General features: G+C 60.0%; 59 protein-coding genes (1 of these 59 cut by a window edge). 37 read left to right on the forward strand and 22 right to left on the reverse strand.

Annotated features, from left to right (window positions below):
• The 5 genes from J2046_RS22455 to J2046_RS22475 all read right to left on the reverse strand — a co-directional run.
• Positions 1–616: the 5' portion of a class I SAM-dependent methyltransferase gene (locus J2046_RS22455; protein WP_210055731.1), read on the reverse strand. The gene continues 170 nt to the left of window position 1, outside the view; the window shows 616 of its 786 coding nt (coding positions 1–616); its start codon is at positions 614–616; the stop codon falls past the left edge of the window.
• 230 nt (positions 617–846) lie between these two features.
• A complete protein-coding gene (locus J2046_RS22460; RefSeq protein WP_411828540.1) occupies positions 847–1,167 on the reverse strand; it encodes a DUF1127 domain-containing protein in 321 nt (106 codons plus the stop codon).
• Between the two features lie 78 nt (positions 1,168–1,245).
• Positions 1,246–1,407 (reverse strand): hypothetical protein, encoded by a 162-nt coding sequence (locus J2046_RS22465; protein WP_200883934.1) that lies wholly within the window; start codon positions 1,405–1,407, stop codon positions 1,246–1,248.
• A gap of 146 nt (positions 1,408–1,553) precedes the next feature.
• A complete protein-coding gene (locus J2046_RS22470) occupies positions 1,554–2,387 on the reverse strand; it encodes a helix-turn-helix domain-containing protein (protein ID WP_210055733.1) in 834 nt (277 codons plus the stop codon).
• 95 nt (positions 2,388–2,482) lie between these two features.
• Positions 2,483–3,190, reverse strand: coding sequence for a helix-turn-helix transcriptional regulator (locus J2046_RS22475; RefSeq protein WP_210055735.1), 708 nt, complete (start codon positions 3,188–3,190; stop codon positions 2,483–2,485).
• Between the two features lie 104 nt (positions 3,191–3,294).
• On the opposite strand from J2046_RS22475, the gene J2046_RS22480 reads away from it, so the two are divergent.
• Positions 3,295–4,170: a DMT family transporter gene (locus J2046_RS22480; protein WP_210055737.1), complete on the forward strand. Its 876-nt coding sequence runs from the start codon at positions 3,295–3,297 to the stop codon at positions 4,168–4,170.
• Here J2046_RS22480 and J2046_RS22485 read toward each other — a convergent pair.
• On the reverse strand, positions 4,167–5,189 hold the full coding sequence (locus tag J2046_RS22485; RefSeq protein WP_210055739.1) for an RluA family pseudouridine synthase: 1,023 nt from the start codon (positions 5,187–5,189) through the stop codon (positions 4,167–4,169). The genes J2046_RS22480 and J2046_RS22485 overlap by 4 nt on opposite strands.
• Before the next feature lie 38 nt (positions 5,190–5,227).
• Between J2046_RS22485 and J2046_RS22490 the strand changes: the two genes are divergently transcribed.
• Together J2046_RS22490 and J2046_RS22495 are read left to right on the forward strand one after the other, a co-directional pair.
• Complete coding sequence (locus tag J2046_RS22490; protein ID WP_210055740.1) at positions 5,228–5,614, forward strand: hypothetical protein; 387 nt, start codon at positions 5,228–5,230, stop codon at positions 5,612–5,614.
• A complete protein-coding gene (locus J2046_RS22495) occupies positions 5,614–6,435 on the forward strand; it encodes a TrmH family RNA methyltransferase (RefSeq protein ID WP_210055742.1) in 822 nt (273 codons plus the stop codon). Before J2046_RS22490 ends, J2046_RS22495 begins: the two co-directional genes overlap by 1 nt.
• Positions 6,436–6,476: 41 nt before the next feature.
• Here J2046_RS22495 and J2046_RS22500 read toward each other — a convergent pair whose 3' ends face one another.
• Positions 6,477–7,688: a coiled-coil domain-containing protein gene (locus J2046_RS22500; protein WP_210055744.1), complete on the reverse strand. Its 1,212-nt coding sequence runs from the start codon at positions 7,686–7,688 to the stop codon at positions 6,477–6,479.
• Between the two features lie 155 nt (positions 7,689–7,843).
• On the reverse strand, positions 7,844–8,392 hold the full coding sequence (locus J2046_RS22505) for a DUF1134 domain-containing protein (RefSeq protein ID WP_411828543.1): 549 nt from the start codon (positions 8,390–8,392) through the stop codon (positions 7,844–7,846).
• Between the two features lie 236 nt (positions 8,393–8,628).
• Here J2046_RS22505 and chpT point away from each other — a divergent pair, with 236 nt between their 5' ends.
• Positions 8,629–9,276 (forward strand): histidine phosphotransferase ChpT, encoded by a 648-nt coding sequence (gene chpT, locus J2046_RS22510; RefSeq protein WP_210055746.1) that lies wholly within the window; start codon positions 8,629–8,631, stop codon positions 9,274–9,276.
• 106 nt (positions 9,277–9,382) lie between these two features.
• The gene (locus tag J2046_RS22515; protein WP_037149191.1) at positions 9,383–9,745 is read left to right on the forward strand and encodes a response regulator; all 363 of its coding nucleotides are present in this window, start codon (positions 9,383–9,385) and stop codon (positions 9,743–9,745) included.
• 133 nt (positions 9,746–9,878) lie between these two features.
• Here J2046_RS22515 and ctrA read toward each other — a convergent pair whose 3' ends face one another.
• Entirely contained in the window at positions 9,879–10,580 is a 702-nt protein-coding gene (ctrA, locus tag J2046_RS22520; protein ID WP_037149192.1) for a response regulator transcription factor CtrA, read from the reverse strand.
• A 424-nt stretch (positions 10,581–11,004) separates the two neighbouring features.
• Between ctrA and J2046_RS22525 the strand changes: the two genes are divergently transcribed.
• Positions 11,005–11,355: a flagellar export protein FliJ gene (locus tag J2046_RS22525; protein WP_210055748.1), complete on the forward strand. Its 351-nt coding sequence runs from the start codon at positions 11,005–11,007 to the stop codon at positions 11,353–11,355.
• Positions 11,356–11,468: 113 nt separating this feature from the next.
• On the opposite strand, the gene J2046_RS22530 is transcribed toward J2046_RS22525, so the two are convergent.
• Entirely contained in the window at positions 11,469–11,747 is a 279-nt protein-coding gene (locus tag J2046_RS22530; protein ID WP_210055749.1) for a GNAT family N-acetyltransferase, read from the reverse strand.
• A gap of 112 nt (positions 11,748–11,859) precedes the next feature.
• Here J2046_RS22530 and J2046_RS22535 point away from each other — a divergent pair, with 112 nt between their 5' ends.
• Positions 11,860–12,324 carry a paraquat-inducible protein A gene (locus J2046_RS22535; RefSeq protein WP_210055751.1) on the forward strand — a complete coding sequence of 155 codons (465 nt, stop codon included), beginning with the start codon at positions 11,860–11,862 and terminating at the stop codon, positions 12,322–12,324.
• A gap of 120 nt (positions 12,325–12,444) precedes the next feature.
• Here J2046_RS22535 and sciP read toward each other — a convergent pair whose 3' ends face one another.
• The 3 genes from sciP to J2046_RS22550 all read right to left on the reverse strand — a co-directional run bounded on the left by sciP (position 12,445) and on the right by J2046_RS22550 (position 14,731).
• Positions 12,445–12,720 carry a CtrA inhibitor SciP gene (gene sciP / locus J2046_RS22540; protein ID WP_018327815.1) on the reverse strand — a complete coding sequence of 92 codons (276 nt, stop codon included), beginning with the start codon at positions 12,718–12,720 and terminating at the stop codon, positions 12,445–12,447.
• Positions 12,721–12,925: 205 nt separating this feature from the next.
• Positions 12,926–13,582 (reverse strand): sugar transferase, encoded by a 657-nt coding sequence (locus J2046_RS22545; protein ID WP_411828544.1) that lies wholly within the window; start codon positions 13,580–13,582, stop codon positions 12,926–12,928.
• Positions 13,583–13,738: 156 nt separating this feature from the next.
• A complete protein-coding gene (locus J2046_RS22550; RefSeq protein ID WP_210055753.1) occupies positions 13,739–14,731 on the reverse strand; it encodes a DUF2793 domain-containing protein in 993 nt (330 codons plus the stop codon).
• Between the two features lie 337 nt (positions 14,732–15,068).
• Here J2046_RS22550 and J2046_RS22555 point away from each other — a divergent pair, with 337 nt between their 5' ends.
• The 12 genes from J2046_RS22555 (at position 15,069) to J2046_RS22610 (ending at position 29,099) form a co-directional block, all read left to right on the forward strand.
• Positions 15,069–16,319 carry a sarcosine oxidase subunit beta family protein gene (locus tag J2046_RS22555; protein WP_210055755.1) on the forward strand — a complete coding sequence of 417 codons (1,251 nt, stop codon included), beginning with the start codon at positions 15,069–15,071 and terminating at the stop codon, positions 16,317–16,319.
• Between the two features lie 23 nt (positions 16,320–16,342).
• Positions 16,343–16,624 (forward strand): sarcosine oxidase subunit delta, encoded by a 282-nt coding sequence (locus tag J2046_RS22560; RefSeq protein ID WP_210055756.1) that lies wholly within the window; start codon positions 16,343–16,345, stop codon positions 16,622–16,624.
• Positions 16,621–19,578 carry a sarcosine oxidase subunit alpha family protein gene (locus J2046_RS22565; protein WP_210055757.1) on the forward strand — a complete coding sequence of 986 codons (2,958 nt, stop codon included), beginning with the start codon at positions 16,621–16,623 and terminating at the stop codon, positions 19,576–19,578. Before J2046_RS22560 ends, J2046_RS22565 begins: the two co-directional genes overlap by 4 nt.
• Before the next feature lie 9 nt (positions 19,579–19,587).
• Positions 19,588–20,136: a sarcosine oxidase subunit gamma gene (locus J2046_RS22570; RefSeq protein ID WP_210055758.1), complete on the forward strand. Its 549-nt coding sequence runs from the start codon at positions 19,588–19,590 to the stop codon at positions 20,134–20,136.
• Positions 20,137–20,263: 127 nt separating this feature from the next.
• The gene (locus J2046_RS22575; protein ID WP_210055759.1) at positions 20,264–22,690 is read left to right on the forward strand and encodes a GcvT family protein; all 2,427 of its coding nucleotides are present in this window, start codon (positions 20,264–20,266) and stop codon (positions 22,688–22,690) included.
• 280 nt (positions 22,691–22,970) lie between these two features.
• A complete protein-coding gene (locus J2046_RS22580) occupies positions 22,971–23,873 on the forward strand; it encodes a branched-chain amino acid ABC transporter permease (protein WP_037149214.1) in 903 nt (300 codons plus the stop codon).
• Position 23,874: 1 nt separating this feature from the next.
• Entirely contained in the window at positions 23,875–25,263 is a 1,389-nt protein-coding gene (gene livM / locus J2046_RS22585; RefSeq protein ID WP_210055760.1) for a high-affinity branched-chain amino acid ABC transporter permease LivM, read from the forward strand.
• Entirely contained in the window at positions 25,263–26,141 is an 879-nt protein-coding gene (locus J2046_RS22590) for an ABC transporter ATP-binding protein (RefSeq protein ID WP_210055761.1), read from the forward strand. Before livM ends, J2046_RS22590 begins: the two co-directional genes overlap by 1 nt.
• Positions 26,141–26,869, forward strand: coding sequence for an ABC transporter ATP-binding protein (locus J2046_RS22595; RefSeq protein WP_037149222.1), 729 nt, complete (start codon positions 26,141–26,143; stop codon positions 26,867–26,869). The genes J2046_RS22590 and J2046_RS22595 overlap by 1 nt, the downstream gene beginning before the upstream one ends.
• Before the next feature lie 24 nt (positions 26,870–26,893).
• Positions 26,894–27,247 carry a DUF6867 family protein gene (locus tag J2046_RS22600; RefSeq protein ID WP_037149225.1) on the forward strand — a complete coding sequence of 118 codons (354 nt, stop codon included), beginning with the start codon at positions 26,894–26,896 and terminating at the stop codon, positions 27,245–27,247.
• Positions 27,248–27,389: 142 nt separating this feature from the next.
• On the forward strand, positions 27,390–28,505 hold the full coding sequence (locus J2046_RS22605; protein ID WP_037149228.1) for a branched-chain amino acid ABC transporter substrate-binding protein: 1,116 nt from the start codon (positions 27,390–27,392) through the stop codon (positions 28,503–28,505).
• Between the two features lie 300 nt (positions 28,506–28,805).
• Entirely contained in the window at positions 28,806–29,099 is a 294-nt protein-coding gene (locus J2046_RS22610; RefSeq protein WP_210055762.1) for a hypothetical protein, read from the forward strand.
• 203 nt (positions 29,100–29,302) lie between these two features.
• Here J2046_RS22610 and J2046_RS22615 read toward each other — a convergent pair whose 3' ends face one another.
• On the reverse strand, positions 29,303–30,238 hold the full coding sequence (locus J2046_RS22615) for a response regulator transcription factor (protein ID WP_210055763.1): 936 nt from the start codon (positions 30,236–30,238) through the stop codon (positions 29,303–29,305).
• On the reverse strand, positions 30,231–33,617 hold the full coding sequence (locus J2046_RS22620; RefSeq protein ID WP_210055765.1) for a hybrid sensor histidine kinase/response regulator: 3,387 nt from the start codon (positions 33,615–33,617) through the stop codon (positions 30,231–30,233). Before J2046_RS22620 ends, J2046_RS22615 begins: the two co-directional genes overlap by 8 nt.
• 346 nt (positions 33,618–33,963) lie before the next feature.
• Between J2046_RS22620 and olsC the strand changes: the two genes are divergently transcribed.
• Complete coding sequence (olsC, locus tag J2046_RS22625) at positions 33,964–34,791, forward strand: ornithine lipid ester-linked acyl 2-hydroxylase OlsC (RefSeq protein WP_459213537.1); 828 nt, start codon at positions 33,964–33,966, stop codon at positions 34,789–34,791.
• 90 nt (positions 34,792–34,881) lie between these two features.
• Here olsC and J2046_RS22630 read toward each other — a convergent pair whose 3' ends face one another.
• Both J2046_RS22630 and J2046_RS22635 read right to left on the reverse strand, forming a co-directional pair.
• Positions 34,882–35,478: a LysE family translocator gene (locus tag J2046_RS22630; protein ID WP_210055769.1), complete on the reverse strand. Its 597-nt coding sequence runs from the start codon at positions 35,476–35,478 to the stop codon at positions 34,882–34,884.
• A gap of 75 nt (positions 35,479–35,553) precedes the next feature.
• Positions 35,554–35,997, reverse strand: coding sequence for a DUF488 domain-containing protein (locus tag J2046_RS22635; protein WP_440408619.1), 444 nt, complete (start codon positions 35,995–35,997; stop codon positions 35,554–35,556).
• An 89-nt stretch (positions 35,998–36,086) separates the two neighbouring features.
• On the opposite strand from J2046_RS22635, the gene J2046_RS22640 reads away from it, so the two are divergent.
• A complete protein-coding gene (locus J2046_RS22640; RefSeq protein WP_210055771.1) occupies positions 36,087–37,046 on the forward strand; it encodes a GlxA family transcriptional regulator in 960 nt (319 codons plus the stop codon).
• 50 nt (positions 37,047–37,096) lie between these two features.
• Here the strand turns inward: J2046_RS22640 and J2046_RS22645 are convergent, their stop codons facing one another.
• Together J2046_RS22645 and J2046_RS22650 are read right to left on the reverse strand one after the other, a co-directional pair.
• A complete protein-coding gene (locus J2046_RS22645; protein ID WP_210055773.1) occupies positions 37,097–37,753 on the reverse strand; it encodes a phytochelatin synthase family protein in 657 nt (218 codons plus the stop codon).
• A gap of 99 nt (positions 37,754–37,852) precedes the next feature.
• Positions 37,853–38,161: a putative quinol monooxygenase gene (locus J2046_RS22650; RefSeq protein ID WP_210055775.1), complete on the reverse strand. Its 309-nt coding sequence runs from the start codon at positions 38,159–38,161 to the stop codon at positions 37,853–37,855.
• A 254-nt stretch (positions 38,162–38,415) separates the two neighbouring features.
• Between J2046_RS22650 and urtA the strand changes: the two genes are divergently transcribed.
• The 16 genes from urtA to J2046_RS22730 all read left to right on the forward strand — a co-directional run bounded on the left by urtA (position 38,416) and on the right by J2046_RS22730 (position 54,226).
• Entirely contained in the window at positions 38,416–39,705 is a 1,290-nt protein-coding gene (gene urtA, locus J2046_RS22655) for an urea ABC transporter substrate-binding protein (RefSeq protein ID WP_210055776.1), read from the forward strand.
• Between the two features lie 205 nt (positions 39,706–39,910).
• The gene (gene urtB, locus J2046_RS22660) at positions 39,911–41,515 is read left to right on the forward strand and encodes an urea ABC transporter permease subunit UrtB (protein ID WP_210055777.1); all 1,605 of its coding nucleotides are present in this window, start codon (positions 39,911–39,913) and stop codon (positions 41,513–41,515) included.
• Complete coding sequence (urtC, locus tag J2046_RS22665; protein WP_210055778.1) at positions 41,512–42,684, forward strand: urea ABC transporter permease subunit UrtC; 1,173 nt, start codon at positions 41,512–41,514, stop codon at positions 42,682–42,684. The genes urtB and urtC overlap by 4 nt, the downstream gene beginning before the upstream one ends.
• A gap of 19 nt (positions 42,685–42,703) precedes the next feature.
• Positions 42,704–43,465: an urea ABC transporter ATP-binding protein UrtD gene (gene urtD, locus J2046_RS22670; protein ID WP_210055779.1), complete on the forward strand. Its 762-nt coding sequence runs from the start codon at positions 42,704–42,706 to the stop codon at positions 43,463–43,465.
• A 2-nt stretch (positions 43,466–43,467) separates the two neighbouring features.
• On the forward strand, positions 43,468–44,163 hold the full coding sequence (gene urtE, locus J2046_RS22675) for an urea ABC transporter ATP-binding subunit UrtE (protein WP_210055780.1): 696 nt from the start codon (positions 43,468–43,470) through the stop codon (positions 44,161–44,163).
• A 221-nt stretch (positions 44,164–44,384) separates the two neighbouring features.
• Positions 44,385–45,515, forward strand: a complete 1,131-nt coding sequence (locus J2046_RS22680; protein ID WP_411828541.1) for a CE1 family esterase — start codon at positions 44,385–44,387, stop codon at positions 45,513–45,515.
• Positions 45,452–46,297 (forward strand): urease accessory protein UreD, encoded by an 846-nt coding sequence (locus J2046_RS22685; protein ID WP_210055782.1) that lies wholly within the window; start codon positions 45,452–45,454, stop codon positions 46,295–46,297. Before J2046_RS22680 ends, J2046_RS22685 begins: the two co-directional genes overlap by 64 nt.
• 18 nt (positions 46,298–46,315) lie before the next feature.
• The gene (locus J2046_RS22690) at positions 46,316–46,618 is read left to right on the forward strand and encodes an urease subunit gamma (RefSeq protein WP_210055783.1); all 303 of its coding nucleotides are present in this window, start codon (positions 46,316–46,318) and stop codon (positions 46,616–46,618) included.
• A 19-nt stretch (positions 46,619–46,637) separates the two neighbouring features.
• Complete coding sequence (locus tag J2046_RS22695) at positions 46,638–46,943, forward strand: urease subunit beta (protein ID WP_210055784.1); 306 nt, start codon at positions 46,638–46,640, stop codon at positions 46,941–46,943.
• Positions 46,944–46,951: 8 nt separating this feature from the next.
• Positions 46,952–47,347: a lysozyme inhibitor LprI family protein gene (locus J2046_RS22700; protein WP_411828545.1), complete on the forward strand. Its 396-nt coding sequence runs from the start codon at positions 46,952–46,954 to the stop codon at positions 47,345–47,347.
• A 56-nt stretch (positions 47,348–47,403) separates the two neighbouring features.
• Positions 47,404–49,113 (forward strand): urease subunit alpha, encoded by a 1,710-nt coding sequence (gene ureC, locus J2046_RS22705; RefSeq protein WP_210055786.1) that lies wholly within the window; start codon positions 47,404–47,406, stop codon positions 49,111–49,113.
• Between the two features lie 200 nt (positions 49,114–49,313).
• Entirely contained in the window at positions 49,314–49,856 is a 543-nt protein-coding gene (locus tag J2046_RS22710) for a peroxiredoxin (RefSeq protein ID WP_210055787.1), read from the forward strand.
• A 123-nt stretch (positions 49,857–49,979) separates the two neighbouring features.
• Positions 49,980–50,441, forward strand: coding sequence for an urease accessory protein UreE (ureE, locus tag J2046_RS22715; RefSeq protein WP_210055788.1), 462 nt, complete (start codon positions 49,980–49,982; stop codon positions 50,439–50,441).
• A 6-nt stretch (positions 50,442–50,447) separates the two neighbouring features.
• Complete coding sequence (locus tag J2046_RS22720; RefSeq protein ID WP_210055789.1) at positions 50,448–51,119, forward strand: urease accessory protein UreF; 672 nt, start codon at positions 50,448–50,450, stop codon at positions 51,117–51,119.
• Between the two features lie 42 nt (positions 51,120–51,161).
• The gene (gene ureG / locus J2046_RS22725; protein ID WP_210055790.1) at positions 51,162–51,773 is read left to right on the forward strand and encodes an urease accessory protein UreG; all 612 of its coding nucleotides are present in this window, start codon (positions 51,162–51,164) and stop codon (positions 51,771–51,773) included.
• Between the two features lie 230 nt (positions 51,774–52,003).
• On the forward strand, positions 52,004–54,226 hold the full coding sequence (locus J2046_RS22730) for an adenylate/guanylate cyclase domain-containing protein (protein ID WP_210055791.1): 2,223 nt from the start codon (positions 52,004–52,006) through the stop codon (positions 54,224–54,226).
• A 12-nt stretch (positions 54,227–54,238) separates the two neighbouring features.
• Here J2046_RS22730 and J2046_RS22735 read toward each other — a convergent pair whose 3' ends face one another.
• The 3 genes from J2046_RS22735 to J2046_RS22745 form a co-directional block, all read right to left on the reverse strand.
• On the reverse strand, positions 54,239–54,763 hold the full coding sequence (locus J2046_RS22735) for a YHS domain-containing (seleno)protein (protein ID WP_233470213.1): 525 nt from the start codon (positions 54,761–54,763) through the stop codon (positions 54,239–54,241).
• 37 nt (positions 54,764–54,800) lie between these two features.
• Entirely contained in the window at positions 54,801–55,391 is a 591-nt protein-coding gene (locus J2046_RS22740; RefSeq protein WP_210055792.1) for an ankyrin repeat domain-containing protein, read from the reverse strand.
• Between the two features lie 238 nt (positions 55,392–55,629).
• Positions 55,630–56,073 (reverse strand): cyclic nucleotide-binding domain-containing protein, encoded by a 444-nt coding sequence (locus J2046_RS22745; RefSeq protein WP_210055793.1) that lies wholly within the window; start codon positions 56,071–56,073, stop codon positions 55,630–55,632.
• Between the last annotated feature and the right edge of the window lie 20 nt (positions 56,074–56,093).

Consider the following 56,093-nt stretch of genomic DNA (forward strand, 5'->3'; position numbering starts at 1 on the left):
AGAACTCATAAAACTGGCTGCGACAGACATAGGTTCTGTACTTCGTCATGCAGAAGGCCGAAAATGTACCCTCCCGTTGCCGCAGGAAATCCGCCAGCCCCACTGTCACCTCCGGCCAGGCCGGATTGAACGTGTCATCGAAGGCGATAATCCCATGGTCGGCGAGACTGTCGGCTGCAAGTCTGCTGTCGGCGGTGACATGATGGAGCATGTGGCCGCCATCGATGCTGAAGAAACGAGCGTACCCGATCTTCCCGACAATCTCGTCCGCCTGAACTCGCGCGCTGTCCCTCCGGATGACCAGGTCTTCATCGATGGGCAGGCCGAGACGCCGGCCATTGTCGATGAAGCGGCTGTATTGCGTCTCCGCTCCGCCCGGCGCCTGCTCGATGTCGAAGAGATCGATCGCCAGTATCCTGCCTCTCTTCCCGCTTATCTTCCTGAAGAGAAAGTAGGTGCGTCCGTAATAGACGCCGATTTCCGCAATGCCTCCGTTCAGCCCTCTTTCCGTCTGCGCCTTCAAAAGGGACAGAAAGACCAGCGCGTCGGGAGGATCGATATATCCCTCGACCGTCTGCAGATCGCGAAAGATGAACTTTCGGATGGTCGAATTCATCCCTTTGGCGCCTTCTCCTCCCAATATCCGCCGTTCGGTGGAAACTAAAACGCTCTATGTTGAAGTTTATTCCGAAGTTTTCGCTTTGATTGGTTTTTGTCACAAATAACATGATAGCAATATCAAATATAAAGTGAAAGTGTGTCTGTTTTTCATCTGGATAGACGAAGTCGATCCCGGCAAAGACGCGCTGGTAGCCAACTCCCTTTTCTTCTCCATTTTGCCCCAGCTCAACGGCAATTCCGTTCCAGCGCATGGGAGGCGCTGCGACGGTAACGACTGTATTCGCCGCTATGGGCCTGGCTGCGTGAGAGGCCGACATCCTTCAATTGGTCGTCGCTTAGTTCCAGCAACGCCAGGCGGTTGCGGCGCTGGCGCAGTTTCCTGCCGATCAGGTCGATCAGCCGTCCGACCATCGATCGCCTGGCTGTCGGTTCCACCGTAGCCGCCTCGTCTGCCGGGAAGGGGGCATCGACGAGGGGCGGCAGTTTTATGGCAAAGTCGCATTGTTCCGAAGCGCGGTCGAAGACCGCCCGGTTCTCATTCCTCATTGTTCGTCTCCTGAAAGGACGCTGGCTGATTGCAGCCGCGATCGGGAGGCGGGCGGTTGGTGCGCCCGCCTCCTTGCGTTATTTATCGGCGGTCTGAACGGCCCGGGTCGCAGCTTCCGCTTCCCGGAGCGCCACCGCGCATTCCTCGCAGCAGACCTCGACCGTCCTGCCGCCGATTTTCACCGCGATCCGCGTCGCATCGAGCTCGCAGTCGCAGGCCGCACAGGTATTCTCTTTCATGGCGTTATCTCCCGGTATTGAGTTTACGGGATAAGAAAAACACCTCGCGGGATTTCCCGCTGTCAGAATCTTTAGCGATTTTCTAAGGCTCCTTGTTCTTGCGTAATTCCGGACGGAAAACCGCGGCACACTTTCCCGGAATTGCTTTACCTGAGGCCGGCGAAGCGCTGGAATTCCGCCGGTGTACGGCCATAGGCCTGCCGGAAGGCGGAAGAGAAATGGCTATGGCTCGAAAAGCCGAGTTCGAGACCAAGCTGGGTCAGATCGTCGTAGCTGCCAAGCAGGTCGAGCGCACGGGCAAGCCTGAGGCGCAACTGGTAGCGGTAGAGCGGCGTGCCTTCCACCTGCTGGAAGACCTGGGTGAGGTAGACGGGCGAAACACCTGCCTCCCGGGCGATGTCGGCAAGTGTCCAGCGGCGTGCGAGATCGGAGGAGAGTGCAAGCTTTGCCCGGTCTACCAGCTTCTGGCGTCCGGCGCTGGCAGTTGCCGCGCGCGCCGTGCGTTCGCCGACAGCCCTGCGCACCAGCGTCATGGCGAGCGTCTCTCCCTCCAGCGTTTCGGCCGTGCCGCGCATCAGGCTATGGCGCAGCAGGGCAACGAGCGCCTGTGCACGGGCATCGATCCGAAGCCGCTGTTTGTTGAAGACGAAGCGCGAACCCCTGGAGTTGCGATGCGCTTTCGGCACCAGTTCCTCCAGCATTGGTTCGGGCACGTCCATGCTGAGGCAGGAATCGCCGCCTTCGACCGGATGGCTGATCTGATAGGCCTGATCGCAGTTGAAGAAGAGCACCTGATTGGCTTCCGCCACTGTATCATCGCGGCCGACATGGCGCATGAACACGCCGCGATAGGGAAAGACGAGGCTGGTCGCATGCGAGCATTCCTCGCCGCTCCGGTGACGGCAGTCGCCGTTGCACACGACATCGCGGACTTTGATCAAGTCCGTATCAAGAAGTCTCGTGACCGCAAACTGGCTCATCGGTGCCTCTGACTATCGCCGGCCAATATAGACTTTGCCGGGCGTTGCAACCACCCGATTCATGCGCTTCGGCTCATTGCAGGCGACTTGATGCATCACGGCGAATTTTCTTCTGTCTCATAATAGAAAAGGTCATGTGAATCCCGCCACATCTTGCGCAGGGCGGCGCTTTGCCCATTGAACCGTAGGTCGAGCGGTTCACATTCCTCGATACGGTCATGGCGGAAGTGGCGAAAATCCTGGCGCAGTTCGCAGAACCCGGCCAGCAGGATGCCGTCGATATAATAGATGATGGCGAGGGGGCAGACGATGCGTTGCGTCAAGTTGCCGACACCGTCGCGATAACGGAGCTCAAGCTTGCGTTCCTCTCGGATGGCTCGGCGCAGCAGCCGCAAGTCGAATGCCGGATCCGGGATAGCATGCCACGAAGAAACGAAGAGATGCGTCTGAGTGGTTGACGGCTCGGAGGACGGCAGGACTTCGCCGATCTTCGCCATTGCGGTTGCGCCCGCTTCCTCAAGGCTATGGTCCCCGGTCCGGGCAATCAGCGACAGGCCGACGGTGATCGCCTCCATCTCCTCTGGTGTGAACATCAGGGGAGGGAGGTCGAAACCGCGCCGCATCACATAGCCGATGCCCGCCGCGCCTTCGATCGGCACGCGCGTCGCCTGCAAGGCGGCGATGTCCCGGTAGACCGTGCGTTTCGTCACCTCCAGCCGCGCGGCTATCGCCTCTGCCGTCAGCGGCGAGCTGGACGTGCGCAGCATCTGGATGATCTCGAACATGCGGCCCGATCGCGCCATTGCGGCACTCCCTCGAAATTCCGGCCAATTGAACATTGCTGACAGACAGTTGTCAGCACCGATCTGATAGTTCTCGCCCCGATTTAGCAGCTTCAGGCAGACCCATGAAATTTTCGCCATATATAACCGGTCTGATCGTCGTTCTCTTTTCCTCCGTCGTCCTCAGCACGGCGGGTCTGATGACGCGGCTGGTCGCGCTCGACAGCGCGACGATCCTCGTTTGGCGCGGCATCGCCGGCGGTACAGCACTGTTCTTCTTCCTTTTGATCATCGCGCCGCGGCGTGGCTTTCATGCGCTCCCTCGTCCGGGCCGACCCGGGCTGGCGATTTGCATCGCCTCTGGCGTCGGCATGGTGCTGTTCATCACAGCGCTGCAGGAGACAAGTGTCGCGCATGTCTCGATCATTTTCGCGACATGTCCCTTCGTATCCGCGGGCCTTGGCTTTGCCTTGCTGGGCGAGCGGCCGGGGCGGAGTGCGCTGGTGGCGAGCCTTGCCGCGATGGCCGGGGTGATCGTCATGGTCGGGACGGGGGAGGCCGGCGGCCTCCTCGGCGATCTTCTGGCCTTCGGAATGACGGTTTGCGTGGCGCTGATGACGGTGCTGATGCGGCGCTACCCGGATCAGCCGGTTCTTATCACGGCGGGGCTTGCCGCTCTCCTCAGCGCCGTTCTCTCCCTGCCGTTTGCCGCGCCCCTTGCCGCCTCGCTGCAGGATATCGCGATCATCTCGCTTTTCGGTATTCTTGGTTTTGCGCTCGGCATCGGTCTTCTCCTATACGGCGCCCGGCTGCTGCCGCCGGTCGAGACGGCATTGATCGGGTCGCTCGATGCGCCGCTCGCGCCCTTCTGGGTCTGGCTCTTCCTCGGAGAGAGGCTGGACGAGGCGACGCTGCTTGGCGGAAGCGTGGTGATGGCAGCGGTTCTTCTCCACGTGCTTTTTGACCTGCGGCGGCGGGAGGCGATGACCGGGGCGGCCTAGCGGAGGGCGCCGATCAGCTCTTGCATATCTTCCGGCATGGGGGCTTCGAATTCCATCACCTCGCCCGTGCGTGGGTGTTCGAAAACCAGCAGATAGGCATGCAGCGCCTGGCGCGGAAAGCGGTTGACGATGCTCTTCGCCGGTTCTGGCAGAAGGTTGGCTTTCGTCCTGAAGCCCGCCGAATAATCCGGATCGCCGATCAAAGGATTGCCGATATGGGCCATGTGGACGCGAATCTGGTGCGTGCGACCGGTTTCCAGCCGACATTCGATCAGCGAGGCAAGCGCGGTGGCATCCGGCTTCTCGTGGAAGCGCTCGATCACTTCGTAATGAGTGACGGCTTCGCGCGCATCCTCACTGTCCTCGCGCTTCACGGCACGCTTGGTGCGGTCGGCGCCGGAGCGGCCGAGCGGTGCGTCGATCGTACCCCGGAGCTGTTTGGGCCGACCCCAGACGACTGCTTGGTAGGCGCGCTCCAGCGGCCCCGACCGGCCATGGTCGGCGAACTGCTCGGCAAGATGTCGGTGAGCGATGTCGTTCTTGGCGACGATCATGACACCGCTCGTATCCTTGTCGAGGCGGTGGACGATGCCGGGGCGCCTGACGCCACCGATGCCGGAAAGGCTCCTTCCGCAATGGTGGATCAGCGCGTTGACCAGCGTACCGGTCCAGTTGCCGGCGCCGGGGTGGACGACGAGGCCGGCGGGTTTGGCAATGACGATCAGGTCGTCGTCCTCGTAGAGCACGTCGAGCGGGATGTTCTCGCCCTTGGGTTCCGGATCTTCCGGTTCTGGAAGTTCGATTTCCACCTTGTCGCCGACTGCGATCTTCTTTTTCGGCTCGGTGACCGGCTTGCCGTTCAGGAGGACCGCGCCCTGCTCGATCAGGCTCTTGATGCGGCTCCGCGAAAATTCGCCCTCCAGCGCGGACGTCAGCCAGGCATCCAGCCGCCCTTCGGCCTCTTCTCCGGCGGTGAGGACTTTCCTCTGGCGCTCTATCTCGTTAAAGGGATCGTTCATTCAATCATTCCGATAGCAATCCAGACAAGGACGCCCCCATGCCCCAACCCGATGTCGAGGAACAGGAAGAGCCGCTTGATCCGGCAATGGAGAGAATCCGCCGGAAGATGGTGCTCCTGCAGCTCGTTTCGGGCGGGATATTGTTCGTCTGCTTTATGGCTGTCCTCGCGGCGGTTGTCTACAAGGTCTCGCAGCGACCCGATGCGCCGGTGCAGTCCGCCTCGACGGGCAGCTTCTCAGTGCCGGCCGGACAACCGCTTGCTGCAACCGCCGAGCTGCCAGCCGGCTTTTCGGTCCAGTCGGTATCCCTCTCCGGCAGCCAGATTCTGTTCTACGGTCTGCTTGACGGCGACCGGAAGGCCTTCGTCTTTGATCTTGCCGCTGGCCGCATCGTCGCCGACGTGACGGTGGCGATCCCGCAATAATGGAACCGATCCGCATCCATGATGCAGATGACCCGCGGATCACCGAATTCCGGTCCATCCGCGAGCGTGACCTGACAGGGCGGGAAGGGCGGTTCATCGCCGAGGGCACGGTGGTGCTGAGAATGCTCGCCGCTGCGCACCGGGCGGGCGGGGATTTTTGCGCGGAGAAAATCCTGCTGCTTGAAAACCGTGTGACCGGGCTTACCGATATCCTTGCCGATTTTCCGGAGGATATGCCGGTTTATGTCGCCACCGGTGCCGTGCTCGATCGGATCGCGGGTTTCCACCTCCATCGGGGCGTGCTGGCGCTCGGACGGCGCAAACCGGAGAGAGCCATCACCGAACTGATTGCCGATCTGCCGAAAAAGGCGCTGGTGGTTGCTGCCTTCGGCATTTCCAACCACGACAATATCGGCTCGATCTTCCGCAATGCCGCCGCTTTCGGCGCGGATGCCGTGTTGCTCGATCAGGGTTGTTGCGACCCGCTTTACCGTAAGGCGCTGCGAGTCTCGGTGGGCGCGGTGCTGTCGGTGCCCTATGCGAGAAGCGGAACGGCATCCGACATTCTTACGGTGCTGACGGAGAAAGACTTTGCCATATGGGGGCTTTCGCCGAGAGGCGGCGTGGAAATCTGTAACGTCCCGGCCTCTGATCGCATGGCGCTGATCACCGGTACGGAGGGCGAGGGGCTGTCGCAGGACGTCCTGTCGCGCATCCAGACGGCGCGGATCGCCCAGGCGCCCGGCCTTGACAGCCTGAACGCGGCGACCGCGACCGGAATTGCGCTTTACGAAATCGCCATGGCACAGGGCCGGCTTTAGGTGTCAGTAAAGATGGGATGACTATCCTCGAAGGAGGCGTGTCAGGTCGTGCCTTCCTGGATGGCAGCGAGCGCGCGCTTGGATTTGGCGGCCAGGCTCTCCCGGTTGCCACTTCCCGACTTTCCGGACAGGATCTTATGAATCGGGGAAGAGGGACCTTCAACGGCGGCCGTCAGCGCAACCATATTCGCGGCGATCGAGGCGAGTTCCTGGCGGATCGCTTCCTCGTTGCCGCCGGCGTCATTGTGCAGGCGTTCCGATAGCGCGGTGGCGCGATTGCGCGTTTCCTCTGCTATTTCCGCGATCTGCGTATCGTCACCGGCTTCTTCGGAAATCCGGGCTTGCCTAGGCGTTGACGTATGGGGCAGGTTGCGCACGGTGACGTCCTCTGGGGCTATCTTCTTTCTCGGCACCGCCGCCTTCATGCCCGGTTGTACGGTTGTCGAATCGCGAAGGGCGCGGCTTGCCTCCCGAGCCTCGGCGTTGGCCGCCTTGAGCTTTTCCCTGAGCCGGCCGATCTCGGCCAAGCGGCGCTCCAGCGCATGTTCCTTATCAGCACGGTCGGCGATTTCTCGTGCCAGCTTGTCTTCGAGCCTCTGGACCCGGTGTTCCTCCTGGGCCAGTCGGGTTTCGGCGTCCTTGGCACGGGCGGTCTGCAGCCGCAAGTCGTTGCGCAGCGTGTCGCGTTCATCACGGAGCGCCGTGACGCGGAACTTCAGGTTCTCCACCTCTGTATCGCGGGTGGAAAGGTCGATGCGGAAATTATCGGCTTCGGTCATCAGCCGGAATTGGCGTTGCTGCAGGTTCTCGATTTCCCGATCCTTGGCAGCGGCGGCTTCCTCTGCAGCTTCAACCGCGGCCTTCAACTGCCGGATATGGCTATCTTCCTGACGCAGTCGCGAGCGCGCCTCGGCCGCCTCGACATCCATGTTCTCGACCTGCGAACGCAGATCGGCAGCCTCGCTCTGCAGGCGCTTGGCTTCTTCGATGAGGGTATCGTTCCTGAGCTGCAGCCCTAAGGCCTTCTCCCGCTCCTGCACCAGCTCCTGCCTGGTACGGGCATTCTCGGCCGCATAGGCGGCGCGCGCCATATCGCGCTGGGCGCGCACTTCCTGTGGACTGATCGGCAGCGTCGCCCTGATGCGGTTTTCCGTATAACGCACGATACGCCCGTGGATTGCCGGCGCGACCAACATGGCGATAAGGGCGGCGCTCAGGAACCCCAAGCCGAACAGAAGAACAAATTCGATCACGACAATGCCGTTTCGCGAGCTGGATGGTACTGCGCGCTTTGTTTAAGCACGAGCGCATGCGGCCGGCAAGCGCCGATAAAGGGGGCCGGCCAGCTGATTGCCTTGATGACGTTCATGGAAAATCCCTCCGGGGTCCGGAGGGACAATGCTCACTCTCAGAACGGGTTCCAGGTCGGCGCGCGGGTGAGCTTCAGATATCCGACATTGATGCCGAGGCGGGCGCCGATGCCGGTGCGGATCGGCACCAGGATCACGTTGTTGTTCCGCAGCACGGTCATGCCGACACCGGCGACCACGAAAGCCGAGCCGGAAACTCCGCCGAAGCGCGCATAAAGAGCGTCAACGGAAGGAAGGTCATAGACTAGCATCATGGCGCGCGTGCCTTGTCCGCCGTAATCGATGCCGAGCGACGGCCCCTGCCAGAAGACCGGATGTTGACCGGCATTCTTGGTGTAGAGTTCGCCTTCGCCGTAGGTGAGGCCGGCGATGAAGGCACCCGAACCCTCTTGCCCAAGAATGTATCCGTTCGGCAGGCCGTATTTCTGGAAGGCATTCTCAACGACCTTCGCCAGCCCGCCGCTGGCGGAGCCGAAGAAACTGTGACCGGCGTCGACGATCTCCTGAGCCGAATACTGATTGGAGCCCTGCTGGGCAAAGACGGGGCCGGCGTAGAATAGCGCGGCTGCAATCACGGCAAACACCATCGAGGCGAACCGGGCGAGGGCTGTAGATGTGCGGATGCGCATTGTCAGATCCATTATTGTATCGTCCAGAGCCTGCCTCATGCATCATGCTTAAGGCTTGGCTATTTTGCGGCGATGGTCTTAACAATCGGTTTACCAAATATGGTGTCATTATGGCCTAAGAATATTGCACCATCTCTGCGCAATCTTGATGTGACAGAAGGAGATCGGGCAATTCGCACAAGCAGGAGACCTACATGCCGAAGAATCCGAATCTCACCCTTAGCGGGCCAGATCTTGCGGCACTTCTGTGTAGCCGCGTGTGCCATGATGTGATTTCTCCGGTTGGCGCGATCAACAACGGTCTCGAACTGCTTGACGAGGGTGCGGCCGACGCCGACGCGCTCGATCTTATCCGCACATCGGCTCTCAACGCTTCGGTGCGTCTCAGATTCGCACGTCTCGCCTTCGGGGCTTCCGGCTCCGTCGGTGCTTCGATCGATACGGGCGAGGCCGAAAAGGCCGCAAAGGATTATGCCGTCGCCGAAAAGAAGACCGAGGTTACCTGGAGCGGTCCGCGGGCGATTATCGCGAAGAACCGCGTCAAGCTGCTTCTCAACCTCTTCCTGGTCGCTTATGCGGGTATTCCGCGCGGCGGTTCGGTCGAAGTCACGCTGGAGAATCCGGAATACGACGCGAGGTTCACCATTACGGTGAAGGGCCGGATGATGCGCGTGCCGGCGAAATTTGTCGAGATCGCCACAGGCACGCTGGAAGAGCCGATCGATGCTCATTCGATCCAGCCCTATTACACGGTGCTGCTTGCGGAAGAATGCGGCATGGATCTGAAATATGTGGTCTCGGAAGACAAGATCGTCTTCATCGCCGAAGCTGTGGCTGCCTGAGACGATTCGGCACGGGTTGCGCCTTTAGGTAACCATTCATTAGTGTCGTACCCCTAATGATAGATATCTGGCCCTGAACGGGCGGATTAGCATCAAGGGGAGCAAGATGCAGCGTTTGATGATTGCCGATGAGTCGGACATCGTCCGCAAGGTCGGCAAACGCATTCTTTCCGAATTGGGCTTTCTCGTAGCCGAGGCCGGCAGCATGCGCGAAGCCATCACGGGTTGCCATGCGGAACTCCCCAACTTCCTGATCGTCGATGCAGCGCTCGAAGGCGCGCTCGACCTCATTGCCGCCGTTCGCGCCATGCCGAACGGTAAGAGCGTGCGCATCTTCTACTGCGTCATCGAGGCGGATCTGAGAAAGATGATGGTCGGTAAACGCGCCGGCGCGGACGATTTCCTGCTGAAACCCTTCGATCGCAAGATCCTGACCTCTGTCTTTTCGGGTCTGGCGCAGGCGGCGTAACTGCCAGAACTGATCCTGATCCGACCTAGCCGATTGGCTGCGGTTTTTCGTTCACCTCCTTTGCGCGATCAAAACAAAACGCCCGCCAGGAGTGTCTGGCGGGCGTTTCGAAATAGGATATTTTGTTGGGAGATCAGGCGATTTCGGCGTAGTCGTTGCCATCCGGCTCGCGCAGCACATAGCCGCGGCCCCAGACGGTTTCGATGTAATTGGCGCCGCCCGCAGCGTTGGCAAGCTTCTTGCGCAGCTTGCAGATGAAGACATCGATGATCTTCAATTCCGGCTCGTCCATGCCGCCATAGAGATGGTTGAGGAACATTTCCTTGGTGAGCGTGGTACCCTTGCGGAGCGAAAGCAGCTCCAACATCTGATACTCCTTGCCCGTCAGGTGGACACGCTGGCCGCCGACTTCGACGGTCTTGGCGTCAAGGTTCACGATCAGCTCGCCGGTGATGATGATCGACTGGGCATGGCCCTTCGAGCGGCGGACGATCGCGTGAATGCGGGCGACCAGTTCGTCCTTGTGGAACGGCTTGGTCATGTAGTCGTCGGCGCCGAAACCCAGGCCGCGAACCTTGTCTTCGATGCCAGCCATGCCGGACAGAATGAGGATCGGCGTTTTGACCTTGGAGAGCCTCAGCGTACGAAGCACTTCGTAACCAGACATGTCTGGGAGATTCAGGTCGAGGAGAATGATGTCGTAGTCATAGAGCTTGCCGAGATCGACGCCCTCTTCACCGAGGTCGGTGGTATATACATTGAAGCTTTCCGATTTCAGCATCAGCTCGATGCTCTGGGCAGTCGCGCTGTCATCTTCGATGAGTAGAACCCGCATATTTTTCCCCTTTACCGCCGCGTAAGGTACCTTCTCGCCCCCTTACTCGTTACGGATCCAGACTGTGCCTGATTTGGAAGCTGCCACCAAATGGTTAACAAATTATGATTCCCTCTGGCAAGGTACATCAATTCGTTAAGTAAAATTAGTAGCCGCCTGATTTTCTTAGGGATTGGCCATCACCAAGATTGAATCGACGGATGAGGAAATTCCGCCAAGTGATTCATTCGACTCGCACATTGTCGAAGCCAATTTAGGCCTTGGTATTTACCGACCCTTAAACGATCGGGATTATCATTAATGATGCCTGTAAACGAAAGGTTAACGCGGCGGCGAATTTATTAACGCCGCGCATATTTTTTGATCCGGAGTGTAACAAGCCGGATAAACAGGCCTGGGTCTCGCTATCCACGGAGTATTGCGTATGAAGTCGCGTGACAGCCTAGTTCGCCTGAAGGGATTTCAGGTTAATGAGAAGCGCCGCCAGCTGCAGCAGCTGCAGATGATGATGGCCGAATTCGAGCGGATGGCCAAGGAGCTCGAACACCAGATCACTCTCGAAGAGAAGAAGACCGGTATTGTCGATCCGAATCACTTCGCCTATCCGACCTTCGCGAAGGCCGCCCGGCAGCGGGCAGACAACCTCCAGGTTTCGATTCGCGAGTTGAAGGTTCAGCAGGAAAGTGCGGAACTGGCGCTCGAGGAAGCGGAGGCGGAACTCGCCAAGGCATCGGCGCTCGAAGAGCGTGATGGTGGAATGCGCGCCCGAGCCTAAGAACACCGGGCGGCGTAGTACGGAATATTTCAAATGCGGGGCGGCGCTTTGGCGCCTGCGCCCGATTTGCGTTTTAGCGCGTTTGCCAACGTCTGCGCGCGCGACCTTCCCCCCTATTGGAGAATATCCTGCCAATCCGGATGGCGCTCCACCTGGCTCTTGAAGAAAGGGCAAAGGGGGATGATCTTCCAGCCGCCCTTGCGGGCGTCCTCTACCGCGTGCAGGGCCAATGCCTGACCGACACCCTTGCCGCGCAGCCCGTCCGGCACGCCGGTGTGGTCGATGATGATGAGCCGAGGGGAAGCCCGCGAATAGGTCATTTCCGCGTAGTAGCCGTCGACCTCTGCGACATAGCGCCCGCCGGATTGTGTTTCTTCATGCCTGATATTCATGATCATCCCGCTTTCTCGTGGTACGGGATGATGTAATACGGGACAACGGGCCGGAGAGAAATAGCCAGGCAGCGTCTCTACGGGTTACCGCACTGTCAACCGGAGGAAAACGATGAGCTTGGTGCGGCTGCTTCTTCTTCTGCTTGCCGCAATTTTCCTGGCGCTGGGGCTTATCCTGCCGATCATCCGTCTCGAGCGGCTTTATTTCTTTACTGAAACGCCGTCACTGGTCGAACTCGTTGCGGCGCTCTTTCAGACCGGAGATACGGGGCTGGCGCTGTTGGTCGGGTTGTTTTCGATCGTCTTCCCGATCGTCAAGCTGACCGGGCTTGCGATACAGCTTTCAGGCCGGGTTGACGAGGTGGGTCTTTTCCGCCGCGCGATGCCGCATCTTTCGAAGTGGTCGATGATGGATGTAATGCTTGTGGCAATCGTGATCTTCGCGGCGAAGACCAGTGGGCTGGCAGTCGCGGTCTCTCAGCCGGGGCTTTGGTTTTATGCCGCGTCGACTGTGATTGCCGGACTTTTGCCGTCTCTCGCCCGGATCGGTCGGGAAGTTGACGGCGGCACAAATTGAAAAGTGCCGTTGCGTCTCCTGCAGCGGCACTTTGTTCTATACGGGCGGTTTACCGTGAATTCGTGCTTGGGCTAATGCAATTCCAAGGGGAAAACCCAGTCCGGCTTTCCGGAATTGTCCCTAGTGGCGATACTGCTGAATGCGCGTGGTGCGAAGACCGGCCAAGCCATGGTCGTTGATGGAGGATTGCCAGGACAGGAATTCCTCGACGGTGAGGGTGTAACGCTCGCAGGCTTCTTCCAAGCTCAACAGGCCACCACGAACCGCGGCAACAACCTCTGCCTTTCTCCGGATAACCCAGCGGCGCGTATTGGCCGGCGGAAGATCGGCGATCGTCAAAGGGCTGCCATCGGGACCGATGACATATTTTACTCGGGGACGTATCATTTCGGTCATTGGACTCTCTACACAACACAAGACCACTTCCGCGAGCCTAGCTCTGCAGTTTTAACATTTGACTAAACAGGTCGCGGCATTTGTTCAAAGCTTGCTGATGATCCACCTTGCGTGTTCTCGGGCAGAGGGGAGAACGCGTTCCTCTCCGAGGATGGAAGACGCCGAATGGTTGCCCGTTCAAACCTGCAGCCGGAAAATCTTGGAATTAGAAGCCTTTACCGCCCTTAAGTTCGACGAGAACCGTGCCGAACATGATGCGCAGATCGAGCAGGATCGAGAAATTGTCGATGTAGTGGAGGTCGCAGGCGATGCGGGCGCGCGCCTTGCCGGGGCGATCCGTGGGACCGCGATGACCGCGCATCTGTGCCAAACCGGTCATGCCAGGCCTTACCGAATGGCGGCGATGATAGTCCGAAACCAGATCTTCATAAGGAATGCCGGCGGCCAACATGCCGATCGCATGGCAGCGGGGGCCGACCAGCGACATGTCGCCTTTCAGGACATTCAGGAGCTGTGGAAGCTCATCGATATTGGTCTTGCGGATGACGGCACCGACACGGGTAATGCGCGGATCGTCCTTGATCGTCTGGGCCACCCCTGCCGTATCGCCCAGATCGGTGCGCATGGAGCGAAACTTGTAGACTCGGATCTTGCGGCAGTCCTTGCCCGAGCGGACTTGCGTGAAGAGGGCTGGTCCAGGACTGTCGAGCCGGATCAGAAGCGCCACCACCGCCATCAGCGGCAGGAGCATGACCAAGGCCGTCAGCGAGACACCGATGTCGAGCGCCCGTTTGACGATAAGCTGCATTCGGGTGTCATCGCGCTGTCCGCAGGGCGCGCTCACTCCCTGAGCGCCCGGCACCAGTGATGCTATATTCCTGCCATTGACCGGCTTATAGGCGGTATCGTTATGCAGATCAGAGACGCTCAAACTGGTCACCCGCATTTACCCCGCAGCCCCCTGTCGGTCAGTGTTGTTACTTAATATAACACCTTGTCGCGGGAGTCATCAGTCAAGTTAATGTCTGGTTAACGATAAAAGATAAGCTTTGCTGCGTTGCGGTATTAAAGCATTGTCAAATATAACTCTGTTTTTCCTGCTCCAAGCTCCAGTTGCGCGGTGCCGGCATGCCCTAAAGTAATAAAATCGCCCGCTGAGAAGAAAAAAAATTCCACTGGCAGACTGCATTTGTGCTCCTCCAGCAACACCGTTCATGAAAATGAGATTCTGCTCGCTGTTCAGCATCAGAGTGGTGGTGTGGCCGGACGAGGTCAGTACGGCGACATTGAGGGCGAGAAGATAGAGGCCCGGTGAAGGGACGGTCACGCAATTACCGCCGCCGGGCGCTGCTGCGCCGAGTGTGAAGCCGCCCTGATTGAGGGCGAGTGTCGTGAAGCCGCTCTGCTGGCCGGCGGTCGGCGAGAAGCTGGTACCGGTTCGATGGGCGCGGACGGCCGGCTGGTTTGGCCGAGAGACGTGACCGGCGGAGGAGATCGAAAGTCCCGTCTTCCAGACGCTGCCGTCGCTGATCTTGATCGAGAACGCGTCGCTGCCCGCAAGTCCCATTTCCGCATATCCGGTCCAGTTGGTTTGGAAGAGCAGGGAAGCCGTATCGCCGGTTGCGGCCTTGTTGACCTTTATCTGATGCCCGTTGCCTGCGTGATTGAAGAGGCTGGCGGGAGAGGAGAGGGCAAACCGGTTCGCGCCATCCGGCGAGGCGCTGATGCCGAGTTCATCGAAGCTGCCGCTCGCCGGCAGGGGTATGTCCTGCCAGGTGGTGCCGGAAAAAACCTTCAGCCCGGCGGGCTCCGAGAAACAGGCATGCCAGCCTGCCTTCGGTTCGGCAAAAGCCCAGTACCCGTCCTGCCAGATGGCGACTTTCCCTTCTTTACCGATCCAGGCACCCGCCGGCGCGGCCGCGACCAGGTAGCAGACGCCCTCAGCAGGCGAGACGGGCGGAACTGCCTGTTCGGCCGTGATCGTCAGATGTACCAGCGCGTCGAGCTTCAACAGCGCCTCATTGCGGGTCACGTGTTTCTACGCCTGCGAAGGCAGGATGAAGGGCATTTTCAGGTTGGCAGTCGTCTCGGCCATGGCTCGCTCCGTTCTCAATCGGCGCCAAGTTTAGAGCCCGTGGGAAAAGCGGGGAGACGAAAGTAGCCAAACTTTTGATAAGGCTGGAGCGGCGCGCCAGAAATATGCCCGGCAAGGTAGGCGCCTTACCTCGATCTGCAACAACTGCTGCCGGGATTTGCTCTCGTCGCAATCAGAGCCCTGCATGTCCTGATTGCGCTTGTCCTTTCTCTCGCATATGCGAATGTGTGGCCGCAATGAACGGGACAGGTGCATGCGCTATTCGGCATATTCCATCTTGAAGCAGGCGCTTTCGGGCAACCGGCTGTGGAAGCCGGCCTGGCGCGAGCCGCAACCGAAACCGCATTACGACGTGATCATCGTTGGCGGCGGCGGACATGGTCTTGCGACGGCCTATTATCTCGCCAAGGAATTCGGCATCACCAATGTGGCGGTGCTGGAGAAGGGCTATCTGGGCTCCGGTAATGTCGGCCGCAACACGACGATCATCCGTTCCAATTACCTGCTCGAGGGCAATAATCCTTTCTATGAGTTTTCTCTGAAGCTCTGGGAAGGACTGGAGCAGGATTTCAATTACAATGCGATGGTCTCGCAGCGCGGCATCGTCAATCTTTTCCATTCGGACGGACAGCGCGACGAATATGCCCGCCGCGGCAACGGCATGCGTATGCACGGGGTCGATGCGGAACTGCTGGATCGTGACCAGGTCCGCAAGATGATGCCCTATCTCAACTTCGATCATGCGCGCTTCCCGATCCTCGGCGGGCTCTACCAGAAACGCGGAGGCACTGTGCGGCATGACGCGGTCGCCTGGGGGTACGCGCGCGGTGCCGATCAAAGAGGCGTCGACATCGTTCAACATTGCGAGGTCATCGGCATCCGCCGCGACAACGGCCGTGTAACCGGTGTCGAAACGACCAAGGGTTTCATCGGTTGCGACAGGCTGGCGCTCGCCGCTGCCGGCAACACCACGACGGTCGGGCACATGGCAGATCTCGAACTGCCGATCGAGACGCATGTGTTGCAGGCCTTCGTCTCCGAAGGGCTAAAGCCAGTGATCGACAATGTCATCACCTATGGGGCCGGACACTTCTATATATCGCAATCGGACAAGGGCGGGCTGGTCTTCGGCGCCGAGATCGACTTCTATTCCTCCTATGCCCAGCGCGGCAATCTGCAGACCGTCGAACATACGATGGAGGAGGGCGTGTCGCTGATCCCCGGTCTTTCCCGCGCCAAGGTGCTCAGAAGCTGGGGCGGTGTGATGGACATGTCGATGGACGGCTCGCCGATCATCGACCGCACGCCGATCGACAACCTATATCTGAACTGCGGCTGGTGTTACGGCGGCTTCAAGGCGACGCCCGCTTCCGGTTTCTGCTTTGCCCACCTGATCGCGAAGAACGAGACGCACCATGTCTCGCGCTTCATGCGCCTCGACCGGTTCGAGCGCGGTTACACGATCGACGAGGCGGGCAAGGGGCCGCAGCCGAACCTTCACTGAGACATCCCCATCGAGAAAACCCAATGGCAAGCCTGATTACCTGTCCGCATTGCGGTACGAGACCGAAGGAAGAGTTTTCCATCCGGGGTGCTGCCGCGCCGAAGCGCCCCTCTGCCACGGCGAAGGACGAGGACTGGCACCGATACGTCTATGTCCGCGACAATCCCAAGGGACGTTACCAGGAATATTGGCACCATGTGGCCGGCTGTCGTCGTTTCCTGGTGGTCGATCGCGACAACCTCACCCATGAGGTCTTCGGCGTGACCGATGCTTCCGACTTCGAACGGGCGAGGACGGCCGGATGACATCCTATCGGCTCGCTGCCGGCGGCGCGGTCAATCGCGGCCAGTTGCTCAATTTCACCTTCGACGGCCGTACCTTCAGGGGATTCGAGGGGGATACGCTTGCGTCGGCGCTGCTTGCCAACGACCAGATGCTGATGGCCCGCAGCTTCAAGTATCACCGGCCGCGCGGGGTGGTGACGGCGGGGTCTGCCGAGCCGAGCGCGTTGCTGACGGTAGGCAACGGCGCCCGCCGCGAACCGAATGCCCGTGCGACGGTGGTCGAGCTCTACAACGGGCTCGTGGCCGCAAGCCAGAACCGCTGGCCATCGCTGAAGCACGATTTCGGGACGATCAACAATCTCCTCTCGCCCTTTCTTGGCGCCGGCTTCTACTACAAGACTTTCATGTGGCCGGCGCCTTTCTGGGAAAGGCTTTACGAACCGCTGATCCGACGCGCTGCTGGCCTCGGCAAGGTCGCCATGCAGGCCGATCCTGATCGTTATGAGAAATCCTGGGCGCATTGCGATCTGCTCGTCATCGGCGCCGGGCCGGCCGGGCTGATGGCGGCGCTTGCCGCCGGTCGTGCCGGAGCGCGCGTCATCCTGGCGGATGAAGGCTTCAGGCTTGGCGGATCGTTGCTCGGCGAAAGCGCTTCCGTCGGCGGGATGCCCGCGGCGGACTTCGCCGGCACGGTGATCGAGGAACTTGCCGCGCTGCCGAACGTGACGCTGATGCCGCGTACGACCGTATTCGGTTGGTATGACGACATGGTGTTCGGGGCGGTCGAGCGGGTGCAGAAGCATGTCGCTTCGCCGTCGCCGGACCTTGCCGTTGAGCGCCTCTGGCGCATCGTCGCCAAGCGCGCGATCCTCGCCTCCGGCGCGGAGGAACGGCCGCTGGTCTTCGGCGGTAATGACAAGCCCGGCGTGATGACTGCGGCGGCGGCGCGGACCTATCTCAATCGCTACGGCGTTGCCGTTGGGAGCAGAGTTGCCGTCTTCACCAACGGCGGCTCCGGCTATCGCACGGCAGCCGATCTCGTCGCCAGGGGCGTGGACGTCACGGCGATCATCGATGCCCGGCCGCAGTCCGCCGACCCGATGCCGGAAGGCGTGCGCGTGGTCCGCAACGGCTCGGTCGTCGCCACCAAGGGCCGGCATCGCATCGATGGGCTAATTGCCGAACGCTCCGGGTTTGAGGAGGTGATTGCGTGCGATGCGCTGGCCATGTCCGGCGGCTGGTCTCCCGTCGTTCACCTGATGTGCCAGCGCGGCGCAAAGCCCGTCTGGTCGGACGAAAAACAGGCATTCCTTGCTCCGGATATCGGAAAAGCTTTCCTTGCGGCTGGCTCGGCTGCTGGATTCGACCGGATTTCCGACTGTCTGAAGGACGGGGCTAACAAGGCGAGCGCGCTTCTCCGCGACCTCGGCTTTGCGGCCTACGAGGCTGATATTCCCGACGTCGAAGGCGAATACGATCCATCCTTCGCGCCGCTCTGGTACGTGCCGGGTGCGAAGGACAAGGCCTTCGTCGATTTCCAGAACGACGTGCATGTGGGCGATCTCGGGCTCGCACAGCGCGAAGGTTTCCGCCATATCGAACACACCAAGCGCTACACGACGGCGGGAATGGCGACCGATCAGGGCAAGCTCGGCAATGTCAACGCAGCGGGGATCGTGGCCGGCATGCGCGGCGTCTCACCTGCCGAGATCGGCACCACCACCTTCCGGCCGTTCTACACGCCGGTTTCCTTCGGCGCGCTGGCCGGCACGGTGCGGGCCGAACATGCCGCGCCGGTCCGCACGTCACCGTTGCACAACTGGGCCAGGAAGAACGGTGCCGCTTTCGTGGAATCCGGCCTCTGGTACCGCTCCGCATGGTTTTCCAGGGAGGGAGAGAAAAGCTGGCGCGAAAGCGTAGACCGCGAGGTTCTGAACGTCCGCGCCAATGTCGGGCTCTGCGACGTCTCGACCCTCGGTAAGATCGAAATCTTTGGGAGGGGCGCGGCCGAACTCCTTGATCGCGTCTATTCCAACAGCTTCCTGAAACTGCCGGTCGGCAAGGCGCGCTACGGCCTGATGCTGCGGGAGGACGGCATCGTCTTCGACGACGGAACGACGAGCCGGCTTTCCGAAAACCACTATGTCATGACCACCACGACGGCCTATGCCGCCGAGGTGCTTGCCCATCTGGAATTTTCCGCCCAGACCTTCTGGCCCGAACTCGACGTGCGTTTCGTTTCCTCGACGGACCAGTGGGCGCAGATGTCGCTTGCTGGTCCCAAAAGTCGCACCGTCATGAGCCGGATCGTTCAGGACGATATTTCCGATGACGCCTTTCCGTTCCTTGCGGCTCGTGAGGTGGTGCTGCGGGGCGGGCTGCAGGCGCGGCTCTTCCGCATCTCCTTTTCAGGCGAACTCGCCTACGAGCTTGCGGTGCCGGCGGGTTATGGCGAGGCTGTCGCCGATGCAATCATGGAGGCGGGAAGGGACGAGGGCATCTGCGCTTACGGCGTCGAGGCCTTGAACGTGCTCCGCCTCGAGAAGGGGCATGTCACCCATAGTGAACTCGAAGGCCGCACGACCGCAGATGATGTCGGGCTCGGCCGCATGATGGCGATGCAGAAGCCCGATTTCATCGGCAAGCGCCTTTCGATGCGATTCGGGCTCACCGCCGCCGACCGGCTGCAGCTTGTCGGTCTGAAGGCCGTCGAGGCAGACAAGGAGATCAAGGCCGGCGCGCATCTGCTGAAGGACCAGGCAAAACCATCGCTTGCCAACGACCAGGGATTCGTATCCTCCGCCTGTTTCTCGCCGTCCCTCGGCCATCATATCGCGCTCGCCATGCTGAAATCCGGCCGCGAGCGTTTCGGCGAGCGGATCCTCGTCTGGGACGGTTTGCGCGGCTCGGAGGTGATGGCGGAAGTCTGTTCGCCGGTCTTCGTCGATCCCGATAACCTGAAACTCCATCTCTGAGGGCGGCCGATGTCGATCAATCTTCTCCAGCGGCACGTGCTCGAGGATCATATTTCCGGTTTCGAGACCGATCCCAATCCGAACCATCTGGCAGTCGTCCGGCGGCCGGTGATCTTCTCCGTACTTGCCCATGCCGGGCACGAAGCGGCTGTAGCGGAAGCCCTGAAGGCCGCGAGCGATCTTGCGCCGCGTTTCTGCGGTCCGTCGGAATGGCTGGCCGTATCACAGACCGTGGGAGCGGAGACGATTGGGGGCCTGCTGTCGAATATTCCGGGTGCTTCCTTTGCCGACCAGAGCGACGGAAAGGTGCTCATGACGATCTCCGGACCGAGTGTCAGAAAAATCCTGGCGAAATGCGTGGCCGTCGACCTGCATTCCGATGTCTTCGCGGAAGGCGATTCCGCCAATATGTTGTGCTGCCATGTTGCGGCAAATGTCGCCCGCACCGGTGCCGACACGTTCGAGATCATCGTGCCGCGCTCGTTTGCCGGCTCGGTTTTCGATGAACTTATGGAGATGGGGCGCGAGCATGCGCTGACGCGAGGCTTTTCCGACTAGCAATGGCGCGATCGGGACATTCGCTATGTCGGAAACGACAAATCCTGCTTCGCAGAACAGGCTATTGAGCCGATCCGAGAGCAACTAACCTCGCTGGAAATCGCCTTCCTGAACGGAGACAGTTTCCATGAAAAGTCATGCCCGGGTTGTCGTCATCGGCGGTGGTGTTGTCGGATGTTCGGTCCTTTATCACCTGACCAAGTTCGGTTGGAGCGACGTTGTTCTGGTCGAACGCTCCGAACTCACGTCCGGCTCCACCTGGCATGCTGCGGGCGGCATGCACACGATCAACGGCGATCCGAACGTCGCCAGGCTGCAGAAATACACGGTTGAACTCTATAAGGAGATTGAAGCCTATTCAGGCCAGGATATCGGGCTGCATATGACTTCCGGCCTGATGCTTGCCGCAACTCCCGAGCGCTTCGATTGGCTGAAATCGGTTCTCGCCAAGGGCAAATATAACGGCATGGAGGCGCATCTGCTCTCCGCCAGAGAAGCGCATGAGATGATGCCGCTCCTCGACCCGGACCAGTTCGTCGGAGCGGTCTTCGATCCGAACGAAGGCCATCTCGACCCCTACGGCACGACGCATGCCTATGCGAAATCGGCCCGCAAGAATGGCGCGGAAATCTATCTCCACACCAAGGTCGAGGAGCTGGTGCAGCTCCCCGACGGCACCTGGCGGGTGATCACCGACAAGGGCGAGATCCGCGCCGAGCATGTGGTGAATGCGGCCGGCCTCTGGGCGCGCGAAGTGGGGCGCATGGTCGGCCTTGAACTGCCGGTGCTTGCCATGGAGCACATGTATCTCCTCACGGAGGACATGCCGGAAGTCATCGAGTTCAACCGGACGACCGGCAGGGAACTCATGCATTGCGTCGATTTCGACGGCGAGATCTACATCCGCCAGGAACGCAACGGCATGCTGATGGGTACCTATGAGAAAGCCTGCCGGCCCTGGTCGCCGATCGAGACACCGTGGGATTTCGGCCATGAGCTTCTGCCCGAGGACCTGGAGCGCATCACCGGCGAGCTGGAAGTCGGCTTCCGGCATTTCCCCGCCTTCAACAATGCCGGCATCCGGAAAATCATCAACGGGCCGTTCACGTTCTCGCCGGATGGCAATCCGCTGGTCGGACCGGTGCGCGGCATGATGAATTTCTGGTCGGCCTGCGCGGTGATGGCAGGCTTCAGCCAGGGCGGTGGTGTCGGGCTGGCGCTCGCCAACTGGATCATCAACGGCGATCCCGGCTTCGACGTCTTCGCAATGGATGTCTGCCGCTACGGCGATCATGCGACGCTCGCCTATACCAATGCCAAGGTGCGCGAGAATTACTCCCGCCGGTTCTCGATCCGCTACCCGAACGAGGAACTGCCGGCGGCGCGGCCGCTATTGACGACACCGATCTACGACAGGCTGAAGGCTGCCGGCGCCGTTTTCGGCACGTCCTACGGGCTCGAGACACCGCTCTGGTTTGCTCCTCCGGGTCTGGAGGACAGGTTCTCCTGGCGCCGTTCTGCCGATTTCGAGACAGTCGGCCGCGAGGCGCGAGCGGTGCGGACAGGTGTGGGGTTGATGGAAACCTCCGGCTTTGCCAAATACGCGATCAGGGGTGAGGGGGCTCGCGATTGGCTCGATCAAATCCTTGCCGGAAAGATTCCGCCGACGGGGCGCATGACACTTACCCCCATGCTCAATGAGGCTGGCAAGCTGATCGGCGATTTCACCCTCGCCAATCTCGATGACGAAGAGTTTCTGCTGATCGGATCCGGCATTGCCGAGGACTATCACATGCGCTGGTTCGAGAACCATCTGCCGGACGATGGCTCGGCAGAGGTTGATGCCTTGAACCTCGGTCTCGTCGGTCTCTCCGTCGCCGGGCCGAAGGCGCGTGATGTATTGCAGAAGCTCACGCATCTCGACCTTTCGGGCACGGCCTTCCCCTTCATGGCAATCCGGGAGCTCGATCTCGGCATGGCGCCGGTGATCCTCGGCCGCGTCAGCTACGCCGGTGATCTCGGCTACGAAATCTGGATGAAGCCGGAATACCAGCGTTATCTCTTCGATCTCCTGATGGAGGCGGGGGCGGAATTCGGCATCACGCTTTTCGGACTGCGCGCGCTCAACGCGCTGCGATTGGAAAAATCCTTTGGAAGCTGGGCTCGGGAGTACCGGCCGCTCTATGGTCCGAAGGAAGCCGGCCTCGGCCGGTTCATCGCCTATGACAAGCCGGCGACCTTCATCGGCAAGACGGCGGCGCTCAAGGAAAAGGCCGAAGGTGGCGCGCTTCGCCTGGTGACCTTCACGGTGAAGGCGAAGGATGCGGACGTGATCGGCGATGAACCGATCTATTTCGACGGCAAGGTGCGCGGCTGGGTGACCTCCGGCGGTTATGCGCATGCTTCCGGCATATCTGTCGCCATGGGCTACGTGCCGAGGGAGATCGCCGGAGAAATCCACGGCTGGCAGATCGAGCTGCTCGGCGAGATCCTGCCGGCGACACTGCAACCGCGACCGCTCTTCGACCAAAACGGCGCGCGGATGCGCTCGTGATCCCTACATCCTTAGTCTAAGGTTAATAGAGGGGCGATCTTAAATTTCACAAAGCAAACAGTTTGGCTAATTTTTTGACAGAGTATGCCGGTTTTTTGGAATTTCTGATCTTCGCGGAGCCAGATTGTTGAGAAGTGCCGGGTTTTTGCCCGCCTCTCGGCTTTTTGTCTTCACATTTCTTACGAAACCGTTATGGAATGCGCCTAAGAACTCAAGAACCCGCAAGGGGCGTAAATACAAGAGGTGCGGCCATTCTAGGATCGCATCCAGGGGAAAGTATATGGAGTATTTTATCCAGCAGCTCATCAATGGGCTGACTCTTGGGTCCATCTATGGCCTCGTGGCAATCGGCTATACGATGGTTTATGGCATCATCGGCATGATCAACTTCGCCCATGGTGACATTTTCATGCTCGGGGGCTTTGCTGCTCTCATAGTCTTCCTGATTCTCACGTCCTTCTTCGCCGGCATTCCGGTGGCGCTGCTTCTGCTCGTCATGCTGATCGTCGGCATGCTGATGACGGGCCTGTGGAACTGGACGATCGAGCGTGTCGCCTATCGGCCGTTGCGCGGCTCGTTCCGGCTGGCGCCGTTGATCACCGCGATCGGCATGTCGATTACGCTGTCGAACTTCATCCAGGTGACACAGGGGCCGCGCAACAAGCCGATCCCGCAGCTCGTCACCGACGTTTACCATATCGGCGCGATTACCATTTCGCTGAAGCAGCTGATTATCGTGGCTGTCACGTCGGCTCTGCTCTTCGCCTTCTGGTACATCGTCAACAAGACGCCACTCGGTCGCGCCCAGCGCGCCACCGAGCAGGATCGCAAGATGGCCGCTCTTCTCGGCGTCGACGTCGACCGGACGATTTCGGTCACGTTCGTGATGGGGGCCGCACTCGCTGCCGTCGCCGGCAGCATGTACCTGATGTATTACGGCGTCTCGAATTTCAACGACGGCTTCATCCCGGGCGTCAAGGCCTTCACCGCGGCCGTGCTCGGCGGCATCGGTTCACTGCCGGGCGCTGTCCTCGGCGGTCTGATGATCGGCCTCATCGAATCCCTCTGGTCGGCCTATTTCACGATCGCCTACAAGGACGTCGCGACTTTCGTGATCCTCGCCTTCGTGCTGATCTTCAAGCCCACGGGCATTCTCGGCCGGCCGGAAGTGGAGAAGGTCTGATATGGCTGCCCCATCTGAAAACACTTCGTCCGGCCTGATGGTGAAGGCCGTCAGGGAAGGCATCTTCGCGGGAGTCATCGCCCTTGGCATGTTCATTCTCTATGTCGGCATAGAGACCTACCAGGACATCGACAATCGGCTCGTCTGGCGTACCCGCTGGGGATTGCTTGCGATCTTCGTGGCGGTCGCCGCGATCGGTCGCTTCCTCATGGTCGGCGTCATCAAGCCGCATTTGGATCGCCGCAAGCTCGCCAAGGCAAAGAGCGGCATCCTCGAAATCTCCGAGGAAAAGAGCTTTTTCCACAGGCACTTCCTCAAGATCGCGCTGATTGCGCTCCTGCTCTATCCGATGGCCTCGGTCTGGCTTTTCGGTACCCAGGGGTCGTTGAAATATGTCGACAACTTCGGCATCCAGATCCTCATCTACGTGATGCTTGCCTGGGGTCTCAACATTGTTGTGGGGCTCGCCGGCCTGCTCGATCTCGGCTATGTCGCCTTCTACGCTGTCGGCGCCTATTCCTATGCGCTTCTGTCGGCGCATCTCGGCCTGTCTTTCTGGGTGTTGTTGCCGCTTGCCGGCATCCTGGCTGCCCTATGGGGCGTTATCCTCGGCTTCCCAGTGTTGCGGCTGAGGGGCGACTATCTGGCGATCGTCACGCTCGCTTTCGGGGAGATCATCCGCCTCGTGCTCATCAACTGGACGGATGTGACCAGAGGCACGTTCGGCATTTCCGGCATCAAGAAGGCGTCGGTCTTCGGCATCTGGTCGTTCGATGTGGGTTCGCCGAACTACTTCCCCAAGGCTTTCGGTCTTGCCACCTCGTCCGCCTATTACAAGATCTTCCTCTTCTATGTGATCCTGGCACTCTGCCTGCTGACGGCCTATGTGACCATCCGTCTGCGCCGCATGCCGATCGGCCGCGCCTGGGAGGCGCTGCGCGAGGACGAGATCGCCTGCCGTTCCCTCGGCATCAATACGGTGACGACCAAGCTTACAGCCTTTGCGACCGGCGCGATGTTCGGCGGCTTCGCAGGCTCGTTCTTCGCCACCCGGCAGGGCTTCGTCTCTCCGGAAAGCTTCGTCTTCCTGGAATCGGCTGTCATCCTGGCGATCGTCGTGCTTGGCGGCATGGGCTCGCTCACCGGGATTGCCATTGCGGCCGTGGTGATGGTCGGCGGCACTGAACTCCTGCGCGAGATGGCATTCCTGAAACTCGTCTTTGGTCCGGATTTCACGCCTGAACTCTACCGCATGCTGCTCTTCGGACTTGCGATGGTCATCGTCATGCTCTTCAAGCCGCGCGGTTTCGTCGGTACCAGAGAGCCGACGGCCTTCCTCAAGGAGCGCAAGGTGGTTTCCGGCAGCTTTACGAAGGAGGGTCACGGCTGATGACCCCCGAGACGAACACGATGACTCCCACGATAACTGGCGACACCATCCTCAAGGTCGAGCACCTCTCGATGAAGTTTGGTGGTCTGATGGCTATCAACGACTTCTCCTTCGAGGCCAGGCGCGGTGATATCACAGCCCTGATCGGCCCCAATGGTGCCGGCAAGACGACCGTCTTCAACTGCATTACCGGCTTCTACAAGCCGACCATGGGTATGATCACGCTCAGGCAGGGGGATGGCCGCGAGCACCTTCTGGAGCGGCTCAAGGATTTCGAAATCACGAAGTCAGCGAAGGTCGCCCGCACCTTCCAGAACATCCGGTTGTTCTCGGGTCTTACGGTTCTGGAAAACCTGCTGGTCGCGCAGCACAACGTGCTGATGAAGGCATCCGGTTACACGATCCTCGGTCTGCTCGGCCTGCCGACTTACAAGAAGGCAGTCGGGGCGTCGATCGAGAAGGCGAAATACTGGCTGGACAAGGCCGATCTCACTGATCGCGCCGACGATCCGGCGGGGGATCTTCCCTACGGCGCCCAGCGCCGTCTGGAGATTGTCAGAGCCATGTGCACGGGCCCGGAACTGCTCTGCCTCGACGAACCGGCCGCCGGTCTCAATCCGCGCGAGTCCGCAGCGCTCAACACGCTTCTGCATTCGATCCGCAGCGAGGGTGTTTCGATCCTGCTCATCGAACACGACATGTCGGTGGTCATGGAAATCTCCGATCATGTGGTGGTGCTGGAATACGGCCAGAAGATATCCGACGGTACGCCGGACCATGTGAAGAACGACCCCAAGGTTATCGCCGCCTATCTCGGCGTCGAGGATGACGAGGTAGACGAGGTGATTGCGGTAGAGCTTGAGGGAGGGGACCGCTGATGGCCGGTGAATCCCTTCTGAAGGTCCAGGGTGTCGAGACCTATTACGGCAACATTCGCGCGCTGGCGGGTGTCGATGTCGAGGTCAACAAGGGCGAGATCGTCAGTCTGATCGGCGCCAACGGCGCCGGCAAGTCGACCCTGATGATGACGATCTGCGGCAGTCCGCAGGCCCGTAACGGACAGGTCATCTTCGATGGCGAAGACATCACCCGCCTTCCGACACATCTGATCGCTCGCAAGCGGATCGCGCAATCTCCGGAAGGCCGGCGCATTTTTCCGCGCATGACCGTTCTGGAAAATCTGCAGATGGGCGCGGGCCTCGATAACCTCAAATATTTCGCCGAGGACGTCGAGAAGATTTTTACGCTCTTCCCGCGCCTCAAAGAGCGCCAGAGCCAGCGCGGCGGTACGCTCTCGGGCGGCGAGCAGCAGATGTTGTCGATCGGGCGCGCGCTGATGGCGCGGCCGAAGCTGCTGCTGCTTGACGAGCCGTCGCTGGGCCTGGCGCCTCTCATCGTCAAAGGGATTTTCGAGGCGATCAAGAAGCTCAACCAGGAGGAGGGACTGACCGTCTTCCTCGTCGAGCAGAATGCATTCGCGGCACTCAAGCTTTCCGACCGGGCCTATGTCATGGTCAACGGCAAAGTAACGATGAGCGGGCCTGGCAGGGAGCTTCTCGCCAATCCGGAAGTGCGCGCCGCGTATCTCGAAGGCGGACGTCACTGACCGGGCCGCGAAGGGAGATTTGATATGCAGGGACTTTTCTTCGAAGACGATACCGGTGTCCGCTACGTCCTGCGCTTTCTCGTCATGCTGATCGGTTTCTGGACCGCCTGGCGTACCGGCAAGGCGGTCGCGGACGGCTGGAGCGGCCTGCCGACGGTGATCGTCTATACGCTCCTTCTCGGGGTCGTGATGCGTTTCATGCATTACGCGCTCTTCCAGGGGCCGTTCATCAGCGCCTTTTACTACGTGATCGACGTGGTGCTTCTCTCGATCTTCTCGATCGCCGGATTCCGCCTGCGCCGGACGCGCCAGATGGTGCAGAATTACTACTGGCTCTATGAGCCGACCTCCGCTTTTTCATGGAAGAAGAAAGATTGACAGGTGGAGTTTTCTGCCCTCAGATTGATTCAGGTCGAGCCTCAGACTGAAACCTAGAGTGGAACAATTTCCGGCACGGTCATGGTGGGTATTGTGCTGGCTTTTCAAACCAAACCCGCTTTAAGAAACTGGGAGTAAATCAATGAAGAAGTCTCTTCTTTCCGCTGTTGCGCTGACGGCCATGGTCGCTTTCAGCGGCAGCGCATGGGCCGATATCCTCGTCGGCGTCGGCGGACCGCTCACCGGCCCGAACGCCGCCTTCGGCGCGCAGCTGCAGAAGGGCGCCGAGCAGGCTGCTGCTGACATCAATGCCGCCGGCGGCATCAACGGGGAAAAGATCAAGATCGTTCTCGGTGACGACGTTTCCGACGCCAAGCAGGGCGTTTCGGTCGCCAACAAGTTCGTCGCTGACGGTGTGAAGTTCGTCGTCGGCCACTTCAACTCGGGCGTATCGATCCCGGCTTCTGAAGTCTATGCCGAAAACGGCATCATCCAGGTCACGCCGGCATCCACCAACCCGACCTTCACCGAGCGCGATCTTTGGAACACCTTCCGCACCTGCGGCCGTGACGACCAGCAGGGCGGGGTTGCCGGCAAGTACATCGCCGACAACTTCAAGGACGGCAAGGTCGCCGTTATCCATGACAAGACCCCATACGGTCAGGGCCTCGCCGACGAAACCAAGAAGGCGATGAACGCCGCCGGCGTCAAGGAAGTGCTCTACGAAGGCGTCACCACCGGCGACAAGGACTTCTCGGCTCTGATCGCCAAGATGAAGCAAGCCGGTGTCACGCTCGTCTACTGGGGCGGTCTGCACACCGAGGCGGGCCTCATCATGCGCCAGATGAAGGATCAGGGCATCAAGGCTCCGATGATGTCGGGTGATGGTATCGTTTCGAACGAGCTTGCCTCGATCGCTGGCGACGCCGTTGACGGCACGCTGATGACGTTCGCTCCCGACCCGCGCAAGAACCCGGCTGCCAAGGAGCTCGTCGAGAAGTTCCGCAAGGCTGGTTTCGAGCCGGAAGCCTATACGCTCTACTCCTACGCTGCTCTGCAGATCATCGCGGAAGCTGCCAAGAAGGCCGGTTCGACGGAAGGCGAGAAAGTCGCCGAGACCATGAAGTCTTCGGGTCCGTGGAAGACTGCGATCGGCGAGATCGGCTTCAACGAGAAGGGCGACATCACCCGTCCGGACTATGTCATGTACAAGTGGGGCAAGGGCGCCGACGGCAAGTACACCTATACCGAGATGTGATTTCGTTGCGGGGGCACCCGTACGAAAGAAGTCGCGGAAGCCCGGCATTGCCGGGCTTCCTTGCGTTTGGAACGGCTGCAGGCAGTCGGACGGTGATTGGGCATCGGGAACACATATAAAAGGTCGATGCTGCCGAGCGCATTCATCTGTTACCTCGGCGGGAGGAGGATATTCCCGTCGACATCAAACGCGAGGCCCATATACGGGGGGGCAATCGAAAATAAGCTGTTGGTACCGGACTTGGAAATTGCCGCCGTTGGTGCATATTAACAAATGTCATCCAACGGGGGAGATCAGGTTATGGATTTAAGTGCCATTATTGCCCAGATCATCGGCGGTGCAGTCGGCGGAACGGCAGGCGGAAAAATTCTGAAAGATTCTGACCTCGGTCAGATCGGGAATCTCATAGCTGGCGCAGTCGGAGGCGTTGGCGGCGGTTCTATCCTCGGCTCAATGCTTGGCGCCGGCGGCGCGGCGGCGGGAGGCATCGACATCGCGGCTCTTGCCGGCCAGTTCGTCGGCGGCGGTGTTTCCGGCCTTGTTGTTCAAATCATCGTTGGTCTGGTCATCAACAAGCTTTTCAAGAAAACCTGACTGCAGCGACACATCGAATGGCAGGGCAGGGAGGCAATCGTTCTGCTGCTTTCCCGTGATGTCGTCGCACGCAAGCTTTGATATCTGCGATATCTGCCTGCCCGGCGGGTACAATGGCCCCGCTATGTAATCATTTGGCCGGCGGCGTTTGCCTGGCCGTAGGCGTTCGTTTTTCACGGCGGACCGCTCGATCGTTCAGGCCGTCACGCCGACCGCTCTTCACCATGCAGGACATGGGCGGCCTTGACGGCAGCCGAGGCACGGTTCTCAACGCCGAGCTTCACATAGATCTGTTCGAGATGCTTGTTCACCGTGCGGGCCGAGAGGCCTAGGATATCGCCTATGTCGCGGTTCGATTTTCCCTTGGCGATCCACAGCAGGACTTCGGATTCGCGCTGGGTTATCGGGAAATGCTGGCGCAGCACCTCGTCGTCGGGGCGTCTGTTGCCGGCGGTCAGGCGGAAGAGGTGTTCGTCGGCGCCGATCGCCCCGAGGAAGGTGAATTGCAGGCTTGCCTGGCCGTTCTGATCCAGCGAGAAGGCGGCGTCGCGGGCAAAGCCCGGTCTATTGCGTTCCGCCATCCAGGCGGCGATGCGGCGGGAGACGATGTCGAGCCCGTCGTCGCTGCCGGTCGCGGCATTGACGAGCCGGGTCGCCTGCGGCGTCGACCAATGGATCGTTCCGTTGGCCTTCACGGCAAGCAGATGGCGACCGGCAGCGTCGAGCGCTACCCGGGCGCTCTGGGCTGAGCGGGCATTGGAAAGATGGACGCGGATACGGGCGCGCAATTCGTCGATATTGATCGGCTTCGTCAGGTAATCGACGCCGCCGGAATCGAGCGCATGCACCACATGCTCGGTCTCGGTGAGCCCGGTCATGAAGATCACCGGCACCTGCGCCACAGCAGCGTTTGTCTTAAGCTTGCGGCAGGTCTGGAAACCATCCATGCCGGGCATGACCGCATCGAGCAGGATGAGGTCCGGTGTGATGCGCTCGACGATGTTCAGCGCCGCCTGGCCAGACGTGGCAATCAGCACCGAGAAACCGGATCCTTCCAGTGCCTCGGTGAGGAAACCCAGCGCTTCGGGGCTGTCGTCCACCAGAAGGACGATATCGCGCGGCAGGACCGTCTCAGCCATCATTCGTCCTCTCTGCCTCCAGCCAGGTCAGGAATTTCATATAGCCGGCGAGATCAAAAGCCTGCATGTAGGCGCCAAGTTCCTCGGCGAAGGGGCGATGTTCCTCCTGCTTCGCGAGATCGGCGAGCTTTGCCTCGATGCCGCGCACGTAGCCGATTTCTCCGAGCCGCAAAAGGTCCTGCACATGGTTCGTCCCCGGACTTTTGATCGGTTTTTTCGGGCCGGCGGGAAGCGTGGGCGCCACCTCGTTCTCGTAGATCCAGACAAGACCGAGATGAGCGGCGAGCTTGTCTGCCAGCCGGCGGATATCGACGGGTTTGGCGATCGCGTCGCTATGGCCTTCGTCGCCGGTATTTGCACCGGAACCATCTCCGATATTGGCCGACAGCATGATGACAGGCGCGGTCTGGCCGATTTCGCGAAGCTTGCCGACGAGTTGCCAGCCACTCATGCCGGGCATCGAAATATCGACGAGATAGAGGTCCGGCGTCAGGCCCTCGATCAGCGTCAGGCAGTCCGGACCGCTGCCTGCGGTCAACACCACGAAATCCATCGGAACCAGCACTTCCCGCATCAGGTCGCGATGGTCCTCATTGTCGTCCACCACCATGATGGTGCGGCGAGGGCCGGTATAGGAGACGATCTTCTTTTCTGCCGCCGGCGCCGTATTCGGCCGCTCCACAGCCGACAGCATCAGCCGTACGCGGAAGGTCGAGCCCTCGTCCTTCTTGCTGCTCGCCGCAATCTCACCGCCGAGCGTATTGGTCAGGAGCTGGGTGATGGTAAGTCCGAGGCCAAGACCCGGCATGGGGCGGATGCTGTCGGCTTCGCCGCGCTGGAAGGGCTCATAGATACGGGCGAGGTCCTTCTCCGCGATGCCTCGGCCGGTATCGGAGATGGTAAAGGTCGCGACCTGGCTGCGATAGGCAACGTCGAAACGCACCTTGCCCTCGTCGGTGAACTTGATCGCGTTGGAGAGCAGGTTGACGAGAATCTGGCGCAGCCGCTTCTCGTCGGTGCGGACATACTGGGGTAGGGCACGGGAGCGTTGATGCTCGAATTCGAGCCCTTTGGCCTGCGCCTGCAGCCCGAACATTTCGACGATCTGGTCGAGAAAGTCCTGGATGTTGATTTCGTTGGAGTAAACCTGCAGGCGGCCTGCCTCGATCTTCGAAATGTCGAGCAGCCCGTCGATGAGGCCCGACAGATGGTCGGCAGAGCGCTTGATGACCTTGATCGCCGACTGGCGGGGAGCGGGGATCGTCTCGTCCCGCTCGAGGATCTGGGCATAGCCCAATACGGCGTTGAGCGGCGTGCGCAGTTCATGTGAGAGGCCGACGACATAGCGGCTCTTGGCGCGGTTGGCGGATTCCGCTGTTTCCTTTGCCTCTTGAAGAGCGGCATCGGTCTTCTTGTGGGCGGCAATTTCCTTGAGCAGCAAGGTGTTCTGGCGAGAGGATTCCTCTTCCGCTACGACACGGCTGTCATGGGCGAGCACGTAGAACCAGGAGACGATGCCGGCAATGATGGCGAAAACGAAGAAGACGATCAGCACCGTTCCCAGGATCACTTCGGCGTTGGCGGGCGCGGCCCGGCTCACCTGATAGGCGATCATGGCAAGGATCGCCCCGATCATCGAGATCGAGATGATGGCCGTCATGGCATAACGACCGAGGCGGGTCGTAAGACGCGTAATGACGCTCTCCGGCAGGAAGGAGCGGGCAACGGTACCCACCTGCGTGTTCAGCCGGGCGTTCGGCTTGCACATGTCGTGACAGCGGCTGTCAAGAGAGCAGCAGAGTGAGCAGATCGGTGCGGCATAGGCCGGACACCAGGCCATGTCTTCCGGCTCAAATGGATGTTCACAGATGGAGCAGGTGATCGAGCCGAGGCTTTTCCAGCTCTGGCGCGGTTTGCGGGCAAGATAGAATTGGCCGCGCGTTGCGAAGGCGATTGCGGGCGAGATCACGAAGGCGATCAACGTCACGTAAGTGGCAAGCGAAGCCATCAGCGGCCCGAACAGGCCGAAATGGGCGGCAAGTGCTACGCTGGCCGAGCCCAACATCGCGCCCAGCCCGACGGGGTTCACATCATAGAGGTGGGCGCGCTTGAATTCTATGCCAGGTGGAGCAAGGCCGAGCGGCTTGTTGATGAACAGGTCGGCCGAGATCGTGCAGAGCCAGGACATGGCGATGATCGAGAAGATGCCGAGGGTAGCTTCCAGCAGACGATAGATGCCGAGTTCCATCAGCAGCAGCGCAATCGCCACGTTGAAGACCAGCCAGACGACGCGGCCGGGATGGCTATGAGTGAGCCGCGAGAAGAAATTTGACCAGGCGAGCGAGCCAGCATAGGCATTCATCACGTTGATCTTGAGCTGCGAGACGACCACGAAGGCGGCCATCAAGAGAAGTGCCGCCGTCTCGTTCGGGATCATGTAGCCGAAGGCGGCGAGATACATATGGGCCGGATCGGCGGCCTCGCCGATCGGAACGCCGGTCGACAATGTCAACACGGCGAGGAACGAGCCTGCCAGAAGTTTCGGCACGCCGACCACGACCCAGCCGGGGCCGGCCAGGAAGATCGCCAGCCGATGGCGCCATTTGCGCAGGCCCTCCGGCGGCAGGAAGCGAAGGAAGTCCACCTGCTCACCGATCTGCGGCATCAGCGCCAGGATGACCGCAGATGCCGCGCCGAATTCGATGAGGTCGAAGGGAGCCACGCCACCCGCCTCGGCGTTCGAATGATGGATGCCGGCAAAGGCGCGCCAGAGATCGAATTTCTCCCAGTCAAGCAAGGCGATGAACACGAAGGGGAGGATATTCAGCACGATCCAGAAGGGCTGTGTCAGGAGTTGAAACCGCGAGATCAGCCGAACGCCGTAGATGACAAGCGGAATTACTACCGCAGCGCTGATGATATACCCGATCCAGGGCGGAATGCCGAAGGCGAGATCCAGCGCGCCGGTCATGATCGAGGCCTCGATCGCGAACAGCATGAAGGTGAAGCTCGCATAAATCAACGAGGTGATGGTCGAACCGATATAGCCGAAGCCGGCACCGCGGGTCAGAAGATCGATATCGACGCCGTGGCGGATGGCGTAGCGGCTGATCGGCAGGCCGATGACCAGCATGGCGACGGCGGCCGCGACGATCGCGAAAAAGGCGTTCGTCGTACCGTAGGAGAGGGTGATCGTGCCGCCGATCGCTTCGAGCGCCAGGAAGGAGATCGCGCCAATGGCGGTCTGGGAAATGCGGCTCGACGAAAAGCGGCGGGCGCTCTTGGCGGTGAAACGCAGTGCATAATCCTCAAGCGTCTGGTTGGCGACCCAACGGTTGTATTCGCGCCGGACGGGGATGATGCGTTGTCGCGCTGCCATGCCTAATTTCTAGCACCCAAAAGAGAAAGATCATCGAATGGGCACTTTCGGCTGCAGCGCGGCGTTTTGCAAGCATGCTTTCGCAGGTGCGAAGTGTTGGCGCGAATTCATTCGTGTGTTTCGCCGTTTGTGACAGAGATGCGCTGCTTCAACAGGCACGCCCTGACAGAGCGTTCCTTCTGCCACACGTCCGGTAATAATGTTCCAAGCTGCCACAACTGCGACACAGATGCTTGCAAGCTGGAACATGACGTCCCATGTCAAGTAACGTGCCAAAGCGGAAAAAGGCGTGATGGCAAATGCCTTGCCCGCCCCAGATCAACCTTTCTTATCAGGCGCTTCACAAGTGAAACCGTCATCTCCTACAATCCCTGAACCTGAACAAAGCTTCGGTACGACCGGTATCGCCCCGATGGGTCGTCCCAGTGCAATCACCCGCTTCTTCATGGCGGTCGTCGCCTGGGCGGAGCGATTGAATTTCAAATATGCCAAGCTCGGTAACCCGCCGGTTTATGACAATGCGACCTTCCCCTGGGCGGCCGAAATCGAGAAGGCGGCGCCTGCTATCCGCGCGGAGCTCGACCGAATTCTGGTCCGCAAGGACGAATTGCCGACCTTCCAGGACATTTCCACCGATGTGAAGACGATTTCGACCGACAGGGGCTGGAAGACGTTCTTCCTCCTCGGCTTCGGGGTGAGGTCAGAGCAGAACATCCAGGCATGCCCCGAGACCTGGAAAGCGATGCAGAAGATTCCGGGCCTGACGACCGTGATGTTCTCGATCTTCGAGCCGGGGAAACACCTGCCGGCGCATCGCGGACCTTATAACGGCGTGTTGCGCCTCCATCTCGGTCTCATCGTGCCGGAGCCGCGCGACAAGCTGGCGATCCGAGTGAAGGATCAGATTTGCCACTGGGAGGAGGGCAAGGTCCTGATCTTCGACGATGCCTACGAGCACGAGGCCTGGAACCACACGGACAAGACCCGGGTCGTGCTTTTCGTCGACTTCGTCAAGCCGCTGAAATTCCCGGCAAGGTTCGTCAATTGGCTGCTCATGCACATGGCTATCTTCACACCCTTCATCAAGGAAGGGCTGGATAACCATAAGGAATGGGAAAAGAAGTTCTATGCGCAGGCGGAAGCCTGGCGAAACCGTCCCGAGGCGAAGGGCTGACAGCCCGTATTGTGTGCAGAAGGGAGGTGTCTCCCCTCTCGGGGTGGTCGTCCTGACAGAGGGCGGCTTTCTCGTTTCGACGGCCCGCGTTCACATCATCAGCGGCAAGAGCGTTGCGACAAGCAACAGGCCCATGACGATATTGAACCATTTGAGACGCATCGGATCGGTGAGGAAGGTGCGGAGGGCCATGCCGAAGCCCGCCCAGACCGCCACGCTCGGCAGGTTGACGATGGCGATCACGAGCGTAATCGCGAGCACCGACACGAAGGGGCTTTCGTCGCTGGCATAGGCCGCCATGGCTGTGAGCGCGGCAACCCAGGCCTTCGGATTGACCCACTGGAAGGCGGCGGATTCCAGGAAGGTCAACGGCCTTGAGGCTGCTGTTTCGCCGCTTGCCACGGCGCGCGACATGGCGATCCGCCAGGCCAGATAAAGAAGATATGCGGAGCCGGCAATCTTGAGCAAAAGGCCGACCGGCGGATAGGCGTGAATGGCGGAGCCGAGCCCGAAACCGACTGCCAGCAGCACCGAAGACAAGCCGATCGTAATGCCGAATATCTGAGGCAGCGTGCGCCAGAATCCGAAATTGGTGCCAGAGGTAAGCAGCATGAAATTGCTCGGTCCGGGCGACACGGAGCCGACAAAAGAAAACAGGGCGATGGCAAGAATGGTCTGGTAGGTCATGACAACAGGCTCCCCCACGCAGGGAGGCGATCTCCCCGCGGCGTTTTAAGGATCAGGATATCGACTAGGATCAGGTCAGAGGTGGCGGACGCTCAGCTTGCCACCCCATTTGCCGTTCAGATAGTCGCAGACGAGCTTTCGGTGGCAATGGTGCGGCTTGTCCTCCGAGCAGAGCAGGCAGGAGCCGTCGAACTGCTCCGGTTTCAGCCGGCTCTCGATCTTCCGCTCGGCCATCAGGTCCAGGAAATCGTTCTGGAAGACGTTCCAGTCGCCCTTCTTCTTCTTGAAGGCAGTCATGATTTCTTCGGTCGGTGCAAGCAGCGGCTCGTGCATGTAACCCGCTCCGCAGAGTGCCTTGAGGAAGAAAGCGAGGTCGTCGGACTTTGCAAACCCCGCAAGCTGTGACGTGTTGTGAAGCCGCACGTCCATGACGCGCTTGACGCCTGCGGCCTTGATGCGGCCAAAGAAATCCTCGGCCGTCGTCTTGGTGAAGCCGATCGTGGTGACGTCCATGTTCATGCCATTGTCCTCATTCGCCAATGCCATCATGGCGGAAGCCGGCGTTGCCTGCTATTGTCAATATTGACATTGTTGATGGGAATATTGCCATGAAGTTGCAGGTATTGGCACTCGACGGCGTTTTTGATACCGGCCTTTCATCGATCCTCGACGTCTTCACTACCGCGAACGAACTTGTTTCGATGCTCTCGCTCACTGTGCCGCCCTTCGAGGTTTCGGTTATCGGAATGCGCAGCGGTGTCCGGACGGCGCAAGGACTTGGTGTGCCGGTTTCGGGTGCATTCGATCCACGCACGGGCTGGCTCGTCATTCCGGCAATCGCCTACAAGGTGCCGGAAATGCTCGTGCCGGCACTCGACCGCCCGGACATCCGGGATGCGGGTGCCTTGCTCCGGGAGGCGAGAGGGGCCGGCGTAAACATCGCCGCCGCCTGTATCGGCACGTTCGTGCTTGCCGAATCCGGTCTTCTCGACGGCGAGAAGGCGACGACCACGTGGTGGCTCGCCCCGCTCTTCCGCCAGCGTTATCCCGCCGTACGTCTCGAAGACGGCCACATGCTGGTGAAGTCCGGGGCGCTGGTGACAGCGGGTGCGGCACTCGGCCATATGGACATGGCGCTCTGGCTTGTGCGGCAGGCGAGCCCAGAGCTTGCGAACCTCGTCGCACGTTATCTCATCGTCGACAGCCGACCGGCGCAATCGGCCTATGTCATCACCGATCACCTCGCCCATGCCGATCCGCTGGTGGAGAAGTTCGAACGGTGGGCGCGTGGCCGGTTGTCCGAAGGCTTTTCGCTCGACGTCGCAGCCGATGCCGTCGGCGCCAGCAAGCGCACGCTCGCTCGTCGTCTGCAGCAGGTGCTCGGCAAGACACCGCTTTCCTATTTTCAGGATTTACGGGTCGAGCGCGCAGTGCATCTCCTGAAGACCAGCGACAAGAGCCCGGACGAGATCGCCGCGCTGGTCGGTTATGCCGACGGCGTGACACTGCGTGCTTTGCTGCGCCAGAGGCTCGGGCGCGGCGTGCGGGAGATGAGGAGCAGAGAATAGGGCGTTCAACATCAGCTCTTTGCGGAACAAATTCTCGGCGCCTCATGCCACTACTCGATCAGAAGCAGACCCCGCTTCTTGTCTCCATCGAGAGTGTCCATTGCCAGGAACAGCCGCTCCCGCTCGATCAGCCAAGGCCGGTAGTTCTCGTTGACATCCAAAACGAACACCATGTCCTCAGCCTCCAGATATCCTCCGATGGGCGAATGATGGCCGCTGCCCGAGCCAAAGATTGTCACGCGGGCAAAATTGATGATGTAGCGTCGGCCGGGATCGTTAGCGCGCTTCATGTGTTCGTGGAACTGCTCGGCGGTCAGGTCGCGGAGAACCGAAACCTTTCGCTCGGTTTTCATTTGGGCCAGTTCGGCAAGTTCGTCCAGCGTGAGCCCGATTATGCAAAGCCCCGTCCAGCACATTCCGGTTCCATCCAGAACCTCGGCTTCTGTCGTCTCCTCCTCGCCGACGGATCGGAATGCGTTGGCAATACTCGCCGGGCCGCACCGCGATGCGTTTGTTTGCCAGGTCAGGTCCATGCCGAAGGTCGCCGCCACAGGCAGCTTCCACGCCCTGTTGACCAGATCAGGAGAACGGATGACGGACGACTGGATCGCCTCCGGCGAGACCTTTGTCTGACCGACGAAGACAAATAATGCCCCGGTGACAAGCCCGGCAGCACCAATAATGCCGAAAAATAGACCACGCTTCATTTCCGTGCCCTCGAAGCAAAGGGTGATCCACACAATGACCCATAGGGGCCACGACATCAATCCGGCAGGTACCGACGACAGCTTCCGCCAAGAGCGAGATTACACAGAGCGGTCGCTGCGGACCGGACGCCAGATCGAAACCTCGCGCGGGCCGGCGAGGAGTTCCGGCAGTGCCGCATGCCATGCGTTCCGGTAAGGACGCTTCAACTGCACCTCCAGCACGTCCTCATGATCTTCCCAGGTCTCGTAGAGCATCATGCGGTTCTCGTCGTCGGGATCGGCGTGCAGCACAGCCTGATGGAACATCGGTTCATGCCGCATGGCGTCCAGCACACCGGTCAGCAGCATCATGAACCGCTCCCGCTGATCGGGGCGGATATCGAAACGGATGACGTAAGTTACGGCCATGGCCTTGCCTTTTTTGATCGAACAAAATTGCGGCTCGCGAGCTGCTCGCCGTCCTAGAACGAATAGCCGCAGGTCCGTATGAGGTCGATTACCTCCGAGGTCATAAGGCGCTCGCTGGCTGGCTGCGACCGTTCCCGGTTCTCCCCCTCGGATACGTCATTTTACGTATACGGTTTTGCGATGCAGCAACTGATAGTCGTTCAAGCAACGGTCAGTTCTTCGTTGCGGACGAATGAGAAGAGGGGTTCGAACCAATGACATTCAAGGCAAAGCTTGGCGGCGCGCTCGTTGCTGCCATTATGTCGACGACGGCGCTTCACGGCGCTTTTGCAGCCGACGACACGATCAAGATCGGCGTTCTCCATTCGCTTTCGGGCACTATGGCTATCTCCGAGACGACCCTCAAGGACGTCATGCTGATGCTCGTCGAAGAGCAGAATAAGAAGGGCGGCGTTCTCGGCAAGAAGCTCGAAGCCGTCGTGGTCGATCCGGCTTCCGACTGGCCGCTGTTTGCCGAAAAGGCCCGCCAGTTGATCTCCCAGGACAAGGTCTCCGCCGTTTTCGGCTGCTGGACCTCGTCTTCGCGCAAGTCGGTGCTGCCGGTCTTCGAGGAGCTGAACTCTATCCTGTTCTACCCGGTGCAGTACGAGGGTGAGGAGTCCTCGCGCAACATCTTCTACACCGGTGCCGCTCCAAACCAGCAGGCCATTCCGGCTGTCGACTACCTGGCCGAGACCGAAGGCGTCGAGCGCTGGGTTCTCGCCGGCACCGACTACGTCTATCCGCAGACGACCAACAAGATCCTGAAGGCCTACCTGATGTCCAAGGGCGTCAAGGAAGAGGACATCATGATCAACTACACGCCATTCGGCCATTCCGACTGGCAGACGATCGTCTCCGACATCAAGAAGTTCGGCTCCGCCGGCAAGAAGACCGCTGTCGTCTCCACCATCAACGGTGATGCGAACGTGCCCTTCTACAAGGAACTCGGCAACCAGGGCATCAAGGCGGAGGACATCCCGGTCGTTGCCTTCTCTGTCGGCGAGGAAGAACTTGCCGGCCTCGATACCGGCCCTCTCGTCGGCCATCTCGCTGCCTGGAACTATTTCCAGTCCGTCGATGCTGACGTCAATGCCGAGTTCATCAAGGAATGGCATGCGTTCACCAAGAACGAGAAGCGCGTAACCAACGACCCGATGGAGGCCGCCTATATCGGTTTCAACGCCTGGGTGAAGGCCGTCGAAGCCGCCGGCACGACCGATACGGACGCCGTGCTCGACTCGATCATCGGCGTTTCGGTTCCGAACCTTTCGGGCGGCTATTCCACCGTCATGCCGAACCACCACATCACCAAGCCGGTGCTGATCGGCGAAATCCAGGCCGATGGCCAGTTCGAAATCGTCCAGGAAACGCCGGCCGTGGTTGGCGACGAGTGGTCCGATTACCTGCCGGACTCCAAGGATCTCATCTCCGATTGGCGCAAACCGATGTCCTGCGGCAACTTCAACGTCGCCACCGGCAAGTGCGGCGGCAAGGGTAGCTGATCCGGCGAAGTTGAGGGCTAAACCTGCCCCTCACCCTAACCCTCTCCCCGTTTCGACGGGGAGAGGGGACGTGCCATACGCAGCGCCGACGCGGACTGGACAGGGCGCGGCAAATGTCCTTCTCCCCGCATGCGGGGAGAAGGTGCCGGCAGGCGGATGAGGGGCAAGGGCCACCAACCGTCCAGCCATTCCGGGGGACAAGAACATGTTTATCCGTCTTTTCAGTCTGATTTTACTGATCCTTTCCGTCGCCGTGCCGGTGAAGGCGCAGAGCGATCCGAAATCTTTGATCGATGCGCTTTCGAAAGCCGATTTCACCGAGGCCGAAAAGCTGATCGGCCAGATCGCCGCGACCGGCGACACAAGGGTCGTCACCGCGCTGGAAGCGTTCGCCGAGGGCGACCTCTATTTCCGCAAGTCGGATAACCTGGTCTTCATTGCAAAGGCTGCAGGCTCCAATGTGGAATTGATCGACCCGCTGACGGGTGCTTCCGCCGGCGCGGCCCCGAAGAATACCGTCACCAAGATCAGGGTGAACAACAATCTCCGCCGGGTGATCCGCTCCGCCATGGGCGGGCTTACCCTTCTGAGTCCCGACCGGACGGTGCGCCTTCAGGCCGCCGATGCCGTACTCCGCTCCCCAAGCCCGGAAAACCTTGAACTGGTCGAGGCAGCGCTTGCCAAGGAAACGGACGGTGAGGTCAAGGCGCGCATGGAGGAGGCGCGGGCGGTATCGGTGCTTTCCTCCAATCGTTCCGTCGACGAGAAGCGCGCCGCCATCGAGACGATCAAGAACCTCGGCGGACGCAATGCGCTCGGCATCCTGAATTCCGTGTCCGGCTCGATCGATCCGAGCCTCAAGGGCGATCTCGATGCCGCGATCTCCTCGATCGAAAGCGAGCTTCAGCTCTGGGACATGGCGCAGAACGTCTGGTACGGCCTGTCGCTCGGCTCGGTCCTGCTGCTTGCGGCGATCGGGCTTGCCATCACCTTCGGCGTCATGGGCATCATCAACATGGCGCATGGCGAAATGGTCATGCTCGGCGCCTATTCCACCTTCGTGGTTCAGGATGCAATCCGCTCGAACGCGCCCGGTCTGTTTGACTGGTCGCTGGCGATCGCGCTGCCTGTCGCTTTCCTGGTGACAGGCGCGGTCGGTTTCGTCATCGAACGCGGCGTCATCCGCTTCCTTTACGGCCGGCCGCTCGAAACCCTGCTCGCCACCTGGGGCGTCTCGCTCATCCTGCAGCAGGCGATCCGCTCGATCTTCGGCCCCACCAATCAGGAGGTCGGCAATCCGTCCTGGATGTCCGGCTCGTTTGCGCTCGGAGGGCTGACGATCACCTGGAACCGCCTGTGGATCGTGGTTTTCTCGCTGTCGATCTTCGTGGCGCTGTTGGTGGTGATGAAGAAGTCCGCCTATGGCCTCAACATGCGGGCCGTCACCCAGAACCGCCGCATGGCGTCTTCAATGGGCATCAGGACACCGTGGGTGGACGCGCTCACCTTCGCGCTCGGCTCGGGGATCGCAGGCATTGCCGGCGTTGCGCTTTCCCAGATCGACAACGTCTCGCCCAATCTCGGCCAGAGCTACATTATCGACAGTTTCATGGTTGTGGTCTTCGGGGGCGTTGGCAACTTGTGGGGCACGCTGGTCGGGGCACTCTCGCTCGGCGTGCTCAACAAGTTCCTCGAACCCTCGGTCGGCGCCGTGCTCGGCAAGATTCTCGTGCTGGTGCTGATCATCCTGTTCATCCAGAAACGTCCGCGCGGCCTCTTCGCGCTCAAGGGAAGGGCGGTGGAAGCATGATCACGGGCTTCATCCTGCGTGCGCTCGAAGGCAAGATCGTCATCGCCGTCGCGATCCTTCTGGGTGTTGCCATCCTGGTGCCGGCGCTCAACCTGCTCGCCCTGCCGGACAGTGCCCTGCACATCCCGACCTATCTGATGGCACTGATGGGCAAGTATCTCTGCTACGCGCTGCTGGCGCTGGCACTCGATCTCGTCTGGGGTTATTGCGGCATCCTGTCGCTTGGCCACGGCGCCTTCTTCGCGCTCGGCGGTTATGCGATGGGCATGTACCTGATGCGCCAGATCGGTTCGAGGGGTGTCTACGGCAACCCGATCCTGCCGGACTTCATGGTCTTCCTCAACTGGAAGGAACTGCCCTGGTTCTGGTACGGGTTCGACTGGTTCGCTTTCGCCACGGTCATGGTGCTCTTCGTGCCCGGCCTGCTTGCCTTCGTGTTCGGTTGGTTCGCTTTCCGCTCCCGCGTCAACGGCGTCTATCTGTCGATCATCACCCAGGCGATGACTTATGCGCTGATGCTCGCCTTCTTCCGCAACGACATGGGCTTCGGCGGCAATAACGGCCTCACCGACTTCAAGGACATTATCGGTTTTCCGGTTCAGGCGGATGGAACGCGCGCGGTGCTCTTCGCCATGTCGGCGATCATGCTGGCGCTCTGCCTCGTCATCGCATCGGCGATCGTCCGCTCGAAATTCGGCAAGGTTCTCGTCGGCGTGCGCGATGCGGAAAGCCGGGTGCGCTTCCTTGGCTTTCGGGTGGAAAACATAAAGCTCTTCACATTCGTCGTGTCGGCGATGATGGCGGGGGTCGCCGGGGCTCTGTTCGTGCCGCAGGTCGGCATCATCAACCCCGGCGAATTCGCACCCGCCAACTCGATCGAGGTAGTGGTGTGGACGGCGGTCGGCGGGCGTGGCACGCTGATCGGCCCGATCATCGGCGCGGTGCTCGTCAATGCCGGCAAGAGCTTCTTCACCGGCGCCTTCCCGGAATTCTGGCTCTATGCGCTGGGGGGCCTCTTCATCGCTGTGACGCTCTTCCTGCCGAGAGGCATTGTCGGCACGATCCAGCACGGCTTCAAGGCGCGTCAGGCGCTGAAGGCCGCAGCGGAAGCCGAGAAGGGCAGGGGCGACGAAGAGACCGTTGCGCGGGCCGTGCAGGCGGCGGAATGAGAAACGGGGGCGCGAGACGATGAACACGATTGCCGAAACGAGAACGAAGAGCCTGCTCTACCTCGAAAACGTCTCGGTCTCCTTTGACGGATTCAAGGCGCTGAATTCGCTTTCCTTCGTCGTCGAGCCAGGGGAACTCAGAGCCATCATCGGTCCGAACGGCGCCGGCAAGACGACGATGATGGACATCATCACCGGCAAGACCCGGCCGGATACCGGCACGGTGCTCTTCGAGGACCAAATTGACCTCACGAAGAAGGACGAGGCCGATATCGCCCAACTCGGCATCGGCCGGAAATTCCAGAAGCCGACTGTCTTCGAAAGCCATACGGTCTGGGACAATCTGGAACTGGCGCTCAACCGCGACCGAGGCGTCTTCGCGACGCTGTTCTACACGCTCTCTCCAGAGGACAAGGCGCGGATTGAGGAGATCCTGGAAACGATCCGGCTTACCCATCGCAAGGACGAACTCGCCGCCAACCTGTCGCACGGCCAAAAACAGTGGCTGGAGATCGGCATGCTGCTTGCCCAGGAGCCGAAGCTGTTGCTGGTGGACGAGCCGGTCGCCGGCATGACGGATGCGGAGACGATCGAGACTGCGGAGCTCTTGAAAGAGATCGCCAAGACACGATCGGTGGTCGTCGTCGAACACGACATGGGCTTCATCCGCGATCTCGGCGTCAAGGTGACGTGCCTTGCGGAAGGCTCGGTACTGGCGGAGGGCTCGATCGATTTCGTCTCGAACGATCCGAAGGTGATCGAGAACTATTTGGGGCGGTGACCATGCTGACAGTCAACAATGTCAATCTTCACTATGGCGCGGCACAGGCGCTGCGGGGCGTCTCGATCACTGCCGACATGGGCAAGATCACCTGTGTGCTGGGGCGCAACGGCGTGGGGAAAAGCTCTCTTCTGCGCGCCATTACCGGCCAGCATGCAGTGAGTGCCGGTACGATCAGCTTTCAGGGCGAGGTGTTGAACGGCCTGCCGCCCTATGCGCGCGCCAAGCACGGGATCGGATATGTGCCGCAGGGGCGGGAAATCTTTCCGCTCCTTACGGTCCAGGAAAACCTGGAGAGCGGCTATGCGCCGCTCGCCCGTAAGGACAAGTTCATTCCCGATGAAATCTTCTCGCTGTTCCCAGTCTTGAAATCCATGCTCGGCCGTCGCGGCGGCGACCTTTCCGGCGGCCAGCAGCAACAGCTTGCAATCGGCCGCGCGATGGTGACGCGCCCCAAGATCCTCGTCTTGGACGAGCCAACGGAAGGCATCCAGCCATCGATCATCAAGGATATCGGCCGGGCAATCCGCTATCTCCGCGATAGCACCGGCATGGCCATTTTGCTGGTCGAGCAGTATCTCGATTTCTGCCGGGAGCTTGCCGATCAAGTCTACATCATGGATCGCGGCGAGATCGTGCATGAAGGGGCCGCCGAAACACTGGATACGGCTGAAGCGAGGCGGCATCTGACTGTCTGATGCTAGTATTTCGCCGGTGAATGTTTGTATCGCATCGCAGTATTTCGTGCGTTTCATACCGGGATGATGTGTGTTACCAAGGCCGTGTTTAGGGCATATCCCGCTTATTGTTGACACACCACTCTTGCACCCATGATGAGGCGCTGATGGAATTTGCATGTGTTGCTGGTAGCTTTGCCAACACTGCTCTTACTCGCATGATCGCGGTAGGGGCTTTTTTCTTGGCTGCAAGCGGGGCCCATGCCGGTTGCGGCCAGCCGATGGAGCCGGGACGCCATCCGATGATTGTCGAGGCCGATGGCACCATTCGCTCTGCGGTCTATTTCATCCCATCCTCCTATAACGGCAAGGACAAGGTTCCGGTCGTTTTCGATTTCCATGGCAGCAACAGCAACCCAGACGGCCAACTGAACAGAAGCTCGTGGGACAAGGTCGCGGAAAAGAACGGCTTCATTGTCGTTGCGCCGCAAGGCAGCCTGCCCGGCAAGTTTACCGGCACCTATGCCTGGAACGTTCCTTTTGTGACCACGCAAGCGGGCGGCCTCGACGAGATCGCCTTCATTCAGCAGGCGTTGAAGACCGTCAAGGAGGAATTCTGTATTGATCCGGCCCGCATCTACGGATCGGGTTATTCCGGCGGCGGTCGCATGCTCTCGGCCTATCTCTGCTCCGGCCGTGATGATTTTGCCGCTGTCGGCGTCGTGCATTCATTGCGTGCCGGCCGCCCCGTGGAGATCGGCGGAAAATGGGCGCCGGATCAGGCCAATTGCAATCCGGCCCGCCCCGTCTCGATCATGGCTTTCGCCGGCCTGAAGGACACGGCGAATCCTTACGCCGGCGGCGGCAGCGCTTACTGGCAATACGGTTTCAAAGTAGCGATCCAGCGCTGGACGGAACTGGACGGCTGCAAAGGCGACGGCAATCCCAAGACCGTCGAGGATGTTACGTTCAGCCTCTACAGCGCCTGCAAAAGCGGTGCGCGCATTGCATCCTATGTCTTTGCCAATGGGACGCATGCCTGGCCGAAGCAGGCTCCCGCGACGGAAGCCGTGCTGGCGGCCGCCAAGGACGGCGCCGCGAGCGTCGTCCCGGCTGTGTCCGTCGCGTCCGCCAAGCCCGCGTTCGATCCGAATGTTGATCCTGCCTCGCGGATGTGGGAGTTCTTCGGTAAGGCCGACAGTACCGATGTCGTCGCCACCGCCGTCCCGGCCAAGATCAGCTCCGGGACTGCGTCTGGCACGGGTGTTGCATCGGACTGCGGAACGCAAGCCGATCTTCAGGGGAATACGTGCGACAGCAGCCAGCCGACCGATATGCGCCACAGCGGGCAAGAGGGGCGGGGCGCCTTGTAACCAAGGCTTTCGGCGGGCGCACGAAGCTTGCCGAGTTCTTCCAGGAAGGCTGCGCAAAAATACGCCTTCCGGAGACATTTTCGCCTGAAATGGAGGCGATCCTCATCAATACGTCAGGGGGGCTGACGGGCGGCGACGCGATCGAATGGTCCGTCGCCGCTACGGCTTCCACGAAGCTTTCGATCACCACCCAGGCGAACGAGAAGATTTATAAGGCTGCCGCCGGGACGGCCTCCGTATCCACCCATATCACCGTGGGCAAAGATGCTTGCCTCCACTGGCTTCCTCAGGAAACCATCCTTTTCGACCAGGCTTCACTGACGCGCAGGCTCGACGTCGATCTTGCCGAAACCTGCGAATTCCTGGCCGTCGAAGCCGTGCTGCTTGGTCGCAAGGCCATGGGCGAGGCGGTCCGTGGCGGTTTCTTCCGCGATCGCTGGCGGGTGCGCCGGTCAGGCAGGCTCATCCACGCCGAAGAGATGAAATTCGAAGGTGAGATCCAGCGTCTCACAGACGCTGCGGCGGTGCTGTCAGGCCAGGTCGCCTTCGCAACCCTTTTCTATTCCGGCCCGCTTGCCGAGGTGCTTTTCCCGAAACTGAGAGCTTGCCTCGCCGGGACGTCGGGCGGGTCGAGCCCTTGGACTGGCGGAGCCAGCCACTGGAACGGCAAGCTGGTCGCCCGGCTTGTGGCGCCGACAGGATTCGAGCTCAGAAAAATCCTGGTACCGGCAATTTCCGTATTGCGTAACGGCGCTCCAGTGCCGAAAGTCTGGAACATCTGATCTTATTGCGGGATTCCCATGAACCTCACTCCCAGAGAAAAAGACAAGCTTCTGATCTCCATGGCGGCGATCGTCGCCCGCCGCCGGCTCGAACGCGGCGTCAAGCTCAACTATCCGGAAGCGGTGGCGCTGATCACCGACTTCGTCGTGGAAGGTGCGAGAGATGGCCGCTCGGTTGCCGATCTCATGGAAGCCGGTGCGCATGTCGTTACCCGCGATCAGGTGATGGAAGGGATAGCCGAGATGATCCACGACGTGCAGGTGGAAGCGACTTTTCCGGACGGGACCAAGCTCGTCACCGTGCATGAACCGATACGTTAATTCACTGGGAGATTGAATCATGATTCCGGGCGAAGTGATTGCAATAGAAGGTGAAATCGAGCTCAATGCCGGTGCGCCAACCGTTGCCGTCGAAGTATCCAACACCGGCGACAGGCCGGTTCAGGTGGGCAGCCATTACCACTTCTTCGAGACCAACAATGCTCTCTCCTTCGACCGGGAAAAGGCGCGCGGCATGCGGCTCGATATCCCGGCAGGGACCGCAGTCCGCTTTGAGCCCGGTCAGACACGTTCCGTCACGCTGATCCCGCTTTCGGGCAAGCGCGCCGTCTATGGCTTTCAGCAGAAGATCATGGGTGCACTGTGAAATTGACGATTGCCCCCGCCATTCTGGCGTTTTCCGCTCTTCCCGTCCTCGCTCAGGAGCCGAAACCTGACTGCAAGAACCCGATCACGCAGATGGAGATGACCTATTGCGAAGAACAGGAGTTGGATGCCGCCGACAAGATACTCAATACGGAGTATCAGAAGGCCCGCAAGGCCATGAAGACCTGGGACGCCGATGCGGAGGGGAGTTTCAAGGGGGCTGAAGATGCGCTCGTAAAGGCGCAGCGCGCCTGGATTGCCTATCGCGATGCGCAGTGCGCATCCTATGGATTCCAGGCCCGCGGCGGCACGATGGAGCCGATGCTCATCTACGGTTGCCAGGCGGAGCTTACCCGCAAGCGTACCTACGAACTCAAAGACCTGATCGAGGCTATGGGGAACTGAGTTCCCCATGAGCGTACCGTTTTTGAAACTGGCCGAAATTCAAAGGTAGACCGACCATGCCCCACAAGATGTCCCGCGCCGCCTATGCCAGCATGTTCGGTCCGACCGTGGGCGACAAGGTGAGGCTGGCCGATACCGAGCTCTTCATCGAGGTAGAGAAGGACTTCACTACCTATGGCGAGGAGGTGAAGTTCGGCGGCGGCAAGGTCATCCGCGACGGTATGGGCCAGAGCCAGGCGACGCGGGCGGAGGGCGCGGTCGACACCGTGATCACCAATGCGCTGATTGTCGACCATTCCGGCGTCTACAAGGCTGATGTCGGTCTCAAGGACGGCCGCATCCATGCGATCGGCAAGGCTGGCAATCCGGATACGCAGCCGGGTGTGACGATCATCGTCGGCCCCTCGACCGAGGCGATCGCCGGCGAGGGCAAGATACTGACCGCCGGCGGTATGGATGCGCATATCCATTTCATCTGCCCGCAGCAGATCGAGGAAGCACTGATGAGCGGCGTCACCTGCATGCTGGGCGGCGGCACCGGCCCGGCGCACGGCACGCTTGCCACCACCTGCACCGGCGCCTGGCATATCGAGCGGATGATCGAGAGCTTCGATGCTTTCCCGATGAACCTCGCACTTGCCGGCAAAGGCAATGCGTCACTGCCGAAGCCGCTCGAAGAGATGATCCTGTCTGGCGCCTCTTCGCTCAAGTTGCACGAGGATTGGGGGACGACACCGGCCGCGATCGACAACTGCCTGACAGTCGCCGACCAGTACGACGTGCAGGTGATGATCCATACGGATACATTGAACGAGAGCGGTTTCGTGGAGGATACGGTCGCAGCCATCAAGGGCCGCACCATCCACGCCTTCCATACCGAGGGGGCGGGTGGCGGCCACGCGCCGGATATCATCAAGGTCTGCGGCCAGCCCAACGTTATCCCGTCCTCCACCAACCCGACCCGGCCCTATACCGTCAACACGCTCGCCGAGCATCTCGACATGCTGATGGTCTGCCATCACCTGTCGCCGTCCATCCCGGAAGATATCGCCTTTGCCGAAAGCCGCATCCGCAAGGAAACGATCGCGGCGGAAGACATCCTGCACGATATCGGCGCCTTCTCGATCATTTCTTCGGACAGCCAGGCCATGGGCCGTGTCGGGGAAGTGGCGATCCGCACCTGGCAGACCGCCGACAAGATGAAGCGCCAGCGCGGTCGCCTGTCGCAGGAAACAGGCGACAACGACAATTTCCGCGTCAAGCGCTACATCGCCAAGTATACGATCAACCCGGCGATCGCTCACGGTATCAGCCACGAGATAGGCTCGGTCGAGGTCGGCAAGCGCGCCGATCTCGTACTCTGGAACCCGGCCTTTTTCGGCGTGAAGCCGGAGATGGTACTGCTCGGAGGCTCGATTGCGGCTGCCCCGATGGGCGACCCAAACGCCTCGATCCCGACGCCGCAGCCGATGCACTACCGGCCGATGTTTGCCGCCTACGGAAAGCTGAGGACGAATTCCTCGATTACCTTCGTCAGCCAGGCATCGCTCGATGCCGGCCTGTCCCAGCGCCTGGGCGTTGCCAAGAAACTGGTGGCGGTGAAGAACGTCCGTGGTGGTATTTCGAAGGCGTCGATGATTCACAATTCGGCGACCCCGCATGTGGAGGTCGATCCTGAGACCTACGAAGTCCGGGCGGATGGGGAACTCCTGACCTGCGAGCCAGCCACCGTGCTGCCGATGGCTCAGCGTTACTTCCTGTTCTGAGATCGAATTCAAGGCGTAAGCGATAATGGACCGGTGGACATCGACCGGTTCGTTGTTACTCATGTATGCATTGAGCGCATGGCTGTTATGTCGCAGACCTTTGATGCTGCACTGCAAGATATTTTACGTTAGTTTTTGTCGTCTCATTCAGGCGGTCGCCCAAGCCGTCGATTTTCCACGATTTCAGGAGAGTTGAATCCATGCTTATTGGAAAACGTATTCCCAATGTGACGTTCCGGACCCGCGTGCGCGACGAATCGATCGGCGGTCCGAATCCATTCCGTTGGGAAGATAAGACGACTGCAGATTATTTCGCTGGAAAACGCGTCGTACTCTTCTCTCTCCCCGGCGCTTTCACGCCGACCTGCTCGACCTATCAGCTGCCGGATTTCGAAAAGCTTGCCGGCGAGTTCAAGGCGGAAGGCATCGATGAGATCTACTGCATCTCCGTCAACGACGCCTTCGTCATGAATGCCTGGGGAAAGAGCCAGAACCTCGAAAAGGTCAAGCTCATCCCGGATGGTTCGGGTGAATTCACCCGCAAGATGGGCATGCTGGTCGCCAAGGACAATCTCGGCTTCGGCATGCGTTCCTGGCGTTATGCGGCCATCATCAATGACGGCATCGTCGAGCAGTGGTTCGAGGAGGAAGGTTATTCCGACAACTGCGATTCCGATCCCTACGGTGTTTCTTCTCCGCAAAACATCCTGGAAAATCTGAAGTCGACCAAGATCGCCGCTTGATCTGGTGCATTCCGCTTCACCCGGAACCCGGACTCGCGTCCGGGTTTTTTGTTGACTCCAAAGCTCTTGCTCGCGGCGGCAAGCTCCGCAATGATGCGGTTTTCGCAGACAGACGAGTGTCCCATGCAGCATATCCGTTCCTACCATCCCGCCGGCGTCATCACTGAGCCGCCCGTCGACGTCGTGTCCTTGCCGCATGACCTGCGTCATCTGCGCCGCAAGCTGCTGCATCTTTCGAACGGCGATATGGTAATGCTCGACCTTAAGGATGCAGTGCTCTTCCACCACGGGGACCGTCTGGTGCTCGACAATGGCGACACTGTCGAGGTGCGAGCCGCACCCGAAAAGCTCTTCGAGGTGAAGGCGCGCGACACGCTGCACCTGATCGAGCTTGCCTGGCATCTCGGCAACCGGCATCTTTCGGCGCAGATCGAGGAAGGCCGTATCCTCATCCTGCGCGATCACGTGATCCGGTCCATGCTCGAAGGGCTCGGCGCGATCGTGACGGAAGTTGAGGAACCGTTCCAGCCGGCTCGCGGTGCCTACCATTCCCATGGTGGGCATTCCCATGGCCATCATGATTGAGCCTGCATGAGCCAGGGCCTCGATACACCGGCGCTGCTGAGACTGATGGCCTGGTTGTCGCCGGCCTTCCCGATCGGCGGTTTCGCCTGGTCCGGCGGGCTGGAGCGGGCCGCATTCGACGGCCTGGTGAAAGATGCAGGCAGTCTGACCGATTGGGTTTCGACCCTGCTGCAGCATGGTGCGTTGTGGAACGATGCGGTGTTGTTTGCAGAAGCCTGGCGGCAGTTCGGGGATGAGGCTTCGCTGAAAGAGACAGCGGAGCTGGCGCTGGCGCTGGCCGGTTCGGCGGAGCGGTTCACCGAGACGCTCTCGCTCGGCAAAGCTTTTGTTGTCGCAGCCTCCGCCTGGCCGCATCCGGCTTTCGATCGCCTGCCGAAAGACGTTCCGCTTCCGGTCGCTGTCGGTTCGGTGGCTGCCGCACATGGCGTCCCGTTGGACCAGGCACTTGCTGCCTATCTGCATGCAATGGTCTCGCAATCGGTCTCGGCCGGCATCCGGCTTGGCGTCTGCGGGCAGACGGAGGGAGTCAAGGTCCTCGCAGAACTGGAAGGGTTGATCGGAGAGGTTGCCAGGCATGCCGCGCGGGCGACCACGGATAATCTCGGCGGTGCCACGGTGCAGGCGGAGATTGCATCACTCCGACATGAAACACAAAACACGCGGCTTTTCCGTTCTTAGGAACAGGCTAAAGCTGGTCAGGAAAATGAGAAAGGACGGCATATGAAATCGGCGAACGGCCCCTTGCGCGTCGGTATAGGTGGGCCTGTCGGCTCTGGTAAAACGGCCCTGACGGAAAAACTCTGCAAGGCGATGCGGGAAGACTACTCCGTCGCGGTTGTCACCAACGACATCTATACCAAGGAGGATGCCGAAGCGTTGGTGCGCATGCAGGCGCTCTCATCAGACCGTATCGTCGGTGTCGAAACGGGCGGCTGCCCGCATACAGCGATCCGCGAGGACGCGACGATCAATCTTCAGGCGATTGCCGGCTTGACGGAACGAATTCCGGACCTCGACGTGGTCTTCATCGAATCCGGCGGCGACAATCTGGCGGCGACCTTTTCACCCGATCTTGCCGACATCACCATCTATGTGATTTCCACCTGCCAGGGAGAGGAAATTCCGCGTAAAGGCGGGCCGGGCATTATCCGCTCGGACCTCCTGATCATCAACAAGAAGGACCTGGCGCCGTATGTCGGCGTCGATCTCGACGTGATGGATCGCGATGCATCTCGCATGCGCGAGACAAAGCCGCATCTCTTCACCGATCTGAAGCGCGGCGAAGGTGTGGACCACGTGGTCCGGTTTCTGAAGGAACAGGGCGGGCTCTGAGCTGCCCGAGGTGCACTCTGCAAACAATGCTGGTCGGCGTCGTTTGGCGACCGGTCAATGTTGAGCGGTCGAGCGCGCCTCGTTGCCGAGTTTCCCGGCGGGGAGACGCCACGCCGCCCTCTACATTCGCCTTTTCGGCTTCTCCTCCAATCACAAGCTGAATCGCTTGTTTGATGGCTTCGGCGCCGCGTGTGTTGTAATATAATCGCTAATATATTCTGTGAGGGAGCATGGAACGCCGTCTCGCAGCCATCCTGATTGCAGATGTCGTCGGTTACAGCCATCTGAGCGAGATCGACGAGGAGAGAACACGAGCGCAATTTCACTTCGATGCCGAGAGCATCTTCCTCCCCGCAATTGAAGCCAACAATGGTCGGTTGGTGAAAACCATAGGGGATGGTCTGCTTGTGGAATTTCATAGCGTCGTCGATGCCTTGCGTTGCGCGCTCGACGTTCAGGTGCAGAAAGCCGAGCGAAACGCTTCGGTTCCGCCGGATCAGCAAATGAAGTTTCGCATAGGCATCAACCTCGGCGATATTATCGTTGAGGGAGAGGATATCCATGGCGACGGTGTCAACATTGCGGACCGGATACAGGCGCTTGCGGAACCTGGAGGCATAGCAGTCTCCGGCTCTACGTATGATCAGCTGAAATCCAAGCTTCCCGTCGGATATCTGTCGCTCGGCCGGCAGAAGATAAAAGGTATCGCCGAGCCAATCAGGGTCTATCGCGTTCTGCTTCAGCCCGCTGCGGCCGGGAAAACGATCGCCAGCAGAGGGCGCTGGTGGCCCTGGGTCCATATCGTCACCATCCTAATCTGCGGGCTTCCCCTGGCCAGCATGGTTTACTGGTGGCAGCCCTGGTCGCCTTCGCAATCCCAGGGAGCGATAGGCCGCTTTGCCTATCCCCTGCCGGACAAGCCGTCCGTTGCCGTCCTGCCTTTCATCAACGTGAGTGGTGATGCGACGCACGATCACCTTGCGGAGGGATTGACGGACGATCTCATCACCGAATTGTCCAAGGTGTCCGGTCTTTTCGTGATCGCACGTCATTCGGTCTTCGCCGTTCGGAATACGTCCGGAACGATCCAGGACGTTGCTGCCGAATTGGGGGTCCAATATGTCCTGGAAGGAACGCTGCAACGGGATGGGCTTCGCCTGCGCATCAATGTCAAATTGATCGAGGCGATGACCGGCCTTTCTCTTTGGGCGGAGAAATATGACCGGAAATATGCCGACCTGTTCGCCGTTCAGGATGATGTGATCGGCAAGATCATATCGGCCCTCGCGGTGAAACTGAGCCAGGGTGAACGAACGCAACTGGCACGCATACCGACCGACAATCTGGAAGCATACGATTATTATATGCGGGCCGAGCATGAAGGCTTCATATACGGCGACGTTGCCACCTACCGCCGAACGCTGTCTTTCTACCAGAAGGCCATCGATCTTGATCCCGGCTTTGCAAATGCGCATGCCGGCATCGCCCGCGTGGCGGTCGACGTCTGGCGGAACGATTACAATTTCCTGTGGTCTGCAGCTATTGCCAGGAAGATCGCCTATGACGCCGCCGGGCAGGCTTTGAAGCTGGACCCGAACAACGCGCGCGCCCATGCGGTTCTTGCACTGTTGCAGTGGGTTGACGGCCGCGAGACCGAGGCGCTGGAGTCCGCCAAAACAGCAATCGCAGCGCAGCCGAACGACGCCGAGGCCTATGGTACTCTGGCGCTCATACTGGCCCATACCGGCAGCCCAGGGCAGGCGATCACCGAAATCGAGAGGGCGTTGCGACTCGACCCTTCGCCGGCGCCCGGGTTCCAACTGCTCGCCGGTATCGTCTTTTATACGGCGCGGGAATATCGGCGGGCTATCCCGCTCATCGAGGCGGCACTCGGCGACCTGCCCAGAGCCGAACCTGCGCGCGAATATCTCGCCGCCGCCTATGCCAGTGAGGAGGATCAGGCACGCGCTGCGCAGGAAGCAGGAAAACTTCTCGAGCTATTTCCTGAAAGCAACCTGACCTACTACAGTTATCTCTATGATTACTGGCGCGACGAAGATCTCGATCGTCATCTGGCAGCGCTGAGGTCAGCCGGCGTGCCGCAATGGCCTTTCGCTTTCCAAGGCAAGGATGCCGATCGTGTCAAGGGAACGGATCTCCGCGATCTGATCGACAACCGGACATGGGTCGGCAGACACAAGAACGGTACCGATTTCATGCAGTATTTCGACAAGACCGGAAAAACTGCCTATCGCAGCACCAACACAAACATCACTGGCGTCGTTGAAATTCAGGGCGACAGTCTGTGTGAAAAATTCGATGGGTATTTTCTGGACAGATTGGTATGCGGTCAGGTTTTCCGCAATACAGATTCAACCGGGCGGAACGATACCTACGTCCATGTCACGCCGCGCTCCCTGCAGTTCTTCTCATTGGTACGCGATGGGCATTAATCTCGAATCCAGTCATTGGGCAGCACGATGCAGCCAGTCTCCGTGCATTTTTTCAGAAATCAGCGTCTGCTGAACTTCGGACCAGTGCCTTTGCGAATCGACCACCTTTGTTGGATTCTTCTCCATACCTTCGGCGGCGCCGGGATCGTAACTTATATAAAGTTTGCCATCGATGATGCGCCAGGCACGCGGATCGACATTGGTGGTTACCGTTCCGAACGAAACGCCGTCGGCGCAATATCCGCCATATTGAGGCGCATAGCTGGATGGGTCCTTGATGAAAAGATCGCGGTTTTCCGCGCTCGAAAAATGCCAGACCGCTCCGAGCCAGCGATGGGAATATTTTTCGCTCCCTTCAACAGCTTTGCCTTCGACAAAATAAGCAACCGGATCATATCCCTTGATTGCAACATCGCCAAAGTAACCGGTGTTGACCACATCTTCCGCGAAAGCCGGCTGAGAGAGTGAAATCAACATGGCAGCGCCGCCGATGGCCAATATGTTCGGCATGCGTGCCTTCAGACCGTTACGAGACATCTCAGTCCTCCATTCGTATTTCGTCCCAAGGATCAGGCTATTTGCGCCTGGTACATTCGTTGTAGAGCGGCTCGCCGACGAGTTCGGCTTTCTGACAGACCGCTCCAGCCTTCATCAGAAGTTCGGCTACATCCCAATAGCCGCGCCATCCGGCTTGCGTGAGGGGGGTATAACCGTTCCTCTCGGCGGCTTCGATATCGGCCTTGTTTGCCAATAGAAAGGCCACGACGTCGGCATGACCTTCTTCCGCCGCTGCGTGCAATGGCGACATCTTGTAGAAATTCTTGGTATCATTGACGGCCGCGCCCTTTGCTACCAGCAATTTTACGACCTCCAGATTTCCGGCATAGGCGGCAGCGTGCAATGCAGTCAGCCCACCCTTGTTCCGGACCTCTATATCGGCGCCTCTTTCGAGCAGAAGCGCCACGGCATCGACACGACCCTTGAGAGATGCCAGTACAAGTGCCGGATCTCCTGCCTCGTTCGGTTCTGACATATCGGAGCCGCCATCCAGCGAGCGCTTGATAAGCTCCAGATCTCCCTGTTCAGCTGCCTCTTGTAGAGGGCCAGCCGAAGCAACACCGGCGACCAGCACAATGGTAAAGACGATTGATCCAAAGGAAACCACGGCACGCCCTCTCCCTACATCGGGTCACGGCCTGATGGTCGTTCTCAAAGGCAGGCCAGTGTTATCGCGGCAACACTAAATATTAGCATTTTTCAATTTCTTCGGCAAGTTATGCCTATCGTATGACCTTAAGATGCCGTCAAAATAAAGATTTTCAGCGTAAATGGCTGCAATGACAGCAGCTATCCATGCGAAGTCGAGGTTTTTGCAAGACCATTATCTACCAGTATCGCCGGTTTTATTGGGCGGTTGAAGGCGGATTCAATGCGCGGGCTGCGGTCAACTCAGCGGTGGCATGGCTCAACCGCGCGGCAAGCACGCGCATGATCTCCACGGCTACTTGGGGAAAATCGTTCACGAGTTCCAGGAAATGTTCCTTTTTGATCCGCAGGACCTCAAGTGCAGATGTGGCGCGCACGGTGGCCGTGCGGGAAACGTCGCAGAGAACCGCGATCTCTCCAACGATGGCGTTCTCTCCGACGTCGGCCACCTTGATCTCTCCCGCCGGCGAGGAAACGATAATATCAGCCGTTCCAGAAAGTATCACATAGACCGCGTCGCCCACATCGCCCTGTCGGCATAGGTCCTGGCCCTGGCGGTAGGTCATCCGGTCGGAGGCAAAGGCAAGCAGCTTGAGCTTCGCCGGCTTGATCCGGGCCAAGATGGGTACCTGTCTCAGCATTTCGACTTCGTCTATAAGCA

The sequence above is a fragment of the Neorhizobium petrolearium genome, assembly GCF_017873175.1.
GTDB classification, from domain to species: domain Bacteria; phylum Pseudomonadota; class Alphaproteobacteria; order Rhizobiales; family Rhizobiaceae; genus Neorhizobium; species Neorhizobium petrolearium.

Excerpts from the sequence above, each read along its gene's own strand:
- J2046_RS22710 (WP_210055787.1), top strand. The coding sequence starts at position 49,314 with ATGCTTATTGGAAAACGTATTCCCAATGTGACGTTCCGGACCCGCGTG.
- J2046_RS22640 (WP_210055771.1), top strand. The coding sequence starts at position 36,087 with ATGAAGTTGCAGGTATTGGCACTCGACGGCGTTTTTGATACCGGCCTT.
- J2046_RS22695 (WP_210055784.1), top strand. The coding sequence starts at position 46,638 with ATGATTCCGGGCGAAGTGATTGCAATAGAAGGTGAAATCGAGCTCAAT.
- urtE (WP_210055780.1), top strand. The coding sequence starts at position 43,468 with ATGCTGACAGTCAACAATGTCAATCTTCACTATGGCGCGGCACAGGCG.
- J2046_RS22620 (WP_210055765.1), bottom strand. The coding sequence starts at position 33,617 with ATGGCAGCGCGACAACGCATCATCCCCGTCCGGCGCGAATACAACCGT.
- J2046_RS22470 (WP_210055733.1), bottom strand. The coding sequence starts at position 2,387 with ATGAGCCAGTTTGCGGTCACGAGACTTCTTGATACGGACTTGATCAAA.
- J2046_RS22575 (WP_210055759.1), top strand. The coding sequence starts at position 20,264 with ATGAAAAGTCATGCCCGGGTTGTCGTCATCGGCGGTGGTGTTGTCGGA.
- urtD (WP_210055779.1), top strand. The coding sequence starts at position 42,704 with ATGAACACGATTGCCGAAACGAGAACGAAGAGCCTGCTCTACCTCGAA.
- J2046_RS22590 (WP_210055761.1), top strand. The coding sequence starts at position 25,263 with ATGACCCCCGAGACGAACACGATGACTCCCACGATAACTGGCGACACC.
- J2046_RS22650 (WP_210055775.1), bottom strand. The coding sequence starts at position 38,161 with ATGGCCGTAACTTACGTCATCCGTTTCGATATCCGCCCCGATCAGCGG.
- J2046_RS22735 (WP_233470213.1), bottom strand. The coding sequence starts at position 54,763 with ATGTCTCGTAACGGTCTGAAGGCACGCATGCCGAACATATTGGCCATC.
- J2046_RS22645 (WP_210055773.1), bottom strand. The coding sequence starts at position 37,753 with ATGAAGCGTGGTCTATTTTTCGGCATTATTGGTGCTGCCGGGCTTGTC.
- J2046_RS22635 (WP_440408619.1), bottom strand. The coding sequence starts at position 35,997 with ATGAACATGGACGTCACCACGATCGGCTTCACCAAGACGACGGCCGAG.
- sciP (WP_018327815.1), bottom strand. The coding sequence starts at position 12,720 with ATGACCGAAATGATACGTCCCCGAGTAAAATATGTCATCGGTCCCGAT.
- urtC (WP_210055778.1), top strand. The coding sequence starts at position 41,512 with ATGATCACGGGCTTCATCCTGCGTGCGCTCGAAGGCAAGATCGTCATC.
- ctrA (WP_037149192.1), bottom strand. The coding sequence starts at position 10,580 with ATGCGGGTTCTACTCATCGAAGATGACAGCGCGACTGCCCAGAGCATC.
- J2046_RS22480 (WP_210055737.1), top strand. The coding sequence starts at position 3,295 with ATGAAATTTTCGCCATATATAACCGGTCTGATCGTCGTTCTCTTTTCC.
- J2046_RS22720 (WP_210055789.1), top strand. The coding sequence starts at position 50,448 with ATGAGCCAGGGCCTCGATACACCGGCGCTGCTGAGACTGATGGCCTGG.
- J2046_RS22560 (WP_210055756.1), top strand. The coding sequence starts at position 16,343 with ATGGCAAGCCTGATTACCTGTCCGCATTGCGGTACGAGACCGAAGGAA.
- J2046_RS22555 (WP_210055755.1), top strand. The coding sequence starts at position 15,069 with ATGCGCTATTCGGCATATTCCATCTTGAAGCAGGCGCTTTCGGGCAAC.
- J2046_RS22465 (WP_200883934.1), bottom strand. The coding sequence starts at position 1,407 with ATGAAAGAGAATACCTGTGCGGCCTGCGACTGCGAGCTCGATGCGACG.
- chpT (WP_210055746.1), top strand. The coding sequence starts at position 8,629 with ATGCCGAAGAATCCGAATCTCACCCTTAGCGGGCCAGATCTTGCGGCA.
- ureC (WP_210055786.1), top strand. The coding sequence starts at position 47,404 with ATGCCCCACAAGATGTCCCGCGCCGCCTATGCCAGCATGTTCGGTCCG.
- J2046_RS22490 (WP_210055740.1), top strand. The coding sequence starts at position 5,228 with ATGCCCCAACCCGATGTCGAGGAACAGGAAGAGCCGCTTGATCCGGCA.
- J2046_RS22495 (WP_210055742.1), top strand. The coding sequence starts at position 5,614 with ATGGAACCGATCCGCATCCATGATGCAGATGACCCGCGGATCACCGAA.
- J2046_RS22595 (WP_037149222.1), top strand. The coding sequence starts at position 26,141 with ATGGCCGGTGAATCCCTTCTGAAGGTCCAGGGTGTCGAGACCTATTAC.
- urtB (WP_210055777.1), top strand. The coding sequence starts at position 39,911 with ATGTTTATCCGTCTTTTCAGTCTGATTTTACTGATCCTTTCCGTCGCC.
- J2046_RS22745 (WP_210055793.1), bottom strand. The coding sequence starts at position 56,073 with ATGCTGAGACAGGTACCCATCTTGGCCCGGATCAAGCCGGCGAAGCTC.
- J2046_RS22605 (WP_037149228.1), top strand. The coding sequence starts at position 27,390 with ATGAAGAAGTCTCTTCTTTCCGCTGTTGCGCTGACGGCCATGGTCGCT.
- ureE (WP_210055788.1), top strand. The coding sequence starts at position 49,980 with ATGCAGCATATCCGTTCCTACCATCCCGCCGGCGTCATCACTGAGCCG.
- livM (WP_210055760.1), top strand. The coding sequence starts at position 23,875 with ATGGCTGCCCCATCTGAAAACACTTCGTCCGGCCTGATGGTGAAGGCC.
- J2046_RS22485 (WP_210055739.1), bottom strand. The coding sequence starts at position 5,189 with ATGAACGATCCCTTTAACGAGATAGAGCGCCAGAGGAAAGTCCTCACC.
- J2046_RS22570 (WP_210055758.1), top strand. The coding sequence starts at position 19,588 with ATGTCGATCAATCTTCTCCAGCGGCACGTGCTCGAGGATCATATTTCC.
- J2046_RS22460 (WP_411828540.1), bottom strand. The coding sequence starts at position 1,167 with ATGAGGAATGAGAACCGGGCGGTCTTCGACCGCGCTTCGGAACAATGC.
- urtA (WP_210055776.1), top strand. The coding sequence starts at position 38,416 with ATGACATTCAAGGCAAAGCTTGGCGGCGCGCTCGTTGCTGCCATTATG.
- J2046_RS22515 (WP_037149191.1), top strand. The coding sequence starts at position 9,383 with ATGCAGCGTTTGATGATTGCCGATGAGTCGGACATCGTCCGCAAGGTC.
- J2046_RS22610 (WP_210055762.1), top strand. The coding sequence starts at position 28,806 with ATGGATTTAAGTGCCATTATTGCCCAGATCATCGGCGGTGCAGTCGGC.
- J2046_RS22535 (WP_210055751.1), top strand. The coding sequence starts at position 11,860 with ATGAGCTTGGTGCGGCTGCTTCTTCTTCTGCTTGCCGCAATTTTCCTG.
- J2046_RS22600 (WP_037149225.1), top strand. The coding sequence starts at position 26,894 with ATGCAGGGACTTTTCTTCGAAGACGATACCGGTGTCCGCTACGTCCTG.
- J2046_RS22530 (WP_210055749.1), bottom strand. The coding sequence starts at position 11,747 with ATGAATATCAGGCATGAAGAAACACAATCCGGCGGGCGCTATGTCGCA.
- J2046_RS22565 (WP_210055757.1), top strand. The coding sequence starts at position 16,621 with ATGACATCCTATCGGCTCGCTGCCGGCGGCGCGGTCAATCGCGGCCAG.
- J2046_RS22580 (WP_037149214.1), top strand. The coding sequence starts at position 22,971 with ATGGAGTATTTTATCCAGCAGCTCATCAATGGGCTGACTCTTGGGTCC.
- J2046_RS22475 (WP_210055735.1), bottom strand. The coding sequence starts at position 3,190 with ATGGCGCGATCGGGCCGCATGTTCGAGATCATCCAGATGCTGCGCACG.
- J2046_RS22690 (WP_210055783.1), top strand. The coding sequence starts at position 46,316 with ATGAACCTCACTCCCAGAGAAAAAGACAAGCTTCTGATCTCCATGGCG.
- J2046_RS22615 (WP_210055763.1), bottom strand. The coding sequence starts at position 30,238 with ATGGCTGAGACGGTCCTGCCGCGCGATATCGTCCTTCTGGTGGACGAC.
- ureG (WP_210055790.1), top strand. The coding sequence starts at position 51,162 with ATGAAATCGGCGAACGGCCCCTTGCGCGTCGGTATAGGTGGGCCTGTC.
- J2046_RS22630 (WP_210055769.1), bottom strand. The coding sequence starts at position 35,478 with ATGACCTACCAGACCATTCTTGCCATCGCCCTGTTTTCTTTTGTCGGC.
- J2046_RS22730 (WP_210055791.1), top strand. The coding sequence starts at position 52,004 with ATGGAACGCCGTCTCGCAGCCATCCTGATTGCAGATGTCGTCGGTTAC.
- J2046_RS22505 (WP_411828543.1), bottom strand. The coding sequence starts at position 8,392 with ATGGTGTTTGCCGTGATTGCAGCCGCGCTATTCTACGCCGGCCCCGTC.
- J2046_RS22525 (WP_210055748.1), top strand. The coding sequence starts at position 11,005 with ATGAAGTCGCGTGACAGCCTAGTTCGCCTGAAGGGATTTCAGGTTAAT.